A 42,500-nucleotide genomic window follows, 5' to 3' on the forward strand; every position below is an offset into this window, starting at 1 on the left:
ATGCGCGATTTAGAAACTTTTCAATACCGCCCAGGACACCACGGACACGACGGCTCTCAAACTCTTCATCCCGGTATGCGGGATTGAAACCAACCAGTGGGAGCTGTCGGATGAGAGAGGCTACACTCTCTCAAACTCTTCATCCCGGTATGCGGGATTGAAACCCTACCTGCGAAGTTGACCACCATGTGAGTACAGTTCTCTCAAACTCTTCATCCCGGTATGCGGGATTGAAACGTCTGGAACAACGACAAATCTTGGGGACCTCGGCTTCTCTCAAACTCTTCATCCCGGTATGCGGGATTGAAACCATGAACTCATCGCGGTAGATGGAATCGAAAGAAAACTCTCAAACTCTTCATCCCGGTATGCGGGATTGAAACTTTGATCTGTCTTTTTCGAGGAGCGCGACTTTACTGCTCTCAAACTCTTCATCCCGGTATGCGGGATTGAAACAGAAGAGGCCCAACTCTTCCTGAGGGGTCAGTTCTGCTCTCAAACTCTTCATCCCGGTATGCGGGATTGAAACCTGGAATCCGGGCGATTTTTTTAACCGTGCGACCTTCTCTCAAACTCTTCATCCCGGTATGCGGGATTGAAACGTCTGCCACCGGATTTCTCCAACTGGGATTGGGCACTCTCAAACTCTTCATCCCGGTATGCGGGATTGAAACCTGACCCGCATGGAGGAGCGGGTTGGGTGGAAACGACTCTCAAACTCTTCATCCCGGTATGCGGGATTGAAACCTTTTTAGCTCGGCCCCCAGACCACGATCGACCTTCTCTCAAACTCTTCATCCCGGTATGCGGGATTGAAACTCCGCATCGGTCAAACTCCGGAGTAGAGGCGCTATCTCTCAAACTCTTCATCCCGGTATGCGGGATTGAAACAATAGCACTTATGTTCACCCTGCGAGATGTTTTCTTTGCTTTTGTGGTCATGGCCCTGCTGCTCCTGGTGGGTCGCTACTTGAAATATCGCCTGCGTTGGTTGCAAAGACTCTACCTGCCGGAGTCCATCGTGGCGGGTGTCCTGGCGCTTGGACTAACGCAACTGGGACTGGTGGCACCACCGATTCGTGAGGTCTGGCGACAGGTGCCGGGCCTGTTTATCAATCTCGTGTTTGCGGCGCTGTTTCTGGGGGAGACCATCCCAACACCGGTAGCTATTTGGAGAAAGGCAGCGCCCCAGGTGGTGTTTGGTCAGGCCCTGGCCTGGGGACAATATGTGGTCGGCGTTTTGGTTACGGGCATCCTGTTGGTCCCCCTGTTCAACGCCCATCCCCTGAATGCCGTGTTGATTGAAATCGCCTTTGAAGGGGGACATGGGACGGCAGCTGGTATGGCGGATACGTTACGACAACTGGGTTTCCAGGCTGGCCCGGATTTGGCTTTGGCCCTGGCAACGGTGGGGATCGTCTCAGGGATTATCGCTGGTACCGCTCTGGCTGCCTGGGGACGGCGTCAAGGTCATGTGCAAAGTTTCACCACCCCAGTCCCTGACCAGGAGTGGTTTTCCCACCAAGAAACACCGGCGGTTCAACAAAAGCGGGCAAAGTTGCTGAGTCATTTACTGATTGACCCCCTGTCGCTGAATTTGGGGTTCGTGGGGCTGGCGGTGAGTATCGGTTGGCTGCTGTTGCAGGGGCTGATGCTGCTGGAAAATCGCACCTGGGGCACTGCGGGCGTTAAGGTCATGGCCTATGTGCCCCTGTTTCCCATGGCGCTGATCGGCGGGATGCTGGTGCAATTGGCTATGCAATGGCTGGGCCTGGACTGTCTCATCCTGCGGCCCTTGGTGCAACGGATTGCGGGAACGGCTCTGGATGCGTTGATTGTGGCAGCACTGGCTTCAATGTCCCTGGTGGCGATTGGCCAAAATCTCGGCCCGTTTCTCTTGCTTAGTGCGGCGGGCATTCTCTGGAATGTAGGATTCTTCCTGTATTACGCGCCCCGGCTTTTCCCGGACTACTGGTTTGAAAAGGGGATAGCTGACCTGGGCCAGTCTATGGGTGTCACCGCGACGGGGTTGTTGTTGCTGCGCATGGTGGACCCGGCCTTGCGCTCCGGAGCCTTGGAAAGTTTTGCCTATAAGCAATTGCTGTTTGAGCCGATTGTGGGCGGGGGGTTGTTTACAGCAGCGGCACCGGTATTGATTCACACCTGGGGGCTATGGCCGATGCTGGGGTTGACAGGGGTCATCCTGACGTTTTGGTTGCTGGTGGGGGCGTGGCTCCAGCAATCCGCACGGCGCAGGCTTTGAGTTCGGGCTGGTGGGAGGTGGGACAGGCCAGGGGATGGGTCAGGACATTGGCTGCAGCGGATGGATGCCAGAGCACTCCCCAGTGCATGGGAATGAACAACGTGCCTGGTACTATGTCGGATGTGACCTTGGCGGGTAGCTGCACCCTGCCCCGGCGAGAGGTCACCGTGACCAGGGTTCCATCGGCAATACCTAGCTTTTCGGCGTCCTGGGGATGGATCTCCACAAAGGGCTGGGGGTGCATTTTCTGAATCTTGGGAATACGACCGGTGCGGGTTTGGGTGTGCCAGTGCCCATACAGTCGCCCCGTTGTCAGCAAAAAGGGATATTCGGCATCCACCGGCTCAGCCACCCCAAGGGCCTCCTCTAGACCAAAGTGGGCACGGCTATCAGGGGTGCCAAAGCGATGGTCGGTGTAGAGTCGCTTTTCGGCCTGGGCTTCCGCATCGGGGCAACCGGCTGGGCAGGGCCACTGCAATGGACCAAGACGCTGTAAACGCTCGTGACTCAGGCCGGATAGGTCACAGGGACGCCCGCGGGTTAGGGCAGCGAATTCGTCGAATACCTCGGCACTGGTGGCAAAGGCAAATTGCCGGTGAAAACCCAGGCGACGCCCTACTTCGGCAAAAATTTCCCAGTCGGCTTTGGCTTCCCCCGGTGGCGACCGAAAGGCTGGGCATAGGGTAACCCGTCGCTCGGAATTGGTCATGGTGCCAGTTTTTTCCCCCCACTGGGCGCAGGGCAACAACAAATGGGCATAGGCACTGGTCTCGGTCGGGAAATAGCAGTCCTGATAGACCGTAAACGGTGAGCGGGCCAGGGCAGCTTGGACCCGTTCTTGATGGGGCAAACTCACCGCAGGATTGGTGGCGGCAATCCACAGTAGGTGCACGGCCCCTTGCTCTAGGCCCTCGATCATTTGCCAGGCGGTGCGACCCGGTTGGGGGGCAATGGCTCCGGGCGGTAGTCGCCAGTGCATCTCTACGTCGCGGCGATGGTCAGGGTTAGTCACCAGCCGGTAGCCCGGTAGTAGATGGGCCAATCCCCCGGTTTCCCGACCCCCCATGGCATTGGGTTGACCTGTCAAGGAAAAGGGTCCCGCCCCTGGCTTGCCCACTTGCCCGGTTAAAAGATGCAAATTGATGAGACTGCGGGCCTTGGCGGTACCCTCACGGGACTGGTTGATGCCCATGGACCAAAGGGACAAAACGGCTGACGCTCCTGCCCACCAGCGGGCCGCCTGGGTAAGCTGCTCAAGGGTAATCCCACACTCCTCAGCCACCCAGCGGGGATGGTATTTCTGCACGATGGCCCGATAGGCAGCAAAGCCGCTGGTGTGCTGGGCAATGAAAGCGTGGTCAAGGGCATCCCAAGCAATGAGCAGGTGGGCAATGCCGTGCAGTAAGTAAATATCGGTGCCTGGACGGATGGGCAGATGCAAGTCGGCGACTGCCGCTGTTTCCGTGCGCCGGGGGTCCACCACAATTAACTTCACGTGGGGATTTTTCTTGTGGTGCTGCCGTAGACGGTTAAACACAATGGGATGGCATTCAGCTGTGTTGGTGCCGATCAAAAACGCGCAATCGGTCAGCTCCAAATCCCCATAACAGCAGGGCGGGCCATCACTCCCGAAGCTGGCCATGTAGGCCGACACAGCGCTGGACATGCACAGGCGCGAGTTGGTGTCGAAATTATTGGTACCCAGACACCCCTTGATGAGCTTTTGCGCCACGTAGTAGTCCTCGGTTTGCCACTGCCCCGAACCGTAAAGACAAATCCCCTCAGGACCCCATGTGCGCAGGACATGACGGATGCGCTCAACTAGGATCGTCAAGGCCTCATCCCAGGAAATGCGCACCCACGGCTGGTCCAGGGCAGGCCGGTACAGGGGATACAACAGTCGGTCCCGGTCCAGGGCTTCTAGGACAGTGGCCCCCTTGACGCAGACCATTCCTAGGGACGACGGATGCGCCCGGTCTCCCCGCACTTTTGCCCCGTCAACCACCTCCAGGCCACACCCCACGCCGCAGTAGGGACACAGGGTTTTGGTCAAGGTGCTAGTCATGATGGGCAAAACGCTCGTAGAGAAATTCCAGAATGTGGTTGCGCAAATGGTAGTAGTGGGGGTCATTTTGCAAGCGCCGACGCTGCCGGGGACGGCCAAAAGGCACCTCCAGAACGTCACCAATGGTCGCCGCCGGTCCGTTGGTCATCAGCACAATTCGGTCGCTTAGGTACAGCGCCTCATCAATATCGTGGGTCACCATCAACACCGTCACTTGGTGCTGCCGCCAAATGTGGAGTAGTTGGTCCTGGAGTTCCTCTTTGGTAATGGCATCCAGGGCGCCAAAGGGTTCATCGAGCAGCAACATCTGGGGCCGGACCGCTAGCGCTCGGGCAATCGCCACCCGCTGTTTCATGCCCCCCGACAGTTGGGCCGGGTATCGGTGGGCCGCCTCCGTCAAACCGACTAGCTCCAGGTGCTGGTGAACGATGGGCCGCCGCTGGGCCGGGGTTAACCGAGGAAAGACAGCCTTGATGGCCAGGTCAATGTTTTGATAGGCCGTCAACCAGGGTAACAGGGAATAGTTTTGAAACACCACCATCCGGTCCGGTCCCGGTTCGGTAATCGGCTGGTCGTTGATGCAGACCTGACCAAGGGTAGGTTGGGTAAAACCGGCCACCATATTGAGCAAGGTGGTTTTCCCGCAGCCGGAATGCCCCACTAGACAGACAAACTCTCCGGTTTTGACCTCCAGGTCAATATCAGTGATTACCGTGTGCTTGCCGTAGGTTTTGGTCACCCCCGCCAGACGCAGATGGGTCGTAGTCGTCGGTGCGACTAGGGTACGCATGATTGTTCCTCCCGTTGTTGCCAGTCAATGGTGCGGTAATCAATGGCTCGGCGAATAGGGAATTGCTCCAGATAGGCCAAGGGGTTGTCAGCATCAAAAAGCAGACCATCTGCCAGGACAAACTGCCGTCGGTCGGGTATGTAATCCGGACGACCGAGCGCCTGCGCCGCCTGCACGTAGGTCTCCAGGTCGTAAACGGTGTCTATTACTTCCCAGCCGTTTTGGGGCAAGGGCGTCAATCCCCAGCGGGCCAATTGGGTCAACATCCATATCCCCTCCGACGGCAACGGACAGTTGGCCTGCTGCACAAAAAACTGATGCAGACGCAGGTAGTGGAGTTGCTCCCCCAAAGGTTCGGCCAAACCAGGTCGCAACAGGGCTGGCGGCAGGTGGAGATACTCTGGTTGGCTGAGCAACTCGGCCAGGGCAGCGCGCTGCTTGGGGATGTCGCAAATCTCACCGGCTCGCATCAAGGCCTGGACCAGCGCTAAGTAACGCTCCGGCTCAGCAGCTGCCCAGGCTCGATTCACCGCTAGCACCTTTTCCGGATGCCCGGCCCATAGGTCCAAGCTGGTGCTGATGCACTTACCAATCCCTGCCTGTTCCGCATAGGTGTTCCAGGGTTGGCCCACGCAAAACCCGTGTACATGTCCCGCCTCCAGGTGATAGACCATTTGGGCCGGCGGGGCGACCACCAGTTCCACGTCCCGGTCGGGGTCTATCCCTAGGCTGGCCAGGGCATAGCGCAGCAATAAATTGTGCATGGACGCCGGGTGCACCACACCCCAGATCAGACGCTGGCCCGTGCGTTCGATGTAGTCCTTGCAGGCGGCTAGGCAGGTGACCCCCTGCTCGTAGAGCAAGCGACTGATGGTAATGCCATTGCTATTGCGACTGAGTACCAATGGCACCCGCAACGCCGGTTGGGGCACTTGGTCCTGGTAACCCACCGCCAGCGCCAGGGGCAAGGGTGCCAGCATTTGGGCCGCCTGCAACCGCCCCGACGTCACCCCCTCGGCCAAATCCGCCCAACTACTCTCCTGGCACAATTCCACCTCCAGCCCATAGGCGGCAAACAGGCCCTCCGCTTGGGCCACCGCCAGGGGAGCACAGTCCGTCAAGGGCAAAAATCCCACAGCCACCTGGCGCTTAGATGACCGCCACCCCGAAACCACCGCCAGAGACCGTTGCCGGCGCTGCTGCTGCAAAAAGTCCATCACCTGTTGCCGTAGGGTGTAGTAGCTTGGGTGATGCACCACATCATGGCGGTTGCGGGGCCGGGGAAACGGGACTTGCAGAATCTGGCCTATCCGTGCGCTGGGGCCATTGGTCAGCAGCACCACCCGGTCCGCCAGCAGCAGGGCCTCGTCCACATCATGGGTCACCATCAAACAGGTCATCCCCAGCGATTGGCACACCGCCATCAGTTCCTCCTGCAGGCTCCCCCGCGTCAGGGCATCCAGCGCCCCAAAGGGTTCATCCAGCAGCAGCACTTGCGGTGTAATTGCCAAGGCCCGGGCAATGGCCACCCGTTGCTTCATCCCCCCCGACAGTTGCGCCGGATACTTGTGCCGAGCATGCCACAGATGGACCTGTTCCAGAGCCGTTTGGATACGCCGCTGCTGGACCGGTTTGGGCAAACGGGGAAACACCGCCTGCACCGCCAGGGCCACATTGGCATAGACGGTTTTCCAAGGCAGCAGCGAGTAGTTTTGAAACACCACCATCCGGTCCGGCCCGGGTTCCGTCACCTGGCGGCCCCGGATCACCACCCCCCCAGCTGTTGGGCGCAAAAAACCCGCCACGATATTCAGCAGAGTGGACTTGCCACAACCAGAGTGCCCCAGCAGGGCCACAAATTCCCCCTCCTGGATTTCCAAGTGAATATCCTTAAGCGCCGTATAGTGCCCCCCCGCCGGCAACGGAAACACCATGTCCACGTGATCGATTTCAATCAACGGCTTGGTCATCATTCCCCCTAAACCTCCTGGCCCTTGGTCACCACCTTGCCCAGATAGGCCACGCAGCGGTCCAGCACCAGGCCCACCAGGCCCACGTAAAACAGGGCAATCACGATTTCACTAATCAGCGAGCTATTCCAGGCGTCCCAGATAAAGAAACCAATCCCCACCCCGCCGATTAACATCTCCGCCGCCACAATCGCCAGCCACGACAGGCCAATGCCAATGCGCAGCCCTGTAAACACATAAGGCACCGTCGCCGGCACCAGCACATGCCAGAAGTAATCCCATTTCGACAGCCGCAACACCCGCGCCACATTGCGGTAGTCCCGGGGAATTTGCTGCACCCCCACCACCGTGTTGATGATAATGGGCCAGACTGCCGTAATAAAAATCACAAAGATCGCCGCCGGTTCGTTGTCCTTGAAGGCAGCCAGGGAAATGGGCAACCAGGCCAAGGGCGGCACCGGGCGCAACACCTGCAAAAGCGGGTCAAAGGCGTCGTAGGACTGGACTGGCTCCTAGGACCATACCCACTGTTATGCCAACCACCGCCGCCAGCGCAAATCCCACACCCACCCGCCGCAGGCTGAACAAAATTTGCCAGCCGATGCCCGCATCGTTGCCCGTCCCCCGGTAAAAAGGGTGCAAAATCAGCTCGCGCGTATCGGCAAATACCCTAGTCGGCGCCGGTAACTTCAACAGCCCCGTAGCAACCAGCATCTGCCAGACGGCCAAAAATACCAACACCCCCACCAGGCCCAGTCCCACCTTGCGCACCCAGGGATGCTGCAACACCCCACCATAACTCGTCCCCATCTTCACGCCTCCTTGATCGCTTTGATTTTCAATGCCTGGAGATAGCCCTGGGGATTTTCCGGGTCAAAGGCCACCCCGTCAAAAAACCGCTCCACCCCCCGCGATGGGGAAGTGGGTATCTGGTCTGCCGGCACCCCCAGCGCCTTGGCCGCCTCCCGCCAGAGGTCCTCCCGGTTGACCGCCCGGATCAAGGCCTTGGTATCGGTACTGGCCGGGAAATAGCCCCAGCGGATGTTTTCCGTCAAAAACCACAGCTCATGGCTAGGGAAAGGATAGGACGCAAAATCCCGCCAGTACTTTTGCATCAGGTTTTTGTCCTCAAACTTGCGTCCATCCCCCAAATCAAGCTTGCCCAGGGAGCGGTCAATGATATCTTCATAGGGCACTTTTAGCCACTCCCGCTTGGCCAAAATCTGACACATTTCCGACTTGTTTTCATCCTTGTCGCACCACTGCTGGGCCTCCAGGATAGCCATCAACAAGGCCTTGGTCGCTTTGGGATGTTTATCCACCCAATCCGCCCGCATGGTGAAACTTTTTTCCGGGTGGTCATTCCACAGTTGGCCAGTGGTGGCGGCATTGTAGGCAATTCCCTGGTTCACCGCCTGGAGTGGCCAGGGTTCCCCTACGCAAAAAGCCTCCATCGTACCCGTTTTCATATTGGCCACCATCTGGGGCGGCGGCACCACAATGACAGAAACCTCCCTATTTGGGTCAATTCCGGCCGCAGCCAACCAATAACGCATCCACATATCGTGGGTACCACCAGGGAACGTCACCGCCACCTTGATGTCCTTCCCCTGGGCCCGTTTTTTTGCAAAAGCTGCCTTCAAGGGTTGGGCGTCAATGGATACCCCCAAATCTTTGTATTCCATTGCCAATCCCAAACCCTGACCGTTCAGGTTCAGCCGCGCCAGGATATACAGGGGCACCTTCCTGCCGCCCGTGACGACTCCAGCGCTGATGAGATAGGGCATAGGGGTCAAAATATGGGCACCGTCAATTCCACCCCCTGCCGACCCCAACACCAAGTTGTCGCGGGTCACCCCCCAGGACGCCTGTTTGACCACCTCCACAGCCGGCATCCCGTATTTAGCAAAAAAGCCCTTTTCCTTGGCGATAATCAACGGCGCCGCATCCGTCAGGGCAATGAAGCCCAACTTGGCGGTTGTCACCTCCGGCGTTTCAATGGATGCCACCGGCCCCGGTTGCTGGTTATCGGTCGTGGTGGAGGGACTGCCGCAGCCGTGCATCAGGACCGTCGTGGCCGCTGTGATGCCAGATGTAAGCAGAAACTGCCGACGCGAGAGCTTATGCACCATGTTCGTCTCCTTATTACGAATGGGTCATCAAAACCTGTGTCCCTGGCTCAGCGGCCGCCGTCGCGCGGGGACGGGCCCCAAAGTCCCGAACCAAAATCTCCGTGAGCACCTCTAGCAATTCATCACAGGGGATCCCTTTGCGCACGCAAGTCCCCAAGCGGGCGTCCTTGCCCACCTTGCCCCCCAAGTACAGGTCCACCGCATCCACCATTTGCCCACCCTTACGGGCCTTGGTCCCCAGCAAACCGATATCCGCCACCTGGGGTTGGCCACAGGAATTAGGGCAGCCCGTCCAGTGAATCCGTACCGGGCGGGGCAACTCCAACCGCTCATCCAACTGCCTGGCTAGAGCGATAGCCCGCTGCTTGGTCTCAATAATGGCAAAGTTACAAAATTGCGCCCCCGTGCAGGACACGACCGCCCGCTGCAGGGGAGCCGGATGGATGGAAAACTTTTGTAACAATGGCTCGGCTAACAAGGCGGATAATTGGGTTTTGTGAATGTGAGGAATTAAAGCATTTTGTTCTACCGTAAAGCGCACTTCTGATTGACCATAAACCTCGGCTAGACGGGCTAGTTCAAACATATCCTCAGCCTGCAATCGTCCCACTGGTACATGCAAGCCTACATAGTAAAAACCAGCTTGTTTTTGCGGATAAACGCCGATATGGTCCCGCTTGTCCCAATCGATTAAATCCCTAGGTGCTGCTGTCAACAGGGGAAACGATAGTTTGGCCTGCACCGCCTCCCGAAATCGCTCAATTCCCCAGGCGTCAATCAGCCAGCGCAAACGGGCCTTTTGCCGGTTCTCCCGTAACCCATGGTCCCGAAAAATCTCCACTACCGCCTGTGATAGTTCAATCACCGTCTGATCCGGGGGCACCCAGGCATCTAAGGGAATGGCTGCATCGCAGCGCTTAGCAGAAAAAAAGCCCCCGACCAGCACGTTGAAACCCAACACCCCCTCCCGCCGGGCCGGCACAAATGCTAGGTCGTTAATCTCGGCATGAACCGAGTTATCGCGGGTGCCCTCTATGGCAATGTTGAATTTACGGGGCAGGTTGGCAAATTCGGGATTGCCCTGGCCGTGGTTGGTAAACAGGTCCTGCAATTGTCTAAGCAAGGGACGAGTGTCAATTAACTCGTGGGCATCAATGCCTGCCGTCGGCGAACCCGTCAAATTGCGAATATTATCCATCCCCGACTGCACCGACGTCAATCCGCAATGGTGTAGGGCCTCCAGAGTGGCAGGCAAATCCTCAATGACTATCCCCCGCAATTGTAGATTTTGCCGGGTGGTAATATCGGCACTGCCCTCCTCACCATAGCGGTCTATTATCTGGGCTAAGATGCGCAGTTGGTGACTGGTGATAATACCGTTGGGTAAGCGCAGTCGCAGCATAAACCGCCCGGGTGTGACCGGTCGAAAAAACACCCCTAACCACTTCAATCGCACCTCTAGGTCATCCTTGGGAATCTGCTCCCAACCCAACCGGGCAAAGGTGGCAATTTCCTCCTTGACCTTAAGGCCATCTTTTTCCCGCTTAATCGCCTCAAATTTGTTGCTCATGATCACGCCCCTAGAGTTAGTAAACCATTGTCAATACCACAAGGGGGAAAATTAGTAAGCCTCGTTACTTTTTGTTGGTATCTATGCAGAAACTGCATACTAGGAATAACGACAGTGTATAGATAGCCCTGGTCGTTAGGATGGATAGCAGGGGTGGGAGGTGGTCATGGGGAGCTGGTGGTTTGGTCTGACGGAGCAGCCGATTGATCCACCTGGGTTGACGGTGCGGCTAGCCAATCCTCGAGCCGGTGCTTGCGTCACGTTTGCCGGTTGGGTGCGGGACCATCACCGAGGCAAGGCGGTTGTGGCCCTGACCTACCAGGTGTATGGGGCCTTGGCCTGTAAGGAAGGGGAGACGATTCTCCAGGAAGCGCTGGAGCGGTTTCCCCTGTACGGCGCGGTGGCCTGTCATCGTTACGGCCATTTGCAGGTTGGCGACCTGGCGGTGTGGGTCGGTGTCAGCGCTGCTCACCGGCAAGAAGCCTTCCAGGGGGCGATGTACGTTATAGATGAGATCAAGCGCCGCTTGCCGATATGGAAAAAGGAGCATTACGCTGATGGGTCGGCGGTGTGGATCCATTGCGGCTGCGGCCACTGACTACCCCCCGGCCACCGGTGGAATGAAAACAACGTGATCGTTGGGTTGCAGGGGATGGGTCAGGGAAACCCAGGCGTCGTTGACGGCAACCCGGATGTGGGACAAGGGCAGGGCAAAACCGTATTTGGCCTGCAATTCCTGGTAGAGTTGGGCGCAGGTCTCTGCCTGGGTGAGCAGGATTTCCTCCGGGACGCCCGCCTGATCCGCTAGGAGTGCAAAGTAGGTCAACTTAACCGGTTTGGGCTTGGACATGGGCGTACTCCTCCGGGGTGTTGATGTTGGTGGTGGTCCGGGCATCGGGTGGGTCAATCACATGGCAGGGCGCCTGGGCCAGAATCCGCACCGGGCAGCGCTCTCCCCCTTGGTAGGCCTGCTCCAAAATTGTCCGCGCCTGGGGGGTGTAGATGGCACACAAGGCTTCGGGGAAATGGGCTTGGGGATGTCGGTAACAGGTGGCGACCACGTCCTCCCGGTATTGGCGTATCAAAGGAGCGAGGTTTTCAGCGTTCACATAGGGCAAATCACAGGCCACAACCAACCAATTGACTTGCGGGTAAGCCCGAAAGGCTGTCAGTAATCCACTCAAGGGACCTTCACTGGGAAGGGCATCCTCCAACGTGGGGAGTGCGGCTAAGGGCGTTCCTTGCCATTGGCCCGGTCGTGCCGATAAAAACACCCGCTCACAGTAACTCTCCAGGAGTTCATAGAGATACTGGGCGTGGGGTTGACCCCGATGATAGGTTAGAAGGGCTTTGTCCCGACCCATGCGTCGGCTGTGGCCCCCCGTCAACACCAACCCGTAAAGGGGATATTGCCCCCGGGTTTGCTTGCCACCACTTTTGGCCAGCAGGCGAATTTCTTGAATCACGATGTCAGGGCTGACGGATTTGCCCATGTCATAGACCGTCAAGGCGGCGATGCTCACCCCGTGTAAACTTTCCATTTCGACACCCGTCGGCCCGGTGGTTTTCACTTCGCAACGCAGGCGGATTTCTAGCCCATCCTTGTGGGGGATGAGTTCGGTCTCAAACCGGCAACTGCTGATGGGCAAAGGGTGACAGAAGGGAATGGCTTCCGCCGTTTTTTTCACCGCCATCGTACCGGCAACAATAGCTGTTTGGAGAACGGGGCCTTTGGGCAGGAGAATTTCGCCGCCGTTGAGATGGGTCAGGAAGGGTTCTGGCAGCCGCATGATGGCCTGGGCAACGGCGCGCCGGTCCGTGCTGGGTTTGTGACTGACATCCACCATCTGGGGCTGGTGACACTCCTTCAAATGGGCAAACATCCCTAACCTCCGATTTGATACATGGCATGGGCAACCATTTCCCCCCGCACCCTGGGCTTCATCCCCAACAGTTGTTGATACACCTGCTGGCGTTGGTGGGGGTCCAGGCCCCGCAGGGAGATGCCCTCTTCCCGGAACAGACAGGCCCGCAACACCCCATCGGCGGATAGTCGCCAGCGGGAACAGGACCCACAAAAGGGCTGTGACTCGGATGCCATGAAGCCAAGGGTGAAACCGCTGTTGGTCCGAAACCGCAACACCGTGCTATCAGGGGGGCTGGGGATGGGGGTGAGTTGATAGTGGGCCTGTAGGCGGGCTTGCATTTCCTGGGCGCTGACAAAGGTGTCTTGGGGCAAATGGCAGGCGTATCCCACTCGCATCAGTTCCAAAAATCGGACCTCGGCAACGCCCTGCTGCTGGCCGTAGGTCACCATCGCCGACAGTTCCTGGTCGTTGATATGGCGCATGACCACCATATTGAGTTTGACCTGAAAACCCCCTTGTACCGCCTGGGCAATGGCTTGGGTTACTTGTTCCAGACCCTGCCGGTGAGTCAAGCGGTAAAAAGTTTCCGGTTGCAACGTGTCCAGACTGATGTTGATCCGGCACAGGCCCACCTGTTTTAGAAGCGGCAGGTAGCGGGGCAGCAGGAGTCCATTGGTCGTCAGGCTCAGTTCCAGACTAGGAATGGTGGCCAAGGCGGTGACAATTTCAGGGAACTCTTGGCGCAGCAATGGCTCGCCTCCGGTTAGCCGCACCTGCCGTATCCCCCAAGCGGCCAGCTCCGCTACAATATCCCGGTATTCCTCAGGACGCAGATAATGCTCAGCCCTAAGAAAGGGGGCTGCCACCGGCATGCAGTAGCGACACCGCAACTGGCAACGGTCCGTTAGGGATAGGCGCAACTTGCGGATCACCCGCCCCTGGGGGTCCACCAACTGGTTTGTTGCTGGACCTGCCGTCATTGCCCTTGCTCCTTTACCATTCATACAACGGAAAACACTCCCCGGTGGCGAATGTACAGCGCTCGCTGGGCAACTCGATAAACCCATCGGTACCAGCCAAGCCCAGAAAATCGCCGGAGTTTTGCACCGCTTGGGGAGTGACCAACACCTCAGCGCTAGGGCTATAGCTGACCCGCACCGGCAAAAAGTAGGTCAAAGGCGGCGCGAACGTTACCGGTTCTGTGAGCTGGCCATAGCGGGGGGGACGGTCCAGCACATAGCGATAAAGGCACACCAGGCAGGAGACTGGATTCCCTGGCAAACCGAATACCACTGTCTGCCGCTGGTGATCCACCCCAAACCACAGGGGTTTCCCCGGACGCTGTCGCACCCCCTGCACATAAGGGGTCACCCCCAGGCTGAGCCACAACGCCGGTAGTACATCCCGTTTTCCCCGGGAGACACCGCCGGTGTAAATCAGTTGGTCGTAGTCTTGGCTGGCCTGTTCGTAGTGGGACTGCCAGTGGCTGGGGTCATCCGGGAGCACCTGCACATCTACCGTTGGATAACCCTGTCGGCGCAAGGCCGCTTGTAGGGCATAAGGGTTGGAAGCCCGCAGTTGGTAGGGTTGGGGCGTGACTGCTGGCGGCACCAGTTCGTCCCCCGTGCTGATAATCAGGGTGCGGGGTAAGCGCTGGATGGCGACTTCCGTGTAGCCCAAAGAGGCCAGGATGCCCCAATCGGGTGGCTGCAACCGGTGACCTGGCGCAAGTACCTCGACCCCTGCAGCACAGGCACTCCCTTGCCGGTCCACATGGGCATAGGGCGGCCAATCCTGGGGCCGGGTGATGGTGGCGCTGCCGGCGGCTATCGCTAGGTACTCGTAGGGAATGACTAAATCGCATCCCTGGGGCAAGGGGGCACCCGTCATGACCTCAATACAAGCGCCGGGGTCGGTCAGGGCCAAGGGGGGATGACCGGCTGCCGCCACACCAACGATGGGGAAAACCCGTTGTCCCTGCCGGTAGCGAGACCAAACCAGGGCAATGCCGTCCATGAGAACCCGGTCCCCAGGGGGGTAGGGCCGGTCAGTGGTCACCGGACTGGTCAAGGTTCCCGGTTGCCCCGCCTGCGCCAGCGTTAGGGACGTGCTGCCCCAAGAGAGTCGGTGTTGCCGAATCCGGGCCGTTGCTTGGGCGACGGTCAGCAGGGCATCCATTGCTGTAGCTTTTGAAGTTGCTGGTAAACCTGACCGCTGAGCAGCAGGTCTTTAGCTTTAGCCAGTCCCGTGGCTAGATCACTGGCGTAACCACTTTGCCAGAGATAAAAACCGCTATTCCACACCACACTGGTGTGTAGATCGTTGACCGCTCCCTGGATCACCTGCTGCATCGCGACGACTGCCATCTCCCCATCCACCCAGCGGGGGTTGGTCCCATAGTAACCGTAGTGGGTAGGGTGCAAGCGCGGGCGTTCCTGGACCCCTTGCCGATAAACGGTCACGATGGGGGTTCGGTCGCGGGGTAGATCACAACTGCCCTCTAACCCTTTGACCGTCACAAAATCCGTCCGACCCCGTAGTTGCAAAGCTGCTGCCAGGATGGTCTCGGTGGGGGGATGCACATACCCGGCCATCAACCGAACTGCCCCGGCGTAGGGACACCAGACCAGCTCCACCGTCGCCACCGGTGGCCGCTTACCGATTTGTTCCCGGTAGGGTACCAGCCCCTGGGCCAAGGGAAAGTGGGCCGGCAGATAGACAAACCCCACCCCCGCCCGCTGCAACACCTGATGCACCTGAGCCAGGGACAACCGTCGCCAGTCAACCCCCAACCCTGCCCAAATCGCCACCAGGGGCGTACCTTCTTTGGTGGGCATCCGTTCGCCCCCGTGCTGGAGTACCGGTACCCCCGCACTGCTGAGCACCAGCGCCGTCAGGGGACTCAAAGGAATCGTGCGGTCCCGACCATCGTAGGGTTGGCTGAGCACCACCACCGGATAGGGGCTGTCAATGGCCGGCAGTTTAGGGCCCAGCTCGTCGTAGGCATCCAACATCCCCGCCAGTTCCGCCGGCGTCGGGCGCTTGATGCGGTGGGCAATCAAAAACGCGCCAATCTGGGCGGGTGTCGCTTCCTGGGTGAGCATGAGTTTCAGAGCTAGGCAAGCTTCCTCCCGGCTCAGGTCCTGGTGGGTGTGCTCCCCGCTGCCGATTTTTTTGAGCAATTCACGAAACACACGGCTCATGGGTCGCCTGGGCCAGCAACGTCAGCAAGTAATTGATGGGGGGCATCGCTTGCCGGTCTCGCGTCGTGATGGCGACGACCTCCCGTAGGAGCGGCTGTTCTTCCGGTACCCAGGGCCGTACCGCCAAACCCGGGTCCCCCTGGGCCGCCTTCAGGACCGACCGGGGCAGCACCGCCACCATCTGGCTATGGCGGATCACCGACAAAAACGCCTCGGGGGTGTTTAACTCTACCGCTGCCTGCCAAGTCAACCCCCGGCGAGCAAACTCCTGGGTTACCAGCCGCCGCATCCCATAACCGTCTTTAAAAACCACATGGGGGTACCGTGCCAGTTCCGCCCAGGTGAGCGCTGTTTGCGACGCCAGGGGATGGTTGCTGGCCAGCAGAACCTGCACCGGCTCCTGATACAGGGGCTGCACCCACCATTCCGGTTCCTTGAGCAGATGCCGATCCGCCATAACAATGGCCACATCCACCAGGTTGTCCTTGAGCACCTTCAGCGCCCGGTCACTTCCCAGGGCCGTCACCCGCAGTTGCGTCTGGGGAAATGCCTGGTAAAAGCGGGGCAGTAATCGGGGCAGGGTGTCGCTACACATCGAATGAATCGCCGCCACGCAGACCTCTGACTGCTCCCCCTTTTGCAGGGTTTGCAATTCCGCCACCACCGCCTGCCATTCCCGCCAGATTTTGTGGGCATGGGGTAACAACACCTGCCCGGCCACCGTCGGTTTGATGGGTCCTGTGCGATGCACCAGGGGTACCCCTAGGTCCGCCTCCAGCGCTCGAATCTGCCGGCTAAGGGTGGGCTGGCTCAAACCACACTGGCAGGCCGCCGCCTGAAAACTCCCCGTTTCCACCACCGCCAAAAAGGAGCGCAACTGTTCTAGCCGCATACCCCCGTCTTTACCGCAGCGGAACTTCACCTTAGCTGAAAACCCCCTGTGGAACTGTGCCTGGAAATACGGTTCTACTAGCGCAGCAGACCAAATTCCCGGAGTGCGGGGAGAAAATTGCGGTTTTCGTGACCCGGTTGGCTGAGCTTGAGCAGGGCAAAACGCTGCAAAGCCGACAGATGCCGCCATTGTACGACCGACAAGGGGGGTTGCCCCACCTTCTGCAGCTGGGCCATGATGACCTCCGGCACCGTTGCACTCTCCCAAAGGGGCGGGTCAGGCACGGGCAAATCGGCAGGCGGTGTTCCGGTTAATTCCGTCACCCAGGCGCGCAATTGCTCCCGGTAGTGCGTTTTTTGGGCTGGCGTCTCCCAGGGGGTCTCCACCAACCAGCGGCGCTGTTCGTAGCTCAAGCGCTGCCAGTGCTGGAGTTTCAGCTTGACCCCACACCCATCCAACCGATAGCGCACCACCATGGGGATACAGCGCAGCGTGTCCACGAAGTCCTGCTCGAACTGAAAAAAAACCATCCTCGTTTTAGGTTTTATCCACCGGTGAACGCCCATAAAAAGGAAGGGCCTGGGACCAATGGGGGCGGTGTCCCTGCTGCCACAGTTCGCTGGCCCAGGTGAGTAAGGCTTTCACCGGCGCCTGGGTGTGCAGGTTGTCTACCACCTGCAGGGGCCGGGGCCATTGCTGCACCAAGGCTTGCCAATCCCTGGTTGGGTACACCTGGTCCGGTTGCAGTGCTTGCCCCCGGTGATAAATCGCCCCGTACAGCAAATCACTCCCCGCCGGCCAACTCACAGCTACGGGTTCTGGGGTCAAGAAACCGGCGACTCCCAAGGTAGACAGGGCAAACAGGGGAATGTCCAATTCCTGGGCCAACGTCCGCGCCGTCACCAGCCCCAACCGCAGGGTGGTAAAGGAACCAGGCCCCCGGGTCACGGCTATCCACTGCACCTCCTCCCACCGATAGGGCCGCAGCAGATCCGCCAAGGCCGCGTGCAATTGACTTAGGGCATCCCCACTGGCAATAAAACGTTCCTCCCAGCTATTGTCCTCCCACGCCCCCACCGCTAACGCCAGTCTAGTACCGGCGGTATGCAGCCCCAGGGCTAAGTTCATGTGGGCACCGGTTCCCCCGGACGCAAGCGACTCCACCGTCCCTTGTCTAGCACGAAGGAGTCACATCCCACCACATCCCACTCCATCTCAATCACCTCGCCCCGAGAGCGGATGTTGACATTAATCGTGGGCGACACCGGCGCAAAGGTAGGGGTCTCCGTTAGATGGGGCTGTTGATGCTGGCGCTCCACCTCGTGGTAGGTGAGGCAGCGGTCCACGTAGGCGCAATTGACGCAAATGCACATGGTCTTGGCCCTAACCCGTATGTCTAATGTAGCCTAATGTAGCGGAGATCACCCGACTAGGAGGGGGAACCAAAAATTTCTTCAACCAAATCCCCCAGGGGTCGAACGGGTGGGGTCGTCCGTTGGGGGTGCGGGTCCCGTGCGGGCAAGATGGCATCCGTCAAGTCGGCGTCCTGGAGATTAACCCCCGTCAAATTCGCCCCGCATAAATTGGCTTCCTGCAGGTTGGCCCCCGTCAGAATCGCCCCCCGTAAATTGGCCACGATCAAAAACGCCCCCCGCAGATTGGCCCCGCTCAAATTGGCCCCGTACAGGTTGGCCTCGATGAGATTGGCATAACTCAAGTCCGCCCCGCTCAGACCCGCCCGGGTCAAATCCGCCCCCCGCAAATAGGCCTTACTCAGATTAGCTCCCTCCAACTTGGCCCCGTTCAAATTGGCCATGTATAGATCCGCCGCCCGCAGCACCGCTTTGGTCAAATCGGCCCCATTGAGATTTACCCGGCAGGCAAGGGCATAGCTGAGGTTAGCTCCCGCCAACTGAGCTAGCAGCAAATCCGTGCGAAATAAGTTGGTGCGGCTGAGGCTGGCTCCCTCTAGGACTACGCGGCTCAAATCCCGGCGGCTCCAGTCGGAACCGTCAAAATTGCGCTCCCCCTGGCGATAGCGATCCTGCAACTCCCGCGGCGTCATGGGGCCACCCGGATTTCCTGCTCCAACTGTCGCACCCACTGGGCCAAAGTCTCGACCAAGGCGGGCACCTGCTCTAGGTCCGACCGGGTTTTCGCCGCTTCCTCGAGGGTGCAGGCCAAGTTTTGGATAGCCGCCGCCCCCACATTGGCGCTGGCCCCCTTGAGCTGATGGGCTTCCCGCTGGAGCATTTCCCAATCGCCTGTGACCACCGCCTGTTGCAAAGCCGTCAACCGCGCCTGGGCGTCCTGAAGATAGAGTTGGAGCAGTTCGCCGATAAAGTCGGGGTCATCCCCAAAGGTCGCTTTGAGATGGTCCAGGCTAATGAGAGATTGGCCGTCGGCTGCCATTGTGGTTGACCCTTTGACCTGCTTTCTTGCTATGATACGTTCTTTCCAACGCCGCAGGGCCTCCCCCAGTTGCTCCCGGTCAATAGGCTTGCTGAGATAGTCATCCATGCCCGCTGCCAGGCACTTGTCCCGGTCGTCCTTCATGGCGTGGGCCGTCAGGGCAATGATCACCGGTTGGGGAATGGGGAGTTGGCGAATGCGCTGGGCGGTTTCGTAGCCGTCTAAATCCGGCATCTGGCAGTCCATCAGAATCAGGTCGTAGGTCCGCTGTTCCAGCAGCCGCAATACTTCAATCCCGTTAACCGCCACATCCGCCTGATAGCCCAACTGGCGCAGTTGTCCCAGGGCCACCCTTTGGTTGACCACATTATCTTCCGCCAGGAGGATGCGCAGGGGAGATGACGCCAGTGACCCAGGAGGACATCCCAACTGCACAGACGGACCCTGGTAGAGTTCCTGGAGTAGGTTCACTAAGCGTTCCTGGCTCACCGGTTTGAGCAAAAACCCGTGCAACCGTTGGTCTAAAGGGGGGAGGAGGGTCGGGTGACTGCGGCTGGGGGTCAGGAGAACCAAGGGTACCGCTGGGGGTAACACCCGGGCCAATTCCATCGCCCACTCCACCCGCGCCACCAGCACCCCCTGATAGGTCTGGGTTTGCCAATGGGTCAACGCTTGGGGGACACCCTCGCACGCGGTCACCCGTAGCCCCAGGCCACTTCCCAGATAGAACAAACTGCGCCGGCTAGGGCTGTGGTCATCGATCACCAGCAGACGATAGCCTTGCCAGGGGTAACTCGGTGGCTGTGGCGGGTGCAATTGCCGGGGAAAGGTCACCTCAAACCAAAAGCAGGACCCTTTTCCCAACAGGCTATCTACCCCAATCCGCCCCCCCATCAATTCCACCAGTTGCTTGCAGATCGTCAGCCCCAAACCCGTTCCGCCCCGCCGCCGGGCTGGTGACGCATCCACCTGCACAAACCGGTCAAACAGGGTGGCAATTTTGTCTGGGGGAATACCAATGCCTGTATCTGTCACGCTGAAGTGCAAGGTGGCCGTTTGGTCGTCTACCGTTAGCGGGTCCACCTGGATGGTCACACTCCCCTGCTCGGTGAACTTGATGGCATTGCCCACCAGATTCACCAGGATTTGCCGCAGGCGCGTGCTATCCCCCCGCAAATGTACCGGCACCTCCGGCGGCAGCAGTAGCGTCAAGTGCAAGCCCTTTTCCAAGGCCAGGGGTGCCTGTAAATCCAGCACCGACTCTAGACAATGACGCAGGTTGAAATCTTCTTGCACCAATTCCATCTTGCCCGCCTCTAACTTGCCCAGGTCCAGTAACTCGTTGATCTGGTTCAGGAGAATCTTGGCGCTGGTTTGGATGGTGGTCAGGTAGTCCCGCTGCTCCCGTGTTAGGGGCGTCGCCAACAGCAACTCCGTCATCCCCAAGATGCCGTTCATGGGGGTGCGGATTTCGTGGCTAATGTTGGCTAAAAACTCCGACTTGGCCCGGCTGGCGGCTTCCGCGGCGCGACGGGTCTCCTCCAATATGCGGTTTTGTTCTGCCAACTGTAACCGTTGTTCCCGCTCCTGGGCCAACAGACGGGCCTGGGCCAGAGCAATGCCCACCTGATTGGCCACATCCTCCAGCAGGCTAATTTCTTGGTCCGTCCACACCCGGGGTCGGTCGCACTGCTGCAAACCAATCACACCGTTAGCTTCCCCCTGGTAGGACGTGCGCACCACCAGCAGCGATTGAATCCCCAACTGGTGACACAGGGCCTGCTGGGATTGCAACAGGGGGTCGTTGGCGACATCGGCCGAGGCCACCGCCCGGTCTGCACTCAAAACCACTGCTGCATGGGGGTTGTCCACGACCGGGATCGTGTCAATCCCGCAAGGGGAAATGCCCGGTGCCACGTATTCCGCCACGACCGTCAAGCGGGGCTGGGGGTCTTGCTCGTAGGTCAACAGCAGACAGCGGCTGGCCTGGAAAACCGGTCCCACCTGCTGCACGGTCGCTTGGAAAATCTGCTGGGCATCCAGGCTGCGGCGAATCTCTTCGGTAATCTGCTTGAGGAGTAAATAGCGCTGGAGTTGTTGTTGCAGGGCCATTTCCGCCTGTTTGCGCTGGGTGATGTCACTTTGGGAACCGGCCATGCGATAGACCTGCCCATCACTATCCCGAATGGCCAACCCCCGGCTGAGCATCCAGCGGTATTCCCCTGATTCGTGGCGCATGCGGTACTCGCTCTGGAAATGGTCCCGTTGGCCCTGCAAATGGGCGGTGACCTCCTGCCGTACCCGGTCATAGTCCTCGGGGTGGATGCGCTCAAACCATTGCTCCGGGTCCCAGATGGCCGCCTCCGCCGGCAAGCCCAAAATTGCGTTCCACCGGGGCGAGACGTAAATTGTATTGCTTTCCAAATCCCAGTCCCACAGGCCGTCATTGGCGCCGTTCATGGCCAGTACATAGCGTTCCTGGTTCAGCCGGTTGGCTTCTGCCATCTGTTTGCGGGCGGTGATGTCGCTTAAGGTACACACCAGCTCCTGTACCTGCCCCTGGGTATCCAACTCCACAGCAACGCTGACCATTAACCACACCCGTTCCTGGGAATCGCTCCGGTATAACCCCATGACCACGTTATCCACCGACTTCTTCGCCAGGAGCGCCTGGGTAATCGGGTGGGTATCCAACGTGAAAAACTCCCCATCCTCGCCAATGGCATTCCAATCCAGGCTCAAAGCACCTGAGGCCAGCAATTGTCGCCCACTCAATCCCAGCAGACGCATGGCCATGGGATTAATCAGGCGAATCTCCAACTGGGGACCCAGCACCAGCACCCCCACCTGGAGGTTTTGGATCAAACGGCGGTTGCGGGCTTCACTGGCGGCCAGGGCTTGGGCCGTCTGTTGCTGGCGTCGTTCCAGGTACAGTTGGGCTAAGCCCCGTTCCAGGGACTGGGCCAGGAGTTGCGCCAAATTCTGTTGCTCCACCGTCAAAGGGGGTATAGGTTCCCGGGACCCAAAACGCAAATATCCCACCCCCTGTGGCTCCACCGGCACCGGCAGGGAAATGGCCAGATGCACCCCCTGGCGCTGCCAATCCTCCCCCCCAGCGACGATGCTGCCCAGGGCAATCGGACAATCCCCGGCCACCGCCTGCACCCTTTCCCCTTCCGTCCACAGTCCCAGCGGCAAATCCAACATCCGGCAACCGGTTTGCAGATGGGCTTGAATCATGGTTGCCGCATCCTGATAGCGGGTTTGACCTAAGCGTTGCAATTGTTGCAGGCGTTCCTGGGCTAGGTCAGTCGTCAGGCCTGCCACCCGCCGGATCACCGATTGCACCCGGTCCAGGGTGAGATGGTCGCGGGGTACATAGGCGCAGCACCCCTGGTGCAACAGGGCCATCGCCAGGGCAGTATCGCGGGGACCGACCGTGATGCGGGATATATGGGGCCAGATTTGCGCCACCTGTCGGGCCACGGGTAACCCCTCCCCATTGCCAATATCAACCCAGATGGCAGCGACTGGGGGATGGTTCTGGGGTAAGAGTTGCTCGGGCGTCAGCCATGTCCACATCTGTCCCGCCTGGCTGAGCAATCCCCCGAGAAGTTGCACCAATTCTGAGTCCAAGCTGACGATTAGAAAAGAGGCCATTACCGGGCGAAAGGCGCTTGGTTAAGCCCATTCTAACCAAGGCCCCCTAACTTACAGGAACCATCTTTAAGCCATTGCCCTACAGCGAAGCTCCTGAGCAGACCCCCGACTACAGGCATCGAGGCGAAACCCAGGGGCGGGACAACCGCTCGATGAGACGATAGCCGTTGCGGCGTCAACCACTCCCACTATAGATACCCTCCCCAGCTTGGTGCCAGGTAGGTCTGTATGACGCGAGCGGTTGCTACGGGGCTGGGGGATGTCATAGGCCCATTCTAACGCCCCCGTACTGAGCCATCGGGCATCAGGGTCCCGCGCCAGGTGACGCTGGTTAGCAACGCCCCCTGCAACTGCGCCCCGTAGAGATTGGCGCCGCTGAGGTTGGCCCCGGTCAAGTTGGCCCCCGCTAAATTGGCCCGGCTGAGGTTGGCCCCTGTTAAATTGGCATCCCGCAAATTCGCTCCTTGCAAATCGGCGCTGCTGAGGTTGGTTTCGTTCAGATTGGCCCGGGACAAGGCGGCAAAGCGCAGATTACTCTCGGCAAGGTTGGCCTGATAGAGCTGGGCCTGCACCAGCAACGCTCCCTGCAAGTCCGCCCTGAACAAACTCGCCCCGCTCAAATCCGCATCCCGCAGGTCAGTCCTGCGCAACTGCGCCCCCGTCAAATCCGCCTGCACCAGTTTGGCCGTCACCAAAAAGGCCTCATCCAACAGGGCACCTTGGAGATTGGCCCGACTCAGGTTGCTGAGAATTAAATTGCACTGGCGCAGGTCCGCCCCCGCCAGATTCGCCCCCTGGAAATTGGTCTGCTGCAACACACTGCCGGTGGCTTTCACCCCCGCCAAATTCGCCCCCTGCCAGTCGGTGCCGGCCAATTCACAGCGCAGGCACTCCCCCTGGCGAAACCGAGGAATGTGGTCCGGGTTAGGTTTGCGGGTCTGGGCCAGGACAACACCCGTTCCCCCCAGAGCCAGCAAAACGAAGGCAGTGACAACTGGTCGCATGGCCATCTCTCCACACACTTCCCCATTCAAGCCCAAGGACGTTCCACTAGCCGGGGAAGTTCTTACGATAGACTAAAGTACGCGGGAAATTGCCCTTGCCCATGATGAGTGAGCATTTACCCCCCCAGTACCACCCCCACACCACCGAACCCTACTGGCAGGATTACTGGGAAAAGCACCGGGTGTTCGTAGCCGATCCGCAGGCGCCGGGGGAGCCGTTTTGCATTGTCATTCCTCCCCCTAACGTCACCGGCAGCCTGCACATGGGCCATGCCTTTGAACACGCCCTGATTGATGTTCTGGTGCGCTACCACCGCATGTTGGGCCAAAACACCCTGTGGCTACCGGGCACCGACCACGCCAGTATCGCCGTCAGCACGTTGTTGGATAAGGAACTGCAAGCGGAAGGGAAAACGCGGCAGCAGTTAGGGCGAGAGGCCTACCTGGAGCGGGCTTGGCAGTGGAAGGAAACTTCCGGGCGGATGATTGTCGCCCAAATCCGTCGCCTGGGGCTATCGGTGGACTGGACCCGGGAGCGTTTCACGATGGATGCAGGCCTTTCCCGGGCGGTGGTCCATGCCTTTGTGCAACTGTATCGGGCAGGGTTGATTTACCGGGGCAAGTACCTGGTGAACTGGTGTCCGGCTACCCAGTCGGCGGTTTCCGACCTGGAGGTGGAAATGCAGGAGGTGGATGGGCACCTATGGCACCTGCGCTACCCCCTAGCGGACGGCTCGGGGTATGTGGAGGTGGCGACGACCCGCCCGGAAACCATGTTAGGGGATACGGCGGTGGCGGTGCATCCTGACGACCCCCGCTATCGCCATTTGATTGGAAAGCAAGTGCGCTTGCCCCTGGTGGACCGTTTGATCCCCATCATCGCCGATAGCAGCGTGGACCCAGAATTTGGCACCGGTTGCGTCAAGGTCACCCCCGCCCACGACCCCAACGACTTTGCCATAGGTCGGCGGCACCAATTGCCAATGATCAACATCCTGAATCCCGACGGCACCTTAAATGAACAAGCGGGGGCCTTTGCTGGGCAGGACCGATTTGTCGCCCGTAAAAACGTGGTGGCGGCTCTGGAGGCCCAGGGGTATTTGGTGAAGGTGGAACCCCATCGTCACGCGGTGCCCTATAGCGACCGGGGGAAAGTGCCCATCGAACCCCTGCTATCTACCCAATGGTTTGTCAAGATTGGGCCGCTGGCGGAGCTGGCACTGCAGGAATTGGACGCTCACCAGTCCCCCCGCTTTATCCCGGAGCGCTGGGGCAAGGTGTACCGGGACTGGTTGGTGAAGCTGAATGACTGGTGCATTTCCCGGCAGTTGTGGTGGGGCCACCGCATTCCCGCCTGGTATGTGGTGCAGCAAACAGGGGGTGTGATCACCGATGAAACACCCTTTGTGGTGGCGGAAACCGAGGAGGAGGCCTACCGCCTAGCCCGGGAGCAATTTGGCTCAGATGGGGTACTAGAACAGGACCCGGATGTACTCGACACCTGGTTTTCGTCGGGGTTGTGGCCTTTTTCCACGCTGGGCTGGCCGGAAGATACCCCCGATTACCGGCGCTACTACCCGACGACGGTGCTGGTGACCGGCTTTGACATTATCTTTTTCTGGGTGGCCCGCATGACCATGCTAGGGCGCTATTTCACCGGCCAGATTCCCTTCCAGACGGTGTATATCCACGGGCTGGTGCGGGATGAGAATAACAAAAAGATGTCCAAGTCGGCGGGCAACGGCATTGACCCCCTGGTGCTAATCGAAAAATACGGGGTAGACGCCCTGCGCTTTGCCCTGGTCAAGGAGGTGGTGGGGGCAGGACAGGACATTCGCCTGGACTACAACCGCAAAACAGACGAATCTCCCACCGTCGAAGCCGCCCGCAACTTTGCCAACAAAATCTGGAACGCGGCGCGGTTTGTGCTGATGTACCTGGAGGGGCAAACGCCGGCGCAACTGCTCGTCGAGCTGGCCAAGGCGGAACTGGCGGACCGCTGGATGCTCTCGCGCCACCACCACACCATCGCCCAGGTCAACCAGCAGTTGCAGGGGTTCCAGTTGGGGGAGGCGGCCAAGACCCTGTATGAGTATGTTTGGGGGGATTTCTGCGACTGGTACATCGAGCTGGTTAAGCCACGCCTGCAGGATGTCCAGCATCCCACCCGGCGGGTAGCCCAGGCGGTCCTGGCCCAGGTGTTGGCAGACATCACGGCCCTGTTGCATCCCTTCATGCCCCACCTTACGGAGGCGATTTGGCATAGCCTGGTGCAGCCGGAACCGGGGGCGACCCTGGCACGGCAACCCTATCCCCAACCCCAGGCGGATTACCAAGACCCGGCCCTGGAGGCGGACTTTGCCCTGGTGATGCAAATCATCCGTACTATCCGCAACCTGCGCGCCATTGCCGACCTCAAACCGGGGGTGAAGGTGCCGGTTCTGCTGCAAACCCAGTCGGCCCACGAGGAGGGGATTATCGAAGCCAGCCAGGCTTATATTTGCGACCTGGCCAAGGTGCAGCCGCTGACCTGGGGGCGGGACCTGACGGCGCAACGGCAAACCCTGGTGGGCATTAGTGGCCCAGTGCAGGTGCTGTTGCCCTTGACGGGGTTGGTGGATGTAGCCCTGTTGCGCAGCAAGGTGGAGCGGGATTTGCAGAAACTCCAGGCCCAGGCGACCAGTTTGGCGGCCCGCTTGGACAATCCCAACTTTGTGGCCAAAGCGGCGCCCGAGGTGGTACAGAGCCACCAGGTCCAGTTGGCAGAACTGCGGCAGCAAATCGAATTGCTCCAGGCACGCCTACAACAATTGGCCTAGCTGGGCTATAGTAAAGAACGGCATCCATCGGGGAACCCAGCCTTGCCTGCGACGTTTGACCCCCCCAAGATAGATGAATTCCTGGCCGAGCTGGCGGCGATTCAGCAGACGGGTCCGAAACGCATTGCCCTACTGGGGTCGCGGCATGTGCCCATTACCCACCAGTATTTGATCGAGTTGTTGGCCTATGCCCTGGTGTTGGCGGGCAACCGGATTCTCACGTCCGGGGCGACGGGGGTGAATGCGGCGGTGATTCGCGGGGCGATGCGCGCTGACCCCAATTTGCTCACCGTCATCCTGCCCCAGAGCCTGAGCAAGCAACCCCCGGAATCCCAGGAGCAGCTCAAGCAAGTCATGCACCTGGTAGAGAAACCGGAAAACGACCATCTTTCCTTGGCGGAGGCGAGCACCCTGTGCAACAGCGAAATCGTCGCCCGCTGTCAGCAGTTGGTGTGTTTTGCTTTTCACGACAGCCACACCCTAATGATGACCTGTCGCGAAGCGGAAGAGCAGCGCAAAATTGTTACCCTGTTTTATTTCGACTGAATGGACGCCCAGACCCGCCAGGACCTGGGGTGGCTGGTAAAGGTGTTGTTCATTGCTAGCCTGCTCAGTGGGGGCATCAAACTGCTGGGGCGCTGGGTTACTTGGGGGACGCCGCCGGTGTGGGTGCCTTTGGCGGTGGTGCTGGGGACGATAGGCGCGGCGGTCGCGGTGTTGACCTGGTGGGCTTGGCGTGATACCCCCCCGCCAGGGTCAGCACACAGGTCATCTGAGGACGGCGCGCACAGGCCACTCCCGCCACCCGAAACAGGGGATTGAGGAGGTTGGTGCGGTTGGGACCCTGGGGCTGACCCTGGTCCAACAGCCAGTGGGTGACAATGGCGCGGGCGTCGGTTAATCCCTGACTACGATTGGCGCTGGCGTGTCCTTCCCATTGCCCATAGCGCTGCAGCTGCTCGGTCAAGGTGGTCACGGTGAAGGGTTGAGGGATCAGGCCCCGGGCTGCTTGATCCAGGGCAGGGACGCGCCGGAGTACGGGCAAGGGTTGGATGTGCCGCAACCAATGCTGGACAGTCACCAGGCCCTGACCCCCTTTGCTCCACTGACCTAGATGTTCGGCATAGCGGGGTGGGTCCCGACGTAAGCGATTCACTTCCGTCAGCAGGTCCCGTGCCAGCCGTACCTCCAGGGGTTGCGCTCGGACCGCCGCCTGGCTGCACACGAACAGGACGCTAATTTTGATACAGTAGAGCCGCAGTCCCATGTCCCGACCATGCGTCTTTTGGTCAGCAACGACGACGGTATTTTTGCCCCCGGGTTGCGGGCCTTAGCCAATACCCTAGCGCAGGCCGGTCACCGGGTGACGGTGGTGGCCCCTGATCGGGAACGATCCGCTACCGGGCACGGCCTGACCCTGCACAAACCCTTGCGCGTCGAACCGGTCACCGGCTTTTTCCACGACAGTGTGACGGCCTGGGCCTGCACCGGTACACCAGCCGATTGCGTGAAACTGGCCCTGGGCTGCCTATTGGACCACCCCCCCGACATGGTGTTGGCCGGAATCAACCAGGGGCAGAACCTGGGCACCGACATTCTCTACTCCGGCACCGTATCAGCGGCCATGGAAGGGGTGATCGAAAACATCCCCGGCGTAGCCCTGAGTTTAGCTAGTTACACTCAGCCGGAATTTGGGGTGGCCAGTCGCTTTGCCCGTGCCCTGATTCATCACCTGGAACAACATCCTTTGCCCCTGCCGTTGCTGCTCAACGTGAATATTCCTGCTGTGAGCGCCCAGGAGATTGCCGGGATTTGTATCACCCGCCAGGGCGTACGCCGCTACTGCGACCAATTCGACCAACGCACGGACCCCCGGGGCCGCACCTATTACTGGCTGGCGGGCACCGCCATCGAAGATGAACCCGACCCCCCCGCCGATGCTCCCATCCACCACTGGCCTACCGATGTCGCCACCGTGAGAAGTAATAAAATTAGCATTACGCCACTGCAGTACAATCTCACCCATCCGGCGGGGTTAACCACCTTGGCGGACTGGCCGGGCTGGAGCGACGGTTTATACTGGCTAAAGGATTGAGGGACAGGTGGGTGTTCTGGAAGGGGCTATTTACCGGTGCGGCGAATGCGGAGGCGCCAGCGGGGGTAGGGGAGCGGGAAATCCTGCTGACGGAATGGACGACCCCCCAGGGAGAGCGGCTGCCGATTTACTTCAGCACCACCCGCGACATTGACGTGTTTGCCCTGGAGGCCCTGTGCGATGCGGTGGGGTGGGCTAAACGGCCCCTGCGCAAGGTCCGCAAAGCCCTGGCCTATAGTTTTCTGGTGGGGTCCCTGTGGTTAGAACGACAACCCCAACGTCGCTTGATTGGCTTTGCCCGGGCCACCTCCGACCACGCCTTTAACGCCACCATCTGGGATGTGGTCATTCACCCGGAGTTCCAGGGCAAAGGTCTCGGCAAGGCGCTGATGCGGCAGATGATCCGGGAGTTGCGCCGGCAGGAAATCAGCAACATTACTTTATTTGCCGACCCCCATGTGGTGTCGTTTTACGAGGAGTTGGGGTTTCACGCCGATCCGGAGGGCATCAAGGGAATGTTTTGGTACCCCAGTTAAGCCCCCAGCGCCGCCAGTTCCGCATCCTGGAGTGTGCGACCCGTGGCAGCCAAATACACATCATCCAGGCTGGGCTGGGACTGCATCAGACTAAAAATCGGCAACCCCAGGGCCGTGATTTTTTCGCGGATCACGCTGAGGCCATCGGGGGTGGGCTGAATCACCAGATTTAGGGAATTGCCTTGGGCCGGGTTAATAATCACCTGCCGAACAAACGCCAACTGTTGCAGGGCCTGCCGAGCCAATTCCGCCTCATCCCGGGGCGTAAATTCCCGCACCCGCAGGGTTACCCGTTCTCCCCCCAAAGCGGCCTTCAAGGCGACTGGCGTATCGCAGGCGATCAGTTGCCCCCGGTCCAAAATCGCCACCCGGTCCGCCAGGGCGTCCACCTCCTCCAGGTAATGGCTGGTGAGAAAGACCGTTGTCCCCTGGCGGCGCAGAGTGCGCAGGAAATCCCAGACCACCGTGCGGCTTTCGATGTCCAAGCCCACCGTCGGCTCGTCCAGCACCAGCACCTCCGGTTGGTGCAGCAGGGCCATGGCCAAATCCAGGCGTTTTTTCATCCCCCCGGAATAACCCCCCGTGCGCCGGTCCACCCAGTCCTGGAGTCCCAGCAATTCAATCACCGTCTCGATGCGCTGGCGGGCCACCGCCGGGGGCAAATGATAAATATCGGCATGCAATTGCAGCAGTTCCCGCCCAGTTAAGACCTTATCCAGCGCCAGTTCCTGAGCCACATAGCCCAATTTTTGTCGCACCTGCCGGGGATGATCCAGCACCGACAGACCCGCTACGTAAATTTCCCCCTGGTCCGGGCGGCTGAGGGTACACAGGCAGCGGATCAATGTGGTTTTGCCCGCCCCGTTAGGTCCCAGCAGGCCAAAGAGTTCCCCTGCGGCCACATCGAAAGACACACCCCGCAGGGCCTGCACCGGGCCATAGCTTTTGTGAACGTTGCGCACCTCAATCAGCGCCATGGTGGCTCCCCCAACGCTCCGTTCCCCACTATAGCTAAAATTGGGTGCTGTACTCGATGAGCAGGCGGTTGTCCCCGTCGGACGAAAGCGACCCCCGCAGGCGCAACTGGTCGTTCACCCGGTAGCCCAAGGTCATCTGGGACAGGTTGGGTTCGCTGACAGCATTACCCACACTGGCGAACATCTGCAGGAAGGACGCGGAAAACCGGTGGATGTCCAGACGCACCTCCCCTCCCAAAGCCAGAGCTGATTGCTGTACATTGCGGCTGCGGTCAGGAAGGGCTGGCAAAACGGCTGGGAAGAAACGCCAGGCAATGCCACCAAAATCCGTCTCGTGGGCCCGGGAAATCTGGTTAAGCAGCGTCTGGCCGGCCACCGTGGTCAAGAACAACTGGGCAGCATCGTTGCCCGACTGACCGGAAAAGCCCCCCAGCAGGGCAATGATCTGCTCCTGGGTGCGCCGGGGACTGCTGGTGAGTTCCAAGCCTTGAGGCAATCGGCTGGCCCGACCCATGACCTTCGCCTGCACCCGTACGGTTTCCAGCCCTTGCACCCGCTCACCTACGGCAATCGGCACTTCGTTGGGGAAACGCGCCCGCCGCTGGATGGCTAGACCCTCTAACTGGCTAGCCCCCTGGGTGACGGTGGAGGTCAACTGCAGGTCCAACTCCGGGTCAAACCCGTAGCGGGGGTCGAATACCACCCGGTTGGCGTAGGTACGGTCCAGGCGAAAGCGGGTGAGAAATAAATTGACCTCTCCCCGTTGCAGGGTCAGGGTTCCCTGGGGCCGGGGGTTGACGACTGGACCGTTGAGGGTCAAGGTTCCCTGGGCCACCACATCTAAATTGGGCTGGCGCACGACCCGCAAATTAGGCCCCAACCGGATGTGCAGGTCACGGAACTCAGCAGATACTCCCCTGGGCAAGCGGGTGGTGCCATGGCCGTTCACGGCTCCCCCCAGCACCAGGTCCGACAGAAAAACCTGCCCTTGGCTCAGGTCAATCACTCCCCCCACCGCCGGTTGCCGAGCTGTACCCGCCAGAGTGATGGTGGCGCTGGCTTGCCCCTCATAGATATTCCTTTGGGCAATGCGGGCCGGCAACAATGTCAGGGTCAGGGGCCGACGCCTATCCGGGTCCTCCGCCGACAAGGGCTGGCTGATGGGCAAAACGCCGTTTAAGGTCACCGTTCCCCCATTCAGCTGGGCTTGCAGGTCTTGAGCCGCCAGTCGGTCCCCCAGGAAACGAATTTCCCCCCTCAGGTTCTCCAGGGGTTCGGCTAGGCCGTTGACCGCCACCCGCGCCCCTTGGAATTGTGCCCGGCCCCTTAGGCGAGGTTCGCGCCACGTCCCCACCAGGTCCACCTGCACATCCCCACTCCCCCCTAACCACTGCACCCAGGGCGTTAGGTTGTTGACTAGGCGCAACCCACTGTCCCGTACCTGCACGCTCAACTGGATCTGGTCACTGCTGGGTTGGACGATGCTCCCCGGCCACACCCAAGGCAATAGGCCACTGGCGCGCACCGGTTCCACCGCCACTGTATCCTGGAGTTGCAGTTCCGCCCCAAATCGGAATTGCCCCTGGCCATAGCTGAAACTGGTGCGAGCCGTTGCGATGGGGGTATCATACCAAGTGCCATCTTCAAGGGCGATTTCCCCCTTGGCTTGAGGATCGGCGGCGCTGCCCCCGAGGGTCGCACTACCACTGATCCACCCCGTCGGGCTCCCCGGAACCGGCAGCAGGCGGGTGAAGTAGGTTACGGGCAAGCGGGTAAGTACCAACTGCCCTCGTTGCTGTGGTCCCCCCACTGTGCCACTGAACAGAAGTTGCCCGTCCCCGTGCACCAGTTGCAAGGGTTCCAAAAACCATCTCCCGTTTTGCAGCGTGCCCTCGTAACGCCCCTGCACCGTCAACCGCTCCGCCCGGTACGGCCCCCAGACCCAATCTCGGCCCTGGAGGGCAAACGTCGCCGTTAACTCACCCCGGTGATTGCCCGTCAGGGTTGCCTGCCCCCGCCAGCGTCCCTGCCATTCCCGGACATCCGGCAACCCCAAGGCCTGCTGCTGTTCGGTGAGGTAACGCTGCACCTGGGCCTGCACCTGGTTAAAAATTGCCAGTTGGGCATCCAACGGCCCCTGGGGTTGACCCACCGGCGTCACGGGCAAATCCGCCGCCCCTGCCGGTTGTTCGGTCAACAGCACCGGCACCAGGTCCTGCACGGTTGCCTCTACGGCTTCGATTTGGGCTTGCCAGTGCAGCTGAGGGCGCAACTGAGCTTGGCCACTGAAACGATAGCGGCTGCGAGCCTGGTGCAACTCCCCCTCCATCAACTGCAGTTTCCCATCCCGCCAGCGGAATTGTCCCGCCAGTTTCGTGGCCACCAGGTTACCCCAGCGGGCCTGGTCCACCTGGAGTTGCCCAACTGCCCGTTGTTGCCGGCTATCCCACAGCGCCGTCCCCTGCAAAGCCCCCTGGACCAACCCCCCGCTAAAGAGGGTCAGAGGCACACCCCGGAAATTCACCGCCAATCGGCCATCCCGTCCCTGGCCCTGGATCAAGGCCGTTCCCCGCTGCACCGTCAACGTTTGGGGAATCGGTCCCGGCGGCAGGGTCAGGGCAATCCGGTCTTGCACCCCCCGTAGGTCCAACCGGGCCATACCCCCTGGCGTCCAGACCACCGGCCCCCGTAAATAGGGTTCAAACTGCCAGTGGTTGAGGCGCAGGCCCGCCAGGGTCACTTCCCCCTGCAGCCGGGGTTGCGTCAAAAGCCCGGTTAGCCGCCCTTGGAAATCCACCTCACCCCGCAGGGCCAATTCCGGGGGTAACGGTAGGGGCAGGCGTTGCAAAGCGTACCGTTGTACCCGCAGTTGTACATCCAATCCCCCCGTGGCCAGGTGCACCGCTCCCCGGGCCTGCCATCCCCCTCCTGTCGCATGCAAACGTAGTTGGTCTCCCTGCCACTGCAACCGGCCTTGCACGGGCACCGGCATCTGGGGAGCGCGAAAAACGGCCTCCACCTGGGGTTGTTGCAGCGTCCCTCCCAGTTGTCCCTGCACCATCACCGTCCCGACGGGCACTGGCCAGGATAGTCCCTTGGTCAACCGCTCCGGCTGCGCTTGCCCCTGGAACTGGATAGCCAAGCGTTGCCGCCCCTCCAGACGGCCACTCCCTTGGAACTGGGCACCCGGCAAGCGCACGTCCAACCGGGCAATATCCAGTCTTCCCTGGCTTACTACCACATCGGCACTGGCTTGATCGACCTGGGTTTGAGGTAAGTGCAGTCCCCCTACAGTCTGCAACCGGCCCCGGATCAGGGGTTGGGCAATATCTCCTGTCACCACCCAGTGGGAGGCCACCTGCCCCCGTAATGGTGTGGACCAACCCAACTGAGCACTCACCCGTTCCAGGGCAACCGGCGCTACACGGGCGGTTAAATCATACCCCCGGTCAAAGTCGATCTGGCCGGTGACCTCCGCCGCCATCCCCGCCCATTGCAGTTGTCCCTGGGTCACCTGCACCCCCCCTGGCGTTAGTTGCAACTGGGCATCCACTTGGGGTGACACCATCGGCCACTGGGAAGAGCGCACCACCCATTCCCGGAGTTGTACCGGTCCGGCCACCTGGGGACGTTGGCCAGGCTGCCATTGCACCGTCAGGTCACCACTGATGCGTCCCCGTTGCACCTGCGCCGGCAAGGTCACATAACCGGTCATCAAGTCCTGCACAGGTTTAGCCGGTAGCTCCTGGACTTGGAGGCGAGCCGTCAGGAGGGTGTTGGGGATTTGCCATTGCCCGGTCAACCACACCTGCCCCTGCTGAGGTGTCTGGGCCTGACCCTGGAATTCCCACCGGTCTTCAGCGGGACGTAAACGGGCCTGCACCTGTGCATAGGTTTGAGCTTGGCGCGTCCACCAGGGCACCAGGGTCACCCGCCCCCCCTCTATCGCCACCTGGGTCAAACGCACCTGCACCGGCGATTCCCGTTTCTGGGGGAGGGTCACCCGCACCCACCGCCCATCGGCAGACTGGTGCAACAGCAGTTCCGGTTGCCGTAAGCGCACCTGGAGTTCTAGACGCCCCTGCTGTACCCACTGCCAGGGGGAAAACTGCACCTCAATGGCCTGCACCTTCAGGTAACTAGGGTCCGTTGCCGTGGCCGGTATCGCTGACGGCCCAAACTGCACACCGGTCCAGCCAAGACGTTTCACCTGTCCCAGGCGTACCGGGCGGTCTAGCAGATAGGTTAATTCCTGGGCTATCAGGGGCGCTAACCGTTCACCGATGAAGTAATTGCCTCCCCACCACAACCCCCCGGCCGTCCCTAGGGCTACCGCGCTTCCCACCCACCAATGCCGGTGTCGTTGCCAGTGGTGCAACCCCTTGGTGAGCCACATCAACCCAAACATAAACCTAGGACCTGCGGGGAGTAAAGGTGGTCTAAAGTTACCATAGCCGATCGCCTCGCCCTTGCCCAATAGCAATTGCCCTGTGCTGCCAAGACCGCCAGCCGTTGGTCGAAGTTCCCCCTGGGAGACAAGTCCCCATCCCGGCCCCGGCGGAATTTGTGTAGAATGGCACCAAGCAGGGCGATATTAGGGATTTTTACGGTTGTATCTTTGTCAGCTATCCTTGTGAGCCATGCCGACTAACGGACTGGGCATCGGAGCGTCAACCCCATGAAGGTCCCTAACCTGTTACAACTGGCACGCCAGGGGGATCCCGATGCGATTGCCGCTCTGATGACCCAAGCTCTAGCGCCCCAGGGGATCACCGCCCAAGCCAAACGGCGCCAGGGTTGTTTAGAAGTGGTATTGACTGGTAATCCGGCACCGGACCAGCGCTATTGTTTGCAGGTCATTCGCCAGGGACTAATGCGACTAGAGGTGCCCACCATTCGCACGGTCAAGGTTTATGGCATGCGCACGGGGGAAACCTTCCCGGAATGGATGGAGGTCTTCGGTTTAGATGGGGCACCGCCCGGGCGACGACCATCCCCGGTTGTCCCCCGCCCCCAGGCAGAAATCAAAGATGGGGTTTACCTTCCGGCTAGCCCCCTACACCTGACCAGCGATGAAGTGGACATTCCCTTAGAAACCTTTGCCCAAGAACTCCTACGACGCTATCAAAAGGGCGTGCGAGATTTTACCGGCGTCAAGTTGATTCAGGCGTCCTTAATGGATGCGGTGTTAGACGAAATCATCCTGCAAGAGGCAGATCTAAGCCGGGCTATATTGCGGCGCAGCAAGATGCGGGGAGCCATTCTCAAAAACGCCAACTTTTCCGGCGCCAATCTGATCGAAGCCGACCTGACGGAAGCGGATTTGACAGGCGCCCACTTTGGCTGTATAAAGCTAGGGGGTCAAGCCGTGAATAATTTAGTCGGTGCCGCCGTTCCCGTCAGTACCAACCTCAAGAAAGCGATACTGCTGCGGGCCAACCTAACGAACGCCGATTTCAGCCGGGCCGTTTTAGAACAGGCTTGTTTGGATGAAGCCAATCTCACCGGTGCCATCCTTACCCGCGTCAATGCCAAGGGCTGTTCGTTTGTAGGGGCCACCTGCAACCGGGCGGACATGAGTTGGGCGACCTTCGAAGGCGCCAATTTCACCGATGCCAACCTCAGCCGGGTCAACTTGAAGCGGGCCAACCTGGTGGGGGCCGATTTAAGCCGAGCCAACCTGTGGTACGCCGACCTCACCGAAGCCAACCTTATGCGGGCCAATCTCCATCGGGCCAACCTTACAGGGGCTAAATTAATGGGCACCCAAATGCCCGATGGGCGCATTATGTTTGACAAGCGCTACACCGGTTGAGGTGTCCATCCCCTACAGATCGTCGTCATCGTCAAAGTGAGCCGTGTTATCCCATTCCACATCGGGAGTCTCGGTTCGCGACCGGCGGGGGGGATATTGGGGGCGAGGACGCCGCGACCGGCGCGCAGTGGTTGTTGTCAGCATAACCGTCTCCTCCCGGTCCGTATCCCGTTCCGAGCTGCGGTAACGGGTACCGGTTTCCTCCTGGATAGCTGCCCGCTCCGACTGGGGCAGTTCCGCTTCCCACTCATCCACCGAATCAATCACAACCTCATTCCGGCGACGGGGACGGGGTGGTTCCCTGTAGTCCTCATCCCGCTGGCGGTAGGCGGCTGTTTCGGCATACTCCCGATAGGCCGGTGAACGACTCCCTTCCCGCGGGCGACGGGGTGGCATTTCCCGGGTGCGGGGCGACGGCGTCTTACTGCGCAGGACTAAATTTTCCCACGTCAGAGCAATCAAGGCCCCCACCAACAACACCTGTTGAAAAATCAACCCGAAGTTCAGCAGGTTGAAATCCACAATGAGAATCAGGCCACTGATGAGAGCAATCAGGGCATAGACCACATCCGAGTCCCGGCGCAAGGCTGGCCGCAGACGCCCTAGAAAAAAGAGCAGCACGCCACCCGCAATCAAGACGATGCCAAGAAAAACCGGAGCGGGAAAACCAGTACCCACGAGTGACTCCTTCTGTAGCTAAGGCCCAACAGCCGACCTTGACCCTATTTTAGCGATTCGCCTCTAGGAAGACCGCCGAATCTTGTCCTTTTGGCTGACAAACAAAAGCGCTGCGGTGACAGGAATGACCACCACCACCAGCCCCGCCAACAAGCTGTAGAAAAAATTCACCAAACTCGGAGTCATAGGCCACGACCAATAAACGGTTGCTCTTGCTATCTTAACCTAACCGGGATGGTTGGCACGGTTTGTCACAGCTTCGGCAAGCGTGCCCCCTTCAGATTCGCCCCAACCGGCCTAGCGTGCAAGCGAGCCTGGCGCAGGTCCGCCTCACTAAAATCAGTCCCATCGAGCAGGGCATCGATCAAATCCGCCTGCTGGAAGACGGCCCGACTGAAGTTAGCCCCCCGCAGGTCGGCCCGGTGCAGATTCACCATAGTCAGTTCTCGCCGGCTCAAATCCACCCCCTGGAGATTACAGCCCGATAGGTCTGTGCGATGCAGTTTGACGTCCGTCAGAACCGTCATCCGTAAATCCGTGCCAGCCAGGTTAGCTCCCGTTAGATTGGCATTGGTCAGGTTGGCGCCCCATAACTGGGACCCCCGCAGGTCTGCGCCGGTAAGAATCGCACCACTCAAGTTCGCCCACGTTAAATTCACGCGCCGCAAATCGGCGTCGGCCAAATTGCAGTCCGTCAGTATCGCCGAACTCAAGTCCGTCCAGCCCTCGTCCCCATATAGGTCTGCCCCCTGCAGTACAGCTCGGTTCAAAATCGCCGCACTCAAACAGGCCTGCCTTAAGCATACGCGGCCCAGTTCAGCCTCCGTTAGATCAGCCCGGATCAAATGGGCGCCGGTCAAATCCGCTCGGTATAGGTCAGCGCGAGTAAGATTGCAACCGGTCAAATCCGCACCCCGAAGATTAGCCCGGCTTAAGCCCACCCCACTCAATTCACCCCGCACCAGGACCGCACCTGCCAGGTTTGCCCCCCCTAAATCCGCCCCGGCCAACTGCACCCGCGCCAGGTAAGCCCCTTGCAAATCGGCCCCGCGTAAGTTACAGCCGGAGAGGGTCGCCCCATTCAAACTGGCCTGGCGGAGATTTCCGTCGCGGAGATCGGCCTCCGTAAGATTGGCCCCATCCAACTGGGCCTGAAACAAACTGACTCGCGCCAAGTTAGCTTCCACCAGATTAGATCCCCGTAAATCCGCTTCGCTCAAGTTGGCCTGCTGCAGATTCACCCGCACCAATTCCGCATGGCGGAGATTAGCCTGGACCAAATTCACAGCCACTAATTGGCCATAGCAGAGGTAGGCCCCTTGCAAATTTGCCCGGGCGAGAAACGCCTCATTGAGGACTATCCCCTCCAACAGTTGTCCGGCCAATTGCACCTGGGAAAAGGACCGCTTACCGGCGTTATAGGCCGCTTGCAATTGCAACAGGGGTGACATAAAGCCAGTTTGGAGTCATCTCACGCCGGTGCTTACATCCATTCTCTATAGAAACACCGATAGCGACAAGTCTCCTGAAACCTGTAGCAACCAGTCCTAGCAAATGTACCTCCCCAAACAAGACCCCCCTGAACGCGAAGTCCAGAGGGGCCTAGGAAGCTTTTCCTGGCATCGTGCTATTTTCGCAGGCAGTTGCCCACCTACTATCGTCGCCGCTGCGGCGTTTCACCTCCGAGTTCGGGATGGATCGGCGTGGTTCCACCGCGCCATAGACACCAGGAAAGGGAAAATTAACATAACCGAACCCTGAGAACTGCATAGGGATAGATAGTCACACCAACAGACAAGGGGTACGGTCTGTTAGGACATCTCGGCTGAACGCATTACTGCGCTTACACCTGATGCCTATCAACAGGTAGTCTACCTGTGACCTAGGAGCACTCATCTTGGGGTGGGCTTCCCACTTAGATGCTTTCAGCGGTTATCCACTCCGCACATGGCTACCCTGCGTTTACCGTTGGCACGATAACAGGTACACCAGCGGTGCGTTCCTCCCGGTCCTCTCGTACTAAGGAGGACTCCCCTCAATGCTCCAACGCCTGTACCGGATATGGACCGAACTGTCTCACGCATGCGACCCCCGTATCACTACGGGCATGGACTATACCTTCATCCTGGCTCTCACTCACTAACGAGCACAGGAGCCGACGTTTGAACACCCTGACCAGCAGGGGTTCTCGACTTACGCTTGGGAGTTGACCAAGCCTAGGTCTCAGTCTCTACGGGATTAGGATGTGCCGTACACGCATAAACTCCTCCACTTGGCTGGACTTAATCGTGCGCCGCTTGGAATCATTCAACTCCTCAAAGCGGTCCACCTTCCGCGCCAAGTCCAAGAACTCCTGAGGCGTCAACCGCGCCGAGTGCTTCAACTCCGCCACGATTTCCAGCACCAAGTCACATTGTGGCTGCTTAAGACGGACATAAGGCCGCAATTGCTGCAGTACCCGCTCTACCGCCCAAACCTTCACCACACTGTACTCACTCATCCCATCCTTGCGCTCCCGGATGTGGCCCACACCCAACATAGACTGCAGCCATTCCAGGAACGCCCGATGCTTCCGCTTTTGGAAGAACGTGATACTTGGACGGATCTGGTACCCCAACCGGTAGTCCTTGCGACGGACCAGTTGGACATTAATGCAGCCATCCCCATCCAAAAAGCCAGCAATGTAACTCCACACCTCAGGAGTCGTCATGGTACGGGCATCCTACTTACCCTCGGTATCGCCTTACCCGGGCGTTCGGTAACCCAGATAAGGTTCCACCGATTTTAGTCGGTTTGCTACTCCACATCACTGTGGAGTGACGCAATGAGTTACGTTCTGAACCCAGCTCACGTACCGCTTTAATGGGCGAACAGCCCAACCCTTGGGACCGACTACAGCCCCAGGTTGCGATGAGCCGACATCGAGGTGCCAAACCTCCCCGTCGATGTGGACTCTTGGGGGAGATCAGCCTGTTATCCCTAGAGTAACTTTTATCCGTTGAGCGACGGCCCTTCCACACAGCACCGTCGGATCACTAAGGCCGACTTTCGTCCCTGCTCGACTTGTAGGTCTCGCAGTCAAGCTCCCTTCTGCCTTTGCACTCTACGGCTGATTTCCGACCAGCCTGAGGGAACCTTTGCGCGCCTCCGTTACCTTTTAGGAGGCGACCGCCCCAGTCAAACTGCCCACCTGAAACTGTCCCCTGCCCGGCTCACGGGTCAAGGTTAGAATCTCAGCCTGCTCAGAGTGGTATTTCACCGTCGGCTCCATGCCCCCCGCAAGGGGCACTTCTCAGCCTCCCACCTATCCTACGCAGAGCAAGCCAAAACCCAATCCCAGGCTACAGTAAAGCTTCATAGGGTCTTTCTGTCCAGGTACAGGTAGTCCGCATCTTCACGGACATGTCTATTTCGCCGAGCCTCTCTCCGAGACAGCGCCCAGATCGTTACGCCTTTCGTGCGGGTCGGAACTTACCCGACAAGGAATTTCGCTACCTTAGGACCGTTATAGTTACGGCCGCCGTTCACCGGGGCTTCGGTCGCCAGCTTCGCTTGCGCTAACCGGCTTCCTTAACCTTCCGGCACTGGGCAGGCGTCAGCCCCTATACGTCGTCTTACGACTTAGCGGAGACCTGTGTTTTTGGTAAACAGTCGCCTGGGCCTCTTCACTGCGACCTGCTTTCGCAGGCACCCCTTCTTGCGAACTTACGGGGCCATTTTGCCGAGTTCCTTAGAGAGAGTTAGCTCGCGCCCCTTGGTATCCTCTACCAACCCACCTGTGTCGGTTTCGGGTACAGGCGTGTGCTTAACGGGGTTGGGCTTTTCTCGGGAGTCTGACGTCAGCCACTTCGCCGCCGTAGCGGCTCGGACTCGCGCCTCGGCTCAGGGCGTTTTCGCCGCCCCTCTTCGCGTCGGACACTTGCACGGGTAACCAACATCCCGCTGGCTTAGCCTCCTCCGTCCCCCATCCCAATCCGCACACGGTACGGGAATATTAACCCGTTGTCCATCGACTACGCCTTTCGGCCTCGCCTTAGGCCCTGACTCACCCGCCGCGGACGAACCTGCCGGCGGAACCCTTGGGTTTCCGGGGCATTGGATTCTCACCAATGTTTTCGCTACTCAAGCCGGCATTCTCACTTCCGAGCAGTCCACACCTGCTTCCGCTGATGCTTCACCCCACTCGGAACGCTCCCCTACCACAGTTGCCTGTCCACAGCTTCGGTACATGGCTTAGTCCCGTTCATTTTCGGCGCAGGAGCGCTTGACCAGTGAGCTATTACGCACTCTTTCAAGGATGGCTGCTTCTAAGCCAACCTCCTGGTTGTCTGTGCACCCCCACCTCCTTTGCCACTTAGCCATGATTTGGGGACCTTAGCTGGTGGTCTGGGCTGTTTCCCTCTCGACGATGAAGCTTATCCCCCACCGTCTCACTAGCCACCTCAACGGTTGGTATTCGGAGTTTGCCTCGATTTGGTACAGCTCTCGCCGCCCGCACCGAAACAGTGCTCTACCCCCAACCGGTATGGTGACCGCTGCGCCTCAACGCATTTCGGGGAGAACCAGCTAGCTCCGGGTTCGATTGGCATTTCACCCCTAACCACAGGTCATCCGCCGATTTTTCAACATCGGTCGGTTCGGACCTCCACTTGGTGTCACCCAAGCTTCATCCTGCCCATGGTTAGATCACCCGGGTTCGGGTCTGTAAGCCCTGACAAACGCCCTCTTCAGACTCGGTTTCCCTACGGCTTCGCCATTTCCGGCTTAACCTGCCAGGGACTTACAAGTCGCCGGCTCATTCTTCAACAGGCACGCGGTTAGCCGTTTTAATCGGCCGCCCACTGCTTGTAGGCTGATGGTTTCATGCTCTATTTCACTCCCCTGCCCGGGGTTCTTTTCACCTTTCCCTCGCGGTACTGTTCCACTATCGGTCACTCAGGAGTATTTAGCCTTACGAGGTGGGCCTCGCAGATTCACACGGGTTATCTCCCATGCTACTCGGGATCCGGCTGGGCCTTCGACGCTTTCGACTACAGGACTTTCACCTTCTCTGGTGTGCCATTCAAACACTTCGTCTAGCGCCTCCGGTCCCGTGGTGCCGTCCCACGACCCCAGATGGCAAGCCACCTGGTTTAGGCTGCTCCCCGTTCGCTCGCCGCTACTAGGGGAATCGCGGTTGCTTTCTTTTCCTCCGGCTACTAAGATGTTTCAGTTCGCCGGGTTCGCTCGCGTCGGCCTATGGATTCAGCCGACCGTCTATAGGGTTGCCCCATTCGGAGACCTCCGGATCATCGCTTGCTGCCAGCTCCCCGGAGCGTTTCGTCGGTAGCCACGTCCTTCATCGCCTCTGAGTGCCAAGGTATCCACCATCAGCCCTTGGATCCTTGTCCATTGGTGATGACTATCTAACGCTATGCAGTTGTCAAGGTTCGGTACTGGCGCTCGCGCGTCCAGCAGTTTGCGTCTATCCCGCAAGTGCTGAACACGACATCTGGTGGAGGTAAGCGGATTCGAACCGCTGACATCCTGCGTGCAAAGCAGGCGCTCTACCACTGAGCCATACCCCCCCGAGTGGGCCATCCTGGACTTGAACCAGGGTCCTCACCCTTATCAGGGGTGCGCTCTAACCACCTGAGCTAATAGCCCTCGCCCCGGACAAAATAGGCTTGGAAGTACAGCCAAAGGCTAAACCCCGATTGACCTCGGGATGACCACCTGCCACAACGAAACTCACGCCCAAAACTCGTTGCT

General features: G+C 59.5%; 32 protein-coding genes, 2 tRNA genes, 2 rRNA genes and 1 CRISPR repeat array. Of the genes, 7 read left to right on the forward strand and 29 right to left on the reverse strand.

What is annotated here, in order from left to right; translation table 11 throughout:
* The first annotated feature begins 53 nt into the window (after nucleotides 1-53).
* A CRISPR array of direct repeats spans nucleotides 54-891; the repeat unit is 37 nt; unit sequence CTCTCAAACTCTTCATCCCGGTATGCGGGATTGAAAC.
* Nucleotides 892-901: 10 nt separating this feature from the next.
* Nucleotides 902-2,263, forward strand: coding sequence for a sodium/glutamate symporter (locus Q6L55_06170; protein MEN9258299.1), 1,362 nt, complete (start codon nucleotides 902-904; stop codon nucleotides 2,261-2,263).
* Here the strand turns inward: Q6L55_06170 and Q6L55_06175 are convergent.
* From Q6L55_06175 to Q6L55_06205, 7 genes are read right to left on the reverse strand one after another with little or no spacing between them, the layout of a single operon-like run.
* The gene (locus tag Q6L55_06175) at nucleotides 2,199-4,328 is read right to left on the reverse strand and encodes a nitrate reductase (GenBank protein MEN9258300.1); all 2,130 of its coding nucleotides are present in this window, start codon (nucleotides 4,326-4,328) and stop codon (nucleotides 2,199-2,201) included. The two genes, Q6L55_06170 and Q6L55_06175, sit on opposite strands and share 65 nt — an antisense overlap.
* On the reverse strand, nucleotides 4,321-5,118 hold the full coding sequence (locus tag Q6L55_06180) for a nitrate ABC transporter ATP-binding protein (GenBank protein ID MEN9258301.1): 798 nt from the start codon (nucleotides 5,116-5,118) through the stop codon (nucleotides 4,321-4,323). The genes Q6L55_06175 and Q6L55_06180 overlap by 8 nt, the downstream gene beginning before the upstream one ends.
* Nucleotides 5,106-7,091, reverse strand: a complete 1,986-nt coding sequence (locus Q6L55_06185; GenBank protein MEN9258302.1) for a nitrate ABC transporter ATP-binding protein — start codon at nucleotides 7,089-7,091, stop codon at nucleotides 5,106-5,108. The genes Q6L55_06180 and Q6L55_06185 overlap by 13 nt, the downstream gene beginning before the upstream one ends.
* Before the next feature lie 5 nt (nucleotides 7,092-7,096).
* Nucleotides 7,097-7,558: a nitrate ABC transporter permease gene (gene ntrB, locus Q6L55_06190; GenBank protein ID MEN9258303.1), complete on the reverse strand. Its 462-nt coding sequence runs from the start codon at nucleotides 7,556-7,558 to the stop codon at nucleotides 7,097-7,099.
* A 13-nt stretch (nucleotides 7,559-7,571) separates the two neighbouring features.
* Complete coding sequence (locus Q6L55_06195; GenBank protein MEN9258304.1) at nucleotides 7,572-7,898, reverse strand: hypothetical protein; 327 nt, start codon at nucleotides 7,896-7,898, stop codon at nucleotides 7,572-7,574.
* A 2-nt stretch (nucleotides 7,899-7,900) separates the two neighbouring features.
* Nucleotides 7,901-9,220 carry a CmpA/NrtA family ABC transporter substrate-binding protein gene (locus Q6L55_06200; GenBank protein ID MEN9258305.1) on the reverse strand — a complete coding sequence of 440 codons (1,320 nt, stop codon included), beginning with the start codon at nucleotides 9,218-9,220 and terminating at the stop codon, nucleotides 7,901-7,903.
* 13 nt (nucleotides 9,221-9,233) lie between these two features.
* Complete coding sequence (locus tag Q6L55_06205) at nucleotides 9,234-10,790, reverse strand: ferredoxin--nitrite reductase (protein MEN9258306.1); 1,557 nt, start codon at nucleotides 10,788-10,790, stop codon at nucleotides 9,234-9,236.
* Nucleotides 10,791-10,956: 166 nt separating this feature from the next.
* Here Q6L55_06205 and Q6L55_06210 point away from each other — a divergent pair, with 166 nt between their 5' ends.
* On the forward strand, nucleotides 10,957-11,388 hold the full coding sequence (locus Q6L55_06210; GenBank protein MEN9258307.1) for a molybdenum cofactor biosynthesis protein MoaE: 432 nt from the start codon (nucleotides 10,957-10,959) through the stop codon (nucleotides 11,386-11,388).
* Here the strand turns inward: Q6L55_06210 and Q6L55_06215 are convergent, their stop codons facing one another.
* From Q6L55_06215 to Q6L55_06270, 12 genes are all read right to left on the reverse strand, one after another.
* A complete protein-coding gene (locus Q6L55_06215; protein MEN9258308.1) occupies nucleotides 11,389-11,640 on the reverse strand; it encodes a MoaD/ThiS family protein in 252 nt (83 codons plus the stop codon). It abuts the gene before it with no gap.
* Complete coding sequence (moaC, locus tag Q6L55_06220) at nucleotides 11,618-12,673, reverse strand: cyclic pyranopterin monophosphate synthase MoaC (protein ID MEN9258309.1); 1,056 nt, start codon at nucleotides 12,671-12,673, stop codon at nucleotides 11,618-11,620. The genes Q6L55_06215 and moaC overlap by 23 nt, the downstream gene beginning before the upstream one ends.
* 2 nt (nucleotides 12,674-12,675) lie before the next feature.
* Nucleotides 12,676-13,638: a GTP 3',8-cyclase MoaA gene (moaA, locus tag Q6L55_06225; GenBank protein ID MEN9258310.1), complete on the reverse strand. Its 963-nt coding sequence runs from the start codon at nucleotides 13,636-13,638 to the stop codon at nucleotides 12,676-12,678.
* Between the two features lie 13 nt (nucleotides 13,639-13,651).
* Nucleotides 13,652-14,836, reverse strand: a complete 1,185-nt coding sequence (locus Q6L55_06230) for a molybdopterin molybdotransferase MoeA (GenBank protein MEN9258311.1) — start codon at nucleotides 14,834-14,836, stop codon at nucleotides 13,652-13,654.
* Entirely contained in the window at nucleotides 14,821-15,861 is a 1,041-nt protein-coding gene (locus Q6L55_06235) for an anthranilate phosphoribosyltransferase family protein (protein ID MEN9258312.1), read from the reverse strand. The genes Q6L55_06230 and Q6L55_06235 overlap by 16 nt, the downstream gene beginning before the upstream one ends.
* A complete protein-coding gene (locus Q6L55_06240; protein MEN9258313.1) occupies nucleotides 15,842-16,753 on the reverse strand; it encodes a LysR family transcriptional regulator in 912 nt (303 codons plus the stop codon). Before Q6L55_06240 ends, Q6L55_06235 begins: the two co-directional genes overlap by 20 nt.
* A gap of 77 nt (nucleotides 16,754-16,830) precedes the next feature.
* Nucleotides 16,831-17,283, reverse strand: coding sequence for a nitrate reductase associated protein (locus Q6L55_06245; protein MEN9258314.1), 453 nt, complete (start codon nucleotides 17,281-17,283; stop codon nucleotides 16,831-16,833).
* A gap of 7 nt (nucleotides 17,284-17,290) precedes the next feature.
* A complete protein-coding gene (gene tsaB, locus Q6L55_06250) occupies nucleotides 17,291-17,881 on the reverse strand; it encodes a tRNA (adenosine(37)-N6)-threonylcarbamoyltransferase complex dimerization subunit type 1 TsaB (GenBank protein MEN9258315.1) in 591 nt (196 codons plus the stop codon).
* Entirely contained in the window at nucleotides 17,878-18,126 is a 249-nt protein-coding gene (locus Q6L55_06255) for a Ycf34 family protein (protein ID MEN9258316.1), read from the reverse strand. The genes tsaB and Q6L55_06255 overlap by 4 nt, the downstream gene beginning before the upstream one ends.
* Nucleotides 18,127-18,182: 56 nt before the next feature.
* The gene (locus Q6L55_06260; GenBank protein ID MEN9258317.1) at nucleotides 18,183-18,818 is read right to left on the reverse strand and encodes a pentapeptide repeat-containing protein; all 636 of its coding nucleotides are present in this window, start codon (nucleotides 18,816-18,818) and stop codon (nucleotides 18,183-18,185) included.
* Entirely contained in the window at nucleotides 18,815-22,825 is a 4,011-nt protein-coding gene (locus tag Q6L55_06265) for a response regulator (GenBank protein MEN9258318.1), read from the reverse strand. Before Q6L55_06265 ends, Q6L55_06260 begins: the two co-directional genes overlap by 4 nt.
* Before the next feature lie 275 nt (nucleotides 22,826-23,100).
* Nucleotides 23,101-23,829 (reverse strand): pentapeptide repeat-containing protein, encoded by a 729-nt coding sequence (locus Q6L55_06270; protein ID MEN9258319.1) that lies wholly within the window; start codon nucleotides 23,827-23,829, stop codon nucleotides 23,101-23,103.
* A gap of 101 nt (nucleotides 23,830-23,930) precedes the next feature.
* Here Q6L55_06270 and Q6L55_06275 point away from each other — a divergent pair, with 101 nt between their 5' ends.
* On the forward strand, nucleotides 23,931-26,648 hold the full coding sequence (locus Q6L55_06275) for a valine--tRNA ligase (protein ID MEN9258320.1): 2,718 nt from the start codon (nucleotides 23,931-23,933) through the stop codon (nucleotides 26,646-26,648).
* A gap of 42 nt (nucleotides 26,649-26,690) precedes the next feature.
* Entirely contained in the window at nucleotides 26,691-27,194 is a 504-nt protein-coding gene (locus tag Q6L55_06280) for a DNA recombination-mediator protein A (protein MEN9258321.1), read from the forward strand.
* A gap of 97 nt (nucleotides 27,195-27,291) precedes the next feature.
* Here Q6L55_06280 and Q6L55_06285 read toward each other — a convergent pair whose 3' ends face one another.
* Nucleotides 27,292-27,915: a hypothetical protein gene (locus Q6L55_06285; protein ID MEN9258322.1), complete on the reverse strand. Its 624-nt coding sequence runs from the start codon at nucleotides 27,913-27,915 to the stop codon at nucleotides 27,292-27,294.
* 9 nt (nucleotides 27,916-27,924) lie between these two features.
* Between Q6L55_06285 and surE the strand changes: the two genes are divergently transcribed.
* The gene (surE, locus tag Q6L55_06290) at nucleotides 27,925-28,743 is read left to right on the forward strand and encodes a 5'/3'-nucleotidase SurE (GenBank protein MEN9258323.1); all 819 of its coding nucleotides are present in this window, start codon (nucleotides 27,925-27,927) and stop codon (nucleotides 28,741-28,743) included.
* 11 nt (nucleotides 28,744-28,754) lie between these two features.
* On the forward strand, nucleotides 28,755-29,279 hold the full coding sequence (locus Q6L55_06295) for a GNAT family N-acetyltransferase (protein ID MEN9258324.1): 525 nt from the start codon (nucleotides 28,755-28,757) through the stop codon (nucleotides 29,277-29,279).
* Here Q6L55_06295 and Q6L55_06300 read toward each other — a convergent pair.
* Both Q6L55_06300 and Q6L55_06305 read right to left on the reverse strand, forming a co-directional pair.
* A complete protein-coding gene (locus Q6L55_06300) occupies nucleotides 29,276-30,256 on the reverse strand; it encodes an ABC transporter ATP-binding protein (GenBank protein MEN9258325.1) in 981 nt (326 codons plus the stop codon). The two genes, Q6L55_06295 and Q6L55_06300, sit on opposite strands and share 4 nt — an antisense overlap.
* A gap of 34 nt (nucleotides 30,257-30,290) precedes the next feature.
* A complete protein-coding gene (locus Q6L55_06305; GenBank protein MEN9258326.1) occupies nucleotides 30,291-34,664 on the reverse strand; it encodes a translocation/assembly module TamB domain-containing protein in 4,374 nt (1,457 codons plus the stop codon).
* 270 nt (nucleotides 34,665-34,934) lie between these two features.
* On the opposite strand from Q6L55_06305, the gene Q6L55_06310 reads away from it, so the two are divergent.
* Entirely contained in the window at nucleotides 34,935-36,071 is a 1,137-nt protein-coding gene (locus Q6L55_06310) for a pentapeptide repeat-containing protein (GenBank protein MEN9258327.1), read from the forward strand.
* 12 nt (nucleotides 36,072-36,083) lie between these two features.
* Here the strand turns inward: Q6L55_06310 and Q6L55_06315 are convergent, their stop codons facing one another.
* The 7 genes from Q6L55_06315 to Q6L55_06345 form a co-directional block, all read right to left on the reverse strand.
* Nucleotides 36,084-36,749, reverse strand: a complete 666-nt coding sequence (locus Q6L55_06315) for a Ycf66 family protein (protein MEN9258328.1) — start codon at nucleotides 36,747-36,749, stop codon at nucleotides 36,084-36,086.
* A gap of 63 nt (nucleotides 36,750-36,812) precedes the next feature.
* Nucleotides 36,813-36,935, reverse strand: coding sequence for a photosystem II reaction center X protein (locus tag Q6L55_06320; GenBank protein MEN9258329.1), 123 nt, complete (start codon nucleotides 36,933-36,935; stop codon nucleotides 36,813-36,815).
* Nucleotides 36,936-37,000: 65 nt separating this feature from the next.
* On the reverse strand, nucleotides 37,001-38,200 hold the full coding sequence (locus Q6L55_06325; protein ID MEN9258330.1) for a pentapeptide repeat-containing protein: 1,200 nt from the start codon (nucleotides 38,198-38,200) through the stop codon (nucleotides 37,001-37,003).
* A gap of 163 nt (nucleotides 38,201-38,363) precedes the next feature.
* Nucleotides 38,364-38,480, reverse strand: a 5S ribosomal RNA gene (gene rrf / locus Q6L55_06330).
* A gap of 59 nt (nucleotides 38,481-38,539) precedes the next feature.
* A 23S ribosomal RNA gene (locus Q6L55_06335) occupies nucleotides 38,540-42,139 on the reverse strand.
* A 102-nt stretch (nucleotides 42,140-42,241) separates the two neighbouring features.
* Nucleotides 42,242-42,316: transfer RNA gene (locus tag Q6L55_06340), tRNA-Ala, on the reverse strand.
* Between the two features lie 5 nt (nucleotides 42,317-42,321).
* Nucleotides 42,322-42,395 (reverse strand) — tRNA-Ile (locus Q6L55_06345).
* Nucleotides 42,396-42,500 lie beyond the last annotated feature (105 nt).

The organism is Gloeomargarita sp. SRBZ-1_bins_9 (genome assembly GCA_039794565.1).
Lineage (GTDB): Bacteria > Cyanobacteriota > Cyanobacteriia > Gloeomargaritales > Gloeomargaritaceae > Gloeomargarita.

What these genes read in the sequence shown, in the direction of transcription:
- Q6L55_06195 (MEN9258304.1), bottom strand. Translation starts at nt 7,898, where the DNA reads ATGGGGACGAGTTATGGTGGGGTGTTGCAGCATCCCTGGGTGCGCAAG.
- Q6L55_06170 (MEN9258299.1), top strand. Translation starts at nt 902, where the DNA reads ATGTTCACCCTGCGAGATGTTTTCTTTGCTTTTGTGGTCATGGCCCTG.
- Q6L55_06300 (MEN9258325.1), bottom strand. Translation starts at nt 30,256, where the DNA reads ATGGCGCTGATTGAGGTGCGCAACGTTCACAAAAGCTATGGCCCGGTG.
- Q6L55_06235 (MEN9258312.1), bottom strand. Translation starts at nt 15,861, where the DNA reads ATGAGCCGTGTGTTTCGTGAATTGCTCAAAAAAATCGGCAGCGGGGAG.
- Q6L55_06230 (MEN9258311.1), bottom strand. Translation starts at nt 14,836, where the DNA reads ATGGATGCCCTGCTGACCGTCGCCCAAGCAACGGCCCGGATTCGGCAA.
- Q6L55_06320 (MEN9258329.1), bottom strand. Translation starts at nt 36,935, where the DNA reads ATGACTCCGAGTTTGGTGAATTTTTTCTACAGCTTGTTGGCGGGGCTG.
- Q6L55_06255 (MEN9258316.1), bottom strand. Translation starts at nt 18,126, where the DNA reads ATGTGCATTTGCGTCAATTGCGCCTACGTGGACCGCTGCCTCACCTAC.
- moaA (MEN9258310.1), bottom strand. Translation starts at nt 13,638, where the DNA reads ATGACGGCAGGTCCAGCAACAAACCAGTTGGTGGACCCCCAGGGGCGG.
- Q6L55_06270 (MEN9258319.1), bottom strand. Translation starts at nt 23,829, where the DNA reads ATGCGACCAGTTGTCACTGCCTTCGTTTTGCTGGCTCTGGGGGGAACG.
- Q6L55_06215 (MEN9258308.1), bottom strand. Translation starts at nt 11,640, where the DNA reads ATGTCCAAGCCCAAACCGGTTAAGTTGACCTACTTTGCACTCCTAGCG.
- Q6L55_06210 (MEN9258307.1), top strand. Translation starts at nt 10,957, where the DNA reads ATGGGGAGCTGGTGGTTTGGTCTGACGGAGCAGCCGATTGATCCACCT.
- Q6L55_06245 (MEN9258314.1), bottom strand. Translation starts at nt 17,283, where the DNA reads ATGGTTTTTTTTCAGTTCGAGCAGGACTTCGTGGACACGCTGCGCTGT.
- Q6L55_06305 (MEN9258326.1), bottom strand. Translation starts at nt 34,664, where the DNA reads ATGTTTGGGTTGATGTGGCTCACCAAGGGGTTGCACCACTGGCAACGA.
- Q6L55_06180 (MEN9258301.1), bottom strand. Translation starts at nt 5,118, where the DNA reads ATGCGTACCCTAGTCGCACCGACGACTACGACCCATCTGCGTCTGGCG.
- Q6L55_06240 (MEN9258313.1), bottom strand. Translation starts at nt 16,753, where the DNA reads ATGCGGCTAGAACAGTTGCGCTCCTTTTTGGCGGTGGTGGAAACGGGG.
- moaC (MEN9258309.1), bottom strand. Translation starts at nt 12,673, where the DNA reads ATGTTTGCCCATTTGAAGGAGTGTCACCAGCCCCAGATGGTGGATGTC.
- Q6L55_06175 (MEN9258300.1), bottom strand. Translation starts at nt 4,328, where the DNA reads ATGACTAGCACCTTGACCAAAACCCTGTGTCCCTACTGCGGCGTGGGG.
- Q6L55_06205 (MEN9258306.1), bottom strand. Translation starts at nt 10,790, where the DNA reads ATGAGCAACAAATTTGAGGCGATTAAGCGGGAAAAAGATGGCCTTAAG.
- Q6L55_06310 (MEN9258327.1), top strand. Translation starts at nt 34,935, where the DNA reads ATGAAGGTCCCTAACCTGTTACAACTGGCACGCCAGGGGGATCCCGAT.
- Q6L55_06275 (MEN9258320.1), top strand. Translation starts at nt 23,931, where the DNA reads ATGATGAGTGAGCATTTACCCCCCCAGTACCACCCCCACACCACCGAA.
- Q6L55_06285 (MEN9258322.1), bottom strand. Translation starts at nt 27,915, where the DNA reads ATGGGACTGCGGCTCTACTGTATCAAAATTAGCGTCCTGTTCGTGTGC.
- Q6L55_06185 (MEN9258302.1), bottom strand. Translation starts at nt 7,091, where the DNA reads ATGATGACCAAGCCGTTGATTGAAATCGATCACGTGGACATGGTGTTT.
- tsaB (MEN9258315.1), bottom strand. Translation starts at nt 17,881, where the DNA reads ATGAACTTAGCCCTGGGGCTGCATACCGCCGGTACTAGACTGGCGTTA.
- Q6L55_06200 (MEN9258305.1), bottom strand. Translation starts at nt 9,220, where the DNA reads ATGGTGCATAAGCTCTCGCGTCGGCAGTTTCTGCTTACATCTGGCATC.
- Q6L55_06325 (MEN9258330.1), bottom strand. Translation starts at nt 38,200, where the DNA reads ATGTCACCCCTGTTGCAATTGCAAGCGGCCTATAACGCCGGTAAGCGG.
- Q6L55_06265 (MEN9258318.1), bottom strand. Translation starts at nt 22,825, where the DNA reads ATGGCCTCTTTTCTAATCGTCAGCTTGGACTCAGAATTGGTGCAACTT.
- surE (MEN9258323.1), top strand. Translation starts at nt 27,925, where the DNA reads ATGCGTCTTTTGGTCAGCAACGACGACGGTATTTTTGCCCCCGGGTTG.
- Q6L55_06260 (MEN9258317.1), bottom strand. Translation starts at nt 18,818, where the DNA reads ATGACGCCGCGGGAGTTGCAGGATCGCTATCGCCAGGGGGAGCGCAAT.